This window comes from Micromonospora sp. NPDC050686 (assembly GCF_040654475.1).
GTDB lineage: Bacteria > Actinomycetota > Actinomycetes > Mycobacteriales > Micromonosporaceae > Micromonospora.
Genome location: NZ_JBFAID010000015.1, coordinates 1 through 55,064, shown reverse-complemented (window position 1 = coordinate 55,064; position 55,064 = coordinate 1). Strand labels below are relative to the sequence as shown.

The following is a 55,064-nucleotide window of genomic DNA, read 5'->3' as shown; positions in this document are numbered from 1 at the left end:
CTGGAACCGCCCCCCGTCCCAGTACTTCGAGCTGTGGCGCCGCAGCTACCGACGCACTCGCGCCGCCTTCCCTACGGCCTGAAAGCGGTTACCCACCGTCGGCTGCGCGCCGGCGCCCTGCCGCGCCACGAGACCGTGCGCCACGGGCACGGGGCGGTCAGTGGCGCCGGCGGTCAGTGGCGCTGGCGGTTCTGGTTCTGCCGCAGGGCATCCTCGAGTTGGTCCTCGAGGATGATGATCCGGCAGGCGGCCTCAAGTGCCGTGCCCTGGTCGACCATCTCCCGGGCCCTGGCGGCCAGCCGCAGCTGATAGCGGGAGTAGCGGCGATGCCCGCCGGCCGAGCGTTGCGGGTCGATCAGCTTCGCCTCGTCCAACCTGCGCAGGAACTCCTGCGTGGTGCCGACAATCTCCGCGGCACGACCGATCGTGTACGCGGGGAAGTCCTCGTCGCCGAACATGTCGTCGGGGGTTTGGCCCATCTCACCTCCACGTCGAGGGCCCCGGCGCTGAAGCGCCGGGGCCCAGGGGTTACGGGTCTGAAACACCATCTACCGACAGGAACGTCGGCTTGTCCTGTCCGCACCAGCCGTCTGTGCAGGCTTCGGGTGCGAGGATCGCGTAAGCGTGACCGGAGACCACCTCTCGTTCGATGGAAACTGCGGTGTCCGCCCGGCCCGAAAAGATGATGACCGGTAGCGGGCGATCCAACGGTGTAAGGCCCTCCCTTTCCTCTGCTTCCACGGTCCGAACTGTCCGTCGGCATGCGGAGCCCCACGCAACTTCGTGGCCCCACACGTGTGCAACGAACTGCCAGGTGAAGCCCTGAACCTGCCTCGGCCCCACCTGCGGCGCCCCGCCGTACAGCTCGGGGCTTGCGTACATGCACTGCCGGCGGGAGCGGTGACGTGCACCGGCTCCCGATCCTGCCCGTCGCGACCTCGCGGCCGGTCAGTCCGTCTGCGTCTTTACGTTCCTCTGCCGTCAACGAGAGTTAGCTTAACCGAGCCGCGCAAGAATATCTAGGAGAACGAGCACAGGTTTTCTTGAACTCTGCGGGCTGCTTCCGGCGGCGGCGACCCGGCGGCCACCCGCCGCTGGGTGATCCCGCCGCCCGGCGTGGTCACCGTGGGCGCGCGACCTCGGGCCGGCGCCGTGCGGTGGGGTGGGGATCGAGCGGAGAACGAGTGGGCCGTGCCGTGACGCGGATCAGACGGCTGGCGGCAGGGTCGGGCCGGCTGTCAACGACGGCGCCGTGAGCGGACCGCCACAGCGGCCGGCACGGCCCCTGCGACGGCGACGGAGAGACCGACCCACATCCAGTTGGATTGCGGGTCGGACGTGCCGGCGGTCGTGGCGGAGACCCAGCCGGCGAGGTTGTCGGTGCGGGCGGCCGCGTCGTCGCCGGTGTGCGGGCAGGCCGGGCCACGGCTGACCACCGCCACGAGTTCGGGTCCGTCACCGTCGCCGGAACGGAAGTAGGGGCCGCCCGAGTCGTGCGGGCACGCGCTGGTGTCGGCCTGCGGTGCCCGCCCGGCCACGGTCACCGTCACGTCGTCGACGCCGGTGACGACGAACTCGCCCGTCTGCAGGCGGTCCACGGTGTCGCCGACGTCGTAACTCGTCAGACCCCAGCCGGTGAGCCGGACCACCTCGCCGGGCCGGGCGGGGGCGGAACCGACCCGCAGCGGTGCGATGCCGGTGACCGGTTCACCCAGCTCGGCCAGGGCGACGTCGGCCGATTCCGACTGCCGCACCGCCACGACGGCGACCTCGTGCCCGGTCCGGTCGGCCAGGGCGGTGCGGCCGACCGTGGCGGTGGTGCGCCGGGCGACCGTCCGGTCGACGCGCTGGCCCGACTCGTCGCGGAAACAGTGGCCGGCGGTGATCACCCAGCGGGGTGCGACGAGCGCTCCGGAGCAGGAACTGTCCCGGCTGCCGTGGTCGGCCACCGGCAGGCCGGTCATGGTGAGCAGGACCGAGAAGCCGTACTCGCCGGACGCCACGTCTTCACCATTGGCGATCGCCTGGGCAGGCTGGGGGGCGCCGACCAGGACCGCGAGGGCGACAGCCAGGAGGGCGGCGACCCGCAGAAGAGTGCTGCGCATCCGTACATCCTGGTCCGCAGCCGGTAAAGGGGAGATAAGGGTGCGGCTGCTGGTATCTGGGATCAGCGCAGCTCGCGGCGGGTCGCGCGGAGTTCCACCGGCTCCGCGTGGCCCGCTACGACGGGGACGTGGCGGGCGACTCGGCGGCGTAGGGTGCGCAGCATGACCGGCGCGGCCGGCCACCTGGGCGGCGAGTTCCGGGTCGGTCGGGGCGACCTCGGCGACCCATCACGACAAGCGCGAGTCATGCGACCTGCGGGCGGCCAACAGCTCGGACATGTTCTCTCTGGTCCAGGATCGCGCGGCCTCGACAAGAGTCAGCAGGCTTCGACCGAGCGCCGTCAGCGCGTATTCGACGCGCGGCGGGTTCTCGTCATAAGCCGTACGGGCGATGAGACCGTCTCGTTCCATGGCCCGCAGCGTCTCGGTCAGCACCTTCGGCGTGACCGTCCGCAGCGGCACCCGGAGTTCACTGAACCGGCGCGGCCCGTGCTCCAGGCACAGCACCACCATCCCGGTCCATTTGTCGCCGATCTGGAACGGCACCACACTCGACGGACACGACGGATCGAACATGTCCGCGTCAAGCCGCAGCGTCACCGCTCGAACGTACCCCAGTACCGTTGCGGTAACCGGCCCACACCCGACTAGCGTCGCGCCATGAGCAGCATTGCGATCTTCGGAGCCGGCGGCCGGGCCGGCCGCGCCGTAGCCGCCGAGGCACACCGCCGCGGCCATCGCGTCACCGCGGTGGTCCGCGACCCCGGTAAACACCCCGGCATCACCTCCGCGGTACGCGGTGACGTCACCGACCCGCGGTCGGTCGCCACGATCGTGCCCGGCCACGACGCCGTGGTCAACGCGGTCAGCCCCGCATCCGGACCAGAAGCCCTTGCCACCCTCGACTTCGATCCAGACTTCTTCGTCAAGGCCGCTGACGCGCTTCTCGACGGTCTCTCCCAGGCCGGTGTGCTACGACTGGTCGTCATCGGCCTGTTCGCCAGCCTCAAGAACCCGGACGGTCGGCTCCTGCTCGACGATCCCGCCGTCCTACCCGTCGAGTTGCGACCCTTCGCCCTGGCCCACACGGCCGGCCTGGACCGGCTCCAGGCGGCAGAAACCGTGGTCGACTGGCTCATGCTCACCCCGCCCGCCGCCCTGCGCCCGGACGCCCCACGCACCGGCCGCTACCAGATCGGCGGGGAGCACCCCCCGGACCAGGAGGTCGCACATCTCTCGTACGCCGACCTGGCGGTGGCGACAGTCGACGAGATCGAGGCCCCGCGCCACCATCGCACTCGCGTATCCGTCTTCTCGCCGAGCGACCTCGCGATGAGGCCCTCTGACACGCAGGGCCTCGGCACAGATGTCGTCAGGTGATGGCGAGTGCCGGTGTGCCGGTGCTGTCGCGGACGGGATGGCGATGTGCGGCGGCAGCGAGCCCGCGCCGGCGCGATTCATCGGTGTCGGGTCACGGCGCCGCCGGCGGCGGGTGGGGCAGCGGATGGGCGCCTTGTGGGCGTAGGCCGTCGAAGATGATGGCAAGGTATCGCCGCCACAGGTCAGGCGGGGCGTCCGGCAGATAGCTGGTGACGTAGTTGGGCGCGCATCAGCAGGATGACGTCGGCGCCGGTGACGTCGGCCCGCAGGGCACCGTCTTCACGGGCCCGGTCGACGAGCCTGTGCACGGTGCCGAACATCTGCTCACGGGCCCGCACCACGTCCGCGCTCAGCTCGCCGGCGCCCTGCAGGAACGACAGGTCGCGTTGCTGTCGCTGGTCCGCGGCCACGGTGAGGAACTCCAGCAGCGCGGCGCCCGGGTCCGCCGCGTCGAGCAACCGCTCGCCCACGGTGTTGAGCGCGTCGATCCGGTCGAGGACGATCGCGGCGAGCAGGTCGTCCTTCGTGGCGAAGTGGCGGAACACCGTGCCCTTGCCGACACCGGCCCGGCGGGCGATGTCGGCGACCGAGGCGTCCAGACCTCGACCGGGGCGACCTCGTCGAGGAGCCGCCGCAACGGTTGCCACGTCGCGGCGGCCCGCCGCACCGCGAGCATCGCCTCGAAGGTGGCCCGCTCCCCGAGACCGTGCTCGTCACCTTCCCACAGCGCCGCCGCGTCGCTGACCAGCGTCGGGTCGGCGAGGCTGCGCAGGCGGACCACGGCGGTGAGGCCGGTGGTCTCGAAGTTGCCCCGTCCCTCCAGCCGCAGTGCCACCCGCAGACCTGTGTCCACCCCCGCGGAGACCTCCTGCGCCCAGTCGCGCAGGTCCGTCGCGGGCTCGGGGTCCAGACCAGCGAACCGGGCGTCACCGGTCAGCCAGGGAGCCGCCGGACTCCGGGGCAGGGTGTCGGCCACCGCGTCCAGGAACGCCCGCACCAGCCCCTGCGCCGCTGGCAGCATGAGCTGCTCGGCGAAGGGATCGACCGGCACGGCACGGGCCTCAGGGGGCATCGCCGCGGCGAGCGCGCGGATGCGCTCCACGTCGGAGACGTCGAACGGGCCCACCCGCCAGCTGTCGTACCCGTTCCGGGAGACGCCGGGCAGCAGCCGACCCCGGGCGACCAGGTGCAGGCCGGTGACCGCCACGGCCGACCAGAACGCGGCGGCGGGCGTGACGTCCTCGTCGCGCAACGCGACGAGGTGCCGGACGGCGTCGCCGACCGGCACGGCACAGACCGGCACCCGCCACGCCGTCACCGGGCCGTCGAGGGGCAGGGCGAGCGTTAGCTCACGGCACTCGCCCAGCTCGTCGCACTCGTCGGGCACCGCGCCGCCGGCCGGGTCGTAGAAGCTGACCGTGCCGGTGCGGGGCGGGTCGCCCGGCTCGAAGACGACCGCGAACCGCCCGAATCGCACCCCGTACCTCCCGTTCGTCGACCGCGGAAACAGCCGCCTGACGCCGCCGCGACCATTAGCGTACACCGTACCGTAGGCTGCACGATCGAAGCGGCCCGCAGCGCGGATCACGCCGCCGGCACCCCGCAGCCCCGCCGAATGCCTCCGGGGTGGCGGTGCCGCCAGCACGACGACACCGCCACCGCGCGAGGGATCAGCTGGCGTGCTGCGCGTCGGGCGGCGAGACCCACTGCACGAGCTGGTAGATCACACCGTTGGGATCGGCCATCTGGAAGTAGCGCTCCCCCCACGGCTCGGTCTCGATCGGGGTGACGATCTCGACCCCGTCCTGCCGCAGCCGTGCGTAGTCGGCGTCGATGTCATCGACGGTGAACACGACCAGCAGCCCGGCGGCGCGGCCGGCAGCCGACGCCGGCTTGAACGTCGGCAGCCCGGTGCGCAGGTAGATGAGGTTGAACCCCGCCGCGGGGTGGGCCAGGGAGCAGAATCCGTCGGCAGCCATCACCTCGGTGAACCCGAGATGCCGCTGAACCCAGGAGGCGGAGGCCTCGACGTCGGGGACGTTGAGCGAGATGGCGGACTCGGTGAGGCGCATGCGGTGGGCTCCTGTCGACTCGGTGGACCCGGCGGCCGCCGGGGTGGTGGCGCGATTGAGTTACATTGTACGTCGTATACCGTACGTCGTACAAGGAAGATGTGACAGGATCACCTCATGACCCAGAACCGCACCGGATCAGGCGAGCCCAGCCGTACGCTCGCCCTGCTGTGGGGGGAGCCGTCCGAGACGGCGCGGCGCAAGGGGCCGGCCCGGTCGCTGACCATCACGCAGGTCGTCGATGCCGCGCTCGCGCTCGCCGACGAGCAGGGCCTGACCGCCGTCACCGTTCGCGCGGTGGCCGAGCGGGTCGGAGTCTCCGCGATGTCGGTCTACACCTACGTGCCCGGCAAGCCCGAGTTGCTCGACCTGATGGTGGACGCCCGTTACGCACGGATGACCCGTGCTCCATGGGCCAGGCAACCGTGGCGCGAGCGGCTCACCGCGGTGGCCGAGACCAACCGCGACCTCCTCACCGCCCACCCCTGGCTCACCGAGGTCGCCGCCCTGAGCCGCCCCCCGCTCGGACCAGGCGTGCTGGCCAAGTACGAGCACGAGCTGGCCGCATTCGACGACACCGGCCTCTCCGACGTCGACATCGACGCCGCCCTGACCTACCTGCTCGGGTTCGTGCAGTCCCACTGCCGATCGGCCCACGACGCCGCCCGGGCCACGACCGACACCGCGATGAGCGACGCCGACTGGTGGGCCGCCAACCGACCCGTCCTCGCCCGCGCCCTTGACCCCCACCGCTACCCCCGCGCCGTCCGCATCGGCTCCGCCGCTGGCGAAGCGCAGGGCACCGCGTGGCACGCCGACCGCGCTTGGACCTTCGGCCTCGCACGCACCCTCGACGGCCTCGCCGCCCTCATCGACGGCGGCAGCTGAGGCATCCCGATCCTCACCTCGACGGCTGACCGGGAGCACCGCTGATCCGCCCCGCGAGCCAGGTCGCGGCCGACTGGTTCTGTGGCTACTTATCCTGTCGACCGGGGTGTCGCCTCACGACACAATCCCCGGATGTCCGTACCTTCTCTTACCCTGCTGCGCTGGCAGTTCGACCTGACGTGGTCGCTGTTCGAATACCATCTTGAGCGACTCGAAACCGCAGACTTCCTCTGGCAGCCGACCACACACTGTTGGTCGGTACGGCCCGGCTCTGACGGCAGCTGGACCCCCGACTGGGCCGATACCGAACCCGACCCAGCTCCGGTACCGACGATCAGCTGGTTGACCTGGCACATCGGCTGGTGGTGGACCGTAACGATGGATCATCTGCGGCAGCGGACACCACGGCAGCGCACGGACGTTGAATGGCCAGGCGCGGGTGAGCCGACTGTCGCCTGGCTGCGGGACCTGCGCACCGAGTGGCAGGCTCTCCTCGACGGCCTCAGCGACGTCGATCTCGACGGCACCGCGCCGTTCCCATGGCAGGACGAGACCGACCACACGGTCACGCACATGATCGGTTGGGTCAACTCAGAGTTGATGAAGAACGCAGCGGAGATCGGCCAACTCCGGCTACTGCACGCGGCGCGGACCTATGCCAGGACCAGCTGACCGCGCCGGATCCATCCGCGGTCCTGACATAGGCATCCTGGCAGGGTCAGCAGCCGATCCGGCTGGACCCGACCGCGACGTCGTCGTACCAGAGGGTGTCGGCCCCGCCGCCGTAGCTCTCCCAGCCCAGCTTCAGGTCGGTGAGCTGCGGCCGCCAGGTGCGGTTGTACCACTGGCCGTCGATGTCGTGCGTCGGTACGCCGTCCGCGGTAAGCCCGGTGACGGCGACGCCGTCCAGCCAGGTACGGAGCTGACCGGCCGAGCCGTCCACCATGAACTCCACGCAGGCCCACCGGTTGGTGGGTAGCGGCATGCTCTGCGCCACCCCGGCTGGGCTCTGCTCGGGCAGGGTCGCGTCGTCGGAGGCACGGTTCCACTGCAGGGCGCCGTTCTGGCCGCCCATCCGCAGGTCCTTCTTGCCATCGGCGGGGTCGGCCATCGCGATCATCGTGGTGTGATCGGTGGGCTGGGCGGTGGTGTGCCGCACCCAGATCCGGCCATAACGGACACTGCCCACGCTGCCGAGGTTCTTCGTGGACCTGATGAAGACGTGGTTGCAGTATCCGGCGGCGCCGTTGATGCGGACCGCCCGGCTGCCGCTGTGCGTGGTGGCCGTGTCGATGGTGGCCGTGCCGGCGCCGGAACAGTCCGGGCTCACCACGGTCCAGTCGCCCGAGGGCGTGGAGCCGGTCTGGTTCTCGAAGTCGTCGCAGAGCACCGCCCCGGCGCATCCGGTGGGCGGGGTCGTGGTGGTCGGCGGGGTCGACGTCGGCGGCGCGGTGGTCGGATTCATCGTGGTGGGCGCGCCGGTCGGGGTCGGCGCGGCGCCGTTGCACGGTACGCCGTTCAGGCTGAACCCGGTCGGGGCGCCGCCGCTGGAGCCGAACGTGCCCTGCACGCCGAACTCGGTGGAGCCGCCGGCCGGGATGCTGCCGTTGTACGACACGTTGCGGGCGGTCACCGTCTTTCCGGACTGGCTGACCGTGGCGTTCCAGCCGTTCGTGACGCGCTCGTCCCCGGCGTACGTCCACGTGACGGTCCAACCGGAGACGGCGGTGTCGCCGGGGGAAACCTTGATGTTGGCGGTGAATCCGCCGGACCACTGGTTGGGCGTGTAGTCGACCCGGCAGCCCTGGGCCGCCGCGGCCGGGCCGCTGAGCAGGGCCGTTCCGGTCGCGGCCACGGCTACGGCCAGCGCGGCGACAACCGCCAGGGTCGGGGTGGGGCGGGCGCGGAGAATCGTCATGGAAGGTCCTTCTGCCATCGAGCGGGGCGGAGGCGGCGCGGCGGCGCGCGTCCTGGACGGACGTGACGCGGCGGCGCGCCCTGGGTGCGGCGCGGCGGTGCGCCACAGCGACTGGTCGGCGCGTACGACCGACGTGCCCGGCTCGGGGTGGACCTGTCAGCCGCCGACGGCCCGGTCGCCCGGACCCCGGCGGCGCCCACCCTCAATCTATTTACCGATGCCGATCTAATCAAGGGTCAGCGCTCCGGACGCTATTTCGGTGGACCGGCCGGCCCGGCCGTGCCAGCGTGACCCGAAGACGGACCGAACCGACCGACGGGAGCACGGCGATGCGAGGACCCGAAACCTTCCCGCCCATCCGGACGCGAGCTTTCGAGGACCCGTCAGCCCATGCAGACCGTCAACCTTGGCATCGTCGCCCACGTCGACGCCGGTAAGACCAGCCTGACCGAACGCCTGCTGTACGCCACCGGCGTCATCGACCGGCTCGGCAGCGTCGACGCGGGCACCACCCGGACCGACACCGGCGAGATCGAGCGCCGCCGGGGCATCACCATCCGCAGCGCCGTCGCCGCGTTCGGAGTACGCGACCGCCAGGTCAACCTGCTCGACACCCCCGGGCACAGCGACTTCGTGGCCGAGGTCGAACGCGCGCTCGGGGTACTCGACGCGGCCATCCTGGTGCTGTCGGCCGTCGAGGGAGTACAGCCGCACAGCCGGCGGATCATGCGGATCCTCCGGTCGCTCCGGCTACCCACGCTGATCTTCGTCAACAAGATCGACCGGATGGGCGCCCGTACCGACGAGCTGGTCGCGGACGTGCGCCGGCTGCTCACACCAGCCGTCGCCCCGCTGGGCACGGTCCGCGCGCCCGGCACCCCCGAGGCCGCCTTCCGGCGCCACGACCCACGGTACGACGACAGCGCCGCCCACCGGCTCGCCGAGGCCCTCGCCGAGCACGACGACGAGCTGCTGGCCGCCCTGGTGGACGACCTGCCACCCGACCCGGACCGGATCGACAGGGCGCTTCGGGTGCAGACCGCGGCCGGGCAGGTTCACCCGCTGCTGTTCGGCTCGGCGCTGTCCGGGGCCGGCGTACCGGAGCTGCTGGACGCCGTCGCGGCCCTGCTCCCGCCGTCGCCGCCGGCCGAGCCCGAGCCGCGGGCCCGGGTCTTCGCCATCGAACGCGACCCCGCCGGCGAGCGGGTGGCGTACCTGCGGTCGTACGGCGGGCAGCTCCGCGCGCGGCAGCGGGTCACCGGGTACCGCCGGGAGCCGGACGGCCGGATCACCGCGACCCGCGCCCAGATCACCCGGCTCGACGTGATCGGCGCGGCCACCGGCGACGCCGAGCCGACCGGGCGGGGCCATCAGCCGGCGGCGCTGACCGCCGGGCACATCGCCCGGGTCGCCGGCCTGACCGGGGTACGCCTCGGCGACCAGCTCGGCAGCCCGGCCGGGCTCGACGGGCGGTCGTACTTTCCGGCGCCGACCCTGGAAGCCGTGGTGCGCCCCCGCGACCCGGCCCGCACGCTGGCGCTGCACGCCGCGCTGCTGGACCTCGCGGACGCCGACCCGTTCATCCGGACCCGGGTGGCCCCGGACGGCGGCACGAGCGTGCTGCTCTACGGCGAGGTGCAGCGCGAGGTGCTGGCCGCCATACTGGCCGAGGCGTACGGGATCGAGGCGGAGTTCGGGCCGGGCCGGCTCATGCACGTCGAGCGGCCCACCGGCACCGGCACGGCGGTGGAGATCATCGGGCACGGCTTCTTCGGCACGGTCGGGTTGCGGGTCGAACCCGGCTCCGGGGTGGACTACCGGCGGGAGGTCGAACTCGGATCGCTGCCGCTGTCGTTCCACAGGGCCATCGAGGAGGCCACCCGGGCCGCCCTCGACCAGGGTCATCACGGCTGGCCGGTCACCGACATCCGGGTCACCCTCACCCACAGCGGCTACTGGTCGCCGATCAGCACGGCCGGGCACTTCCGGGACCTGGCGCCGTACGTCCTCATGCAGGCCCTCGCCGAGGCCGGCACCCGGGTCTTCGAGCCGTGCCGCCGGTTCGAGGTGGAGGTGCCGGCCGACCGGCTCGGTCCGGTCACGTCGTACCTGAGCCGGCTCGGCGCCCGGATCGACGGCACCCACGAGATCGCGGCCGGCTGGCGGATCGGCGGGGTGCTGCCGGCGCGGCTCGAGCCGGAGGCGCAGCGACGGCTGCCGGACCTGTCCGGCGGGGAAGGGTTGTGGTCGTCGGCGCCCGGCGGCGACCGCCCGGTGTCCGGTGACCCGCCGCGCCGGCCCCGCACCGACGGCAACCCGTTCGACCGGGTCGAGTACCTGCGCTTCCTCGCCCAGCCAAGGAACCGGTCCTGAAGCCCTATGGAGCTCAAGGCCGGGCTTCCTCCCGGCCTTGAGCCCCGCCGGGTCAGGCTGTCGCCATCTGGCGGACGTGTTTGCCCTCAGCGAACTCCTCGACCATCTTGGCGCAGAAGGCCGGCAGGTCGCTGGGGTTGCGGCTGGTGACCAGGCCGTTGTCGACCTGCACCTGTTGATCCACCCAGTTCCCGCCGGCGTTGCGGATGTCGGTGCGCAGGCTGGGGAACGAGGTGACGGTCCGGCCGTTGACCATGCCGGTCTCGACCAACGACCAGGGGCCGTGGCAGATCGCCGCCACCGGCTTCTGTTGCTGGAAGAACCCCCGGACGAAGTCCATCGCCTGCGGGTTCATCCGGAGCCGGTCGGGGTTGACCGTCCCGCCGGGCAGCAAAAGGGCGTCGTAGTCAGCCGCATCGACCTCGTTCACCGTCCGGTCCACCTGATAGCGGTTGGCCGGATTGATGTCCTGGTTCATCGACTGGATCTCGCCTGATTTCAACGAGATCAGGTGGACCTCGGCTCCTGCCTGCTCCGCGGCGGCCCGGGACTGGGTGTACTCCACGTCCTCCACCCCGTCGGCGGCGAGGCAAGCAACTCGCTTGCCGGTCAGTGGCTGCTGGCTCTGCGCCATTTCTGCGGCCTCCCTTCGCGGCGCCGCCCCGTCGGCGACGCGTCGCTCGCTCGCGGTCGCCTTCCCGGTGCGGGGCACCGGCAAACCGAACGCCGCTCGGAAGCGGACAAGCCGTCACATACCCGCCGCACAGCGGGGGCCTGCGCGCAGCAGAAAGATGGCGAGGCCGATCAACGGCGCCACCAGGTAGCCGACCATCCCCGCGAGGACGTGCAGGACGACCCCGGCGAGGGCCCCGCCCCGACCGGCGGGAGCTACGGCTGCTCTCCCTCGCAACCGACGGACGGGAACGGTCAGTGGACGTCGACCAGAAGCGGGACTTCCAGCTGGGCCCGAAGCTCCTCGACGGATATGTCGAACGACTCGATCACGCGGACGCCATCGGGGATGATCTCGAACACGGCGTGGTCGGTGTAGACCCGACTGACGCAGCCGACGCCCGTGAGGGGGTAGGTGCAGGTGGGCACGAGCTTCGGGCTGCCGTCCTTCGCGAAGAGCTTCATCATCACGTAGACCCGCTTGGCGCCGATCGCCAGATCCATCGCGCCGCCGACGGCGGGGATCGAGCCGGGTGCGCCGGTGTCCCAGTTGGCGAGGTCACCGCTCGCCGAGGCCTGGAAGGCGCCCATGACGCACACGTCGAGGTGGCCGCCACGCATCATGGCGAAGGAGTCCGCGTGGTGGAAATACGCCGCTCCGGGCAGCTCGGTGACGGGCACCTTGCCGGCGTTGGTGAGTTCAGGGTCGACCTCGTCGCCGACAGCTGCGGGGCCCATGCCCAGCATGCCGTTCTCGGTGTGGAGGACGACGCCGATCTCCGCCGAAAGGTGGTCGGCGACCTTGGTGGGCTGACCGATGCCGAGGTTGACGAAACTGCCCGGCGCGATGTCCTGCGCAACCCGGGCCGCGAGCTGGTCGGGATTGAGTGGCATCAGCGGGCTCCCTGCACGGTGTAGTGACGCGGCTCGACCTGGACCACCCGGTCGACGTAGATGCTCGGGGTGACGACGATTTCCGGGTCGATCTGCCCCGCGTCCACGGTCGACGAGACCTGGACGACGGTTGTCGTGGCGGCCGTGGCCATCACCGGGCCGAAGTTTCGGGCGGTCTTGCGGTACACGAGGTTGCCCATCGTGTCGGCGATGTGAGCGGAGATCAGGGCGACGTCCCCCTTGATCGGGTACTCGAGGACGTAGTTACGCCCGCCGATCGTGCGGGTCTCCTTGCCCTCGGCGAGCGGCGTGCCGACGCCCGTCGGGCAGTAGAACGCGCCGATGCCCGCCCCGGCTGCCCGCATCCGCTCGGCGAGGTTGCCCTGCGGGACCACCTCCAGCTCGATTTCGCCGCGGCGGTAGAGGTCGTCGAAGACGTAGGAGTCGACCTGCCGGGGGAAGGAGCACAGGACCTTCCGCACCTGGCCGGCCTTCAGCAGGGCGGCCAGGCCCACGTCGCCGTTGCCGGCGTTGTTGGACACGATGGTGAGGTCGCGTGCGCCGTGCCGGATCAAGGCGTCGATCAGGTCGAATGGCATGCCGGCGAGTCCGAAGCCACCCACCAGAACGGTGTCGCCATCCTTGACGACGCTCACCGCCTCGTCCGGCGATGCGAAGATCTGTGCTCTGCTCACGCCGCTCCTCCCGTGACGTTCTCGAGGACCACGGCGAGTGCCTGGCCCACCCCGATGCAGATCGCGGCGACGCCGTACCGCTCGCGCTTCGCGACCAGCACGTTGGCGAGGGTGCCGAGGATGCGGGCGCCCGAGGCGCCGAGCGGATGGCCGATTGCGATCGCGCCACCCTTGGCGTTGACGATCTCGGGGTCGATCTTCCAGGCGTCCACGCAGGCGAGCGACTGGACGGCGAAGGCCTCGTTGAGCTCGACGGCACTCACCTGATCCCAGCCGATGCCGGCCCGTTCCAGCGCTCGGTTGGCAGCCTCGACCGGAGCGAGCCCGAAGGCCTGCGGCTCCAAGGCGAAGGCGCCACGACCCACGATCCGAGCGATCGGGTCAAGCCCGATCCGCGTGGCAGCGGCCTCCGAGCCGAGCAGCAGCGCCGCCGACCCGTCGTTGAGCGGCGATGCATTGCCAGCGGTGATCGTGCCGTCCGGCCGGAAGCTCGGCTTGAGGCCGGCGAGCTTCTCCGGCGTGCAGTCGGCGCGGATGCCTTCGTCTCGGGTCAGGTCGACGCCATCGACCGGAACCACCAGGTCGTCGTAGAAGCCCTCGTCCCATGCCGCCGCCGCGAGCCGGTGCGACCGCGCAGCGAACTCGTCCTGCCGCGGTCTGGAGATCGAGAACCGCTGCTGCAGCTGCTCGTTGCACTCCCCCAATGAGACCGTCCACTCCGCCGGCATCCGGGAGTTGACCAGGCGCCAGCCGAGCGTCGTCGAAACGGCGGTCGTGTTGCCGGCAGGAAACGCTCGGTCCGGCTTTGGCAGCACCCACGGCGCCCGGGTCATCGACTCCATGCCGCCGACCAGCACGACATCGGCGTCACCGGTGTCGATCGTGCGGGACCCGATGATCGCCGCATCGAGCGACGAGCCGCACAGCCGGTTGACCGTGGTCGCGGGCACCGACACCGGCACTCCGGCGAGCAGTGCGGCCATCCGGCCGACGTTGCGGTTGTCCTCGCCAGCCTGGTTCGCGCAACCCCACACGATCTCGCCGATCTGAGCCGGGTCCAGCGTCGGCGCCTTCGCGAGCACGCCGGTGATCGCGGTCGCTGCGAGGTCGTCGGGACGGACGCCGGCCAACGCTCCGTTGAACCGGCCGAAAGGAGTGCGGGTCGCTGCGTAGACGAATGCCATGCTCGACTACCTCTCCCCCACCGCGGAGTGCGCCGTGAACGGCAGCACAAGCCGGGACTGGTGGGCGGCGTCGCGATAGATCTTGTGGGTGACGGGGCGACCCACCGGCAGGTGGAATGCGTCCGGCGGCAGCAGCGCGTTGTGCGCGTCGGCCAGCGGTTCGTCGTTGGACAGCTCCACCCCCAGACGGTGGCCGGGGTTGAACGTCGCCGCGAACGGGTAGAGCCGCAGGACGTACTCCTCGATCTTCCCGGGCTCCACCGGCACGGCGCGGGTGTGCGGGTGGTACGGGTTACCCTCGGTCGTCCGGTCGTCCAACTCGCGGTGCGATGCCTTGAGGAAGCCGGTGGTGATCAGCTGGCGGCTTCCGTTCGGGGCAACGTCCCACAGTCGCAGGATGAAGTTCGTGTCGTCCTGGTCGATCTCGGCGAACAGGTGCGCCGCACCGGTGCCGATGAGCTCCGTGGGCTCCTCGAACGGCTCGGTGCTCCAGCTGAGCGTCTGCACCTTGTCGGTCACCGTCAGCGGTGCCTGGTAGAAGCCGTCCGGGGCGGCGTGCTCCGCGCCCATCAGCTCGGGCTCAAAGGAGAGCTTGTGGCGCGGGCGCAGGTACAGCGACTTGTACTCGATCTTTTTCGGCGGCCACTGCTCGGCGGTGATCACCTCGCGCGAGCCCTCGACGAAGACGGTCACGGCCGGCTCGTCCATGATGCCGTTGTCGATACCCTTGAGCCAGTACTCGTACCAGCGGAACATCTTGTCGTGTTCCTCGATCCAGGGGCGCGACTGCATCGGCGGGTAGGAGCCGATGTCCAGCTTCTTGGGACCCTTCAGCACGTTGAACAGCTCGACGTGGCCGTCCATGGTCCAGCCGCGTCCCTGGTCGATCTGCAGATAGACCGGGATGTCGATGTTCTCGGCCAGCGTGATGGGGTTGCGCTCCTCGTACCACTCGCCATCGAGGTTGTTCATCACGATGTCGAACCAGAACTCGCGGTTCTTCGGGTACTTCAGCACGTGCACGAGGTTCGGCCACGCGGCCACGTCCGGGTCCGCCAGCCGCTCGTCGACGAGTTTCTTGAGCTCCTCCGGCGAGTGGACCTCCTGCATGCGGGACTTGACGTTGGTGTGCGCGATGCCGGAGTCGCCACCGCGTCCCTCGCGAGCGGCCCGCGGCATGAACCACATGATGCCGCCGTGGTAGGTGGTCTCGTAGAAGTCGAAATGGCCGCCGCTGACGAAGATCGCCTTCAGGTGTGGCGGCCGCTCGGCCGCGGCGAGCACCTGCATCGACCCGAAGTAGGAGATGCCGACCATGCCGACGTTTCCGTCGCACCACGGCTGCTCGGCGACCCACTCGATGACGTCGTACAGGTCCTGGCCCTGGGAAACACCACCGAAGTTGTAGTTGCCGATCATCACGCCGCCGGAGTCACCGGTGCCGCGCATGTCACCGATGACGTGGACGTAGTCCTCCTTGACGACGCGCGCGATGTCACCGGCCTCGATACAGCCGTCCCACATCGGGCTGGGGCGACGCTGCGGCGGCGTGGTGAGGGCGAGGGCCTGCAGTTCCTTGCCGTAGGCGCTCATCGCGATCAGGGCCGGTCGCGGCTTGTCCTCCGTGCCGTGGTAGGCGTCCACGGCTAGGGTGACCCCGTCGCGCATCGGCACCTGCAGGTCCTTGCGGACGGCTATCGTCTGCTCGCCCGCCTGGATCGTCCGAAAGTCAGCCATGAATGCGAAGTTCCTCTGTCACGAGTTCTGGTGGAAGTGCGTGCGGTAGCCGTGCATCGACGTGAAGAACGGCGACGGCTCGAGCGCCGGGTCGCCGGTGTAGCCGAGCCGCTCGGCGACCGGGGCGAACGGGGAGTACGGCGACTCCGTCTCCCGCAGCCCGTCCTGAAGGCAGCGGCAGACCGCTTCGCCGACCCCGGCCTCGATGTCCAGGCTCCCCTGGAGCGCCTCCCGAGCCTGGTCGGCGTCGAGTTCGACGCCGTACGGCGTGCCGTCGGCCCGGCGGTACGGGTGGCCGAGGTACAGGTGCTGCGGGCGGATCTCGTCGCGCAGGTATTGCAGGCTGGCGCGGTACGCGACCGGATCGACGTAGCCGGGGAAGCCGCTGGCGGCGCCATGAACCTGGACGGCGTCGCCGACGAACACGGAGCGCTGGCCGTCGATCACATAGGCCACCGATCCGGGCGTGTGGCCTGGGATCGAGTGGACGGAGACGGTGACGCCGCCACCGAGCGAGAGGGTCTCGCCGCCCTTGAGCAGCATGGTCGGCTCCATCTCGCCGGAGATGACCGCATTGGCCGCGGCCGTCACCTTCGCCTCGCCCTCGGGGTCCTGCAGGTACCGCCCCCGGCCGTGGCGGTACTCGTCCACGTGCGCCCGGCGCGAGCGCAGCATCGCGGCGTCGGCCTCGTGGATGACCACCTGCGCGCGCCGGCCGGTGAGTTCCCACAGGGCGTAGGCGCCGCCGACGTGGTCGATGTGACCGTGGGTCAGCAGGATCCAGCGCACGTCCTCGATGCGGCGCCCGATGGCCTCGAGCGCGGGGACCATGCCGTCGGCGGGCGAGGAGGCGATCCCGGTGTCGACGATGGCCGGCTCGGGGGCGTCGATGAAAAAGCTGTACAGCCCGAACCGGCCCCACGGCGAGACCAGGGGATGCACGTTCACCCGCGTCATGACTCGCTCCGCAGAAATGCGGCCGTCTCTGCGAAGACCCGGTGGTACTCGGGGATCCAGGAGAAGTGCTGCACGAATCCGTGGCCGGCGCCCGGGTAGCGGCTCACCGTGGCGTCGACTCCGGCCTGCTTGAGGCGCTGGCCGTAGCGTTCGCCCTCATCACGCAGCGGGTCGTACTCCGCGGTCACGATCAGCGCGGGCGGCAGCCCGGTGAGGTCGGCGCGCTTGATCGGCGAGACCAGCGGATCGGCGGGGTCGGCGCCGCTGCCGAGGTAGAAGGCGTTGAACGGTTTCAGCCCCGCCGTCTCCAGGCCGTAGCCGACGGCGTTCTCGCGCAGCGAGGCGTAGCGGTCGACGTCGAAGTCGAGATCGAGCGAGGGGTAGAAGAGGATCTGGTGCGTGATGCGATCGAATCCGTCGTCGTGGGCCATCGCGGCGACGGCCGCGACGAAGGTGCCGCCCGAGCTGTCACCGGCGATGGCGAGAGCGGTGCCGTCCCAGGCGAGGCGCTCGCCGTTGTCGGCGGCCCATCGCACCACCGCGTAGCAGTCCTGGAGGCCGGCCGGGAAGGCGGCCTCGGGCGCCCGGCGGTAGCCGACGGAGACGACCTTGAGCCCGGTCTGCTCTGCCAGCGACCGGGCGATCTGGTCGTGAGTGTCCAGGCTGCCGAGGAAGAAGGCGCCGCCGTGGAAGTAGACCAGCAGGCCGTACGCCTCAGCGTCGACCGGCGTGTAGATCCGCACCGGGACCTCGCCCGTCGGGGTCCGCGCCATGGTGTCCTCGACCGAGTGCAGCGGCAGGCGCTGCTCGGCCGGCGGCACCTGCGCCTCCTCGGCCGCGCGCATGGCGACCGGGTCGAGCGGACCCTCGGGCGGGGCCGGCAGGCTGGCCAGGACCTTAGCGATCTCGGGGTGCAGTGCCATGGCGTCAGGCCGCCTGCGGCTGCTGGGACGCGGGCTTCTGCCCGGGAAAGACGTCGTTGACCTCGTCCTCGCTCCACCCCTGGCGCGAGATGCGCTGCAACTCGTCGGTCACCGGCTTGCGGGTCGCCTGGTACCGGGCCAGCGCTTCCTTGACGGAGTCGGCCTGGGCAAGGGCGTCGGCGAGCGCGCCGGCGTCCAGGATCGCCGAGTTCGCGCCCTGGCCCTGGTGGTGCAGCATCGAGTGGGCCGCGTCGCCGATGAGGACGACGGAATCGGAGTGCCACGTGTCGACCGGGTCGATGTCGTAGACCGCGCGGACGTTCACGGCGTCCATGTCGAGGTCGCGGGTGATGTTCACGATCCGCTCGTCGAAGCCCTCCACCGTCGCCAGGAGATCGTCCCTGGTGACCTGAGGTGCCCAGGTGCTGTCCGGGCACAGGGCGGTGATGTCGAACGAGACCTGGTTGCGGTGGCGCAGCGGCAGGAAGTACACCTTCGTGCCCCGGCCGATGTACATCCGCAGGTTGTCGTCGACGCACATCCCGTGGGCGTCGTCGGCGGAGATCACCGCGCGGTAGGCATGCTCACCGGAGAACACCGGGCCTTTGTCGCTGAAGAGCTGCTGGCGCACCATCGACTTGATGCCGTCCGCGCCGATGACCAGATCGGCCTCGACGGTCGTGCCGTTGGCGAAGGTGAGGACCGAGTGGTCGCCCTGGCCCTCGATGGTCTCCAACTTGTGACCGAGGTGCACCATGCCCTGGGGAAGCACCCCCACCAGGGCTTCGATGAAGTCCCCGCGGTGGATCAGGTGGGTCTTTGCGCCGAAGGTGTCGATCTCCGGCCACGCCTCCTTCATGATCGGGTCACCGGTGGCGGTGAGGATCTCGAAGTAGTCGCTCGGGGAGCTCACCTTGGCGATCGCGTCGAAGATCCCCCACTGGCGGAAGCGATTCATGGTGGATGGACGTAGCCCGATGCCGGCGCCGACCTCCCGGATCTGGTTCGCCTGCTCGTACACGTTGACGTCGGCACCGAGAAGCGCGAGAGCCTTCGCTGCCGCCGCACCGGCGTACCCCGCGCCGACGATGGCGACGTTCAGGTTCTTCAAGTCTGAGGTGTGCATGGTTCTCGTGTCCCTGTCAGTTCTGGATGGCCAGGAAGTCGGCGGGGTTGTCGACGAAGATGGTCTTGATGGTGGCCTCGTCGAGACCGGCGGCGCGCAGGTCCGGGATGAGGTCCTCGAAGATGTAGTTGACCGTGTGGCCCTGCACGCCCGGCCAGCCCAGCGGGCTGCAGTTGGCGTCGGCCGAAGCGAGCGCCTTGTCCAGGTGCTGGCGGATGAAGCGGAGGAAGTGGTCCAGCCGTTCCTTGCGCGGGCGGGCCCAGAACGGCGGGTCCGGGAGCTCGGTCTCGTAGCCGAAGGTGTCGAAGCCGACCCGGCCGCCCTGCTCCGCGATCCAGGTGTCGCGGGTCTTCTCAGCGTTGACGCCGTCGTCGACGTGCCCGAACAGTACGCGGTCGAGCGGGAGCCCCTCCTCCTCGAAGACGGCGATCGCGGTCTCGGCGTCGATCGCCAGGTGGGTCAGGATCGGCACGCCGGTGGTCAGGGCGGCCCGTGCGGCAGCGCGGTAGATGCGCTTGTCCAGGTCGGTCATGCGGCCACCGCGGCTCACGCCGACCTTAATGATGCCGGCGCGGCTGCCGGTGTTGCCGATGCCGACGGTGATCTCGTGGATGAAGTGCTCGGCCAGGTATTCCACGCTCGCCCGAGCGAAGAACGGCAGCGCGGTGTCGCCGCCGACGAAGCCGGTGCTGGCGACGATGTGCACGCCGGTCTTCGCGGACAGCGACTTGTAGTAGTCGACGTCTCGGCCGTTGCAGATACCGGTTGCGTCGACGAACGTACCGCCGCCGTACTCGTGGAACTGGCGCAGCTTCGGGACGGTCTCCTCGTACCGCTGCTCGGGGCTCTTCCACCACTTGGTGTCCAGCTCAGATCCCGGCATGCCGTACCCGATGTGCTCGTGGACGGCCACGAGACCCAGTTCTTCGGTCGGGATCGGCCCCAGGACGGTGTTCACTCTCGACACAACACTCACCTTTGCGGGAGAAAACTTGATGTCTTGGGCTTGTCGAGCGCTCAGCGCACCGACAGCAGGTCGCGCGGGTTGTCGACGAGGATCCGCTGGAGGTTCTCGTCGCTGAGACCCTGCGCCTTGAGCAGGGGGACGAACCTGGTCAGGACGTAGCTGTAGGGCAGGTCGTTGGCCGGATGCCCCTTGGCGACGCCGGTCGCGTTGGTCGACAGCAGGATCCGGTTGCCGTGGCCGGCCTCGACCAGCTCGGCGACCAGGGCGGCCCGCTCGGCGTCGGTGATGTGGGCGTCGTCCTCGGTGCCCACATGGTCGAGGCCGACGTGGGCGCCGCGGATCGCGACCTCGAGCGGCGCGCCGGCGGCGACGGCGTCCTTGCGGTCGAGCCCGCCGACGACGACCCGGTCGGCCGGCAGCTTCTCGTCCAGCACGACCTCGAGGTCGCGCACGGCGTCGTTGCCGTGACGCAGGGAAACCGGGACACCGGTGGTCGAGGCGGCGCGGGCCGCACCCCGGAACAGGCTCTCGTCGGTCGCGGTCATGCCCGCGAGGGTCGCGGCGGTGGCCACGAGGCCCGCGGCAGCCCGCCGCTCGACCCGGGGCACCACCATGCCCTCGGTGACCTCCTTGGCGAAGAGGTCGGCGAACTTCTCGGCCGGCCATGGTGTCGGGGGGTTGGTCTGCGGCGTCAGGAAGTAGCCGCCGAGCAGCTCCTCGGGGCCCTGGCCGGTCGACGCGACGATGTGCACGCCAGTCGCGCGCGAGAGCGCCTCGTACAGCCGCACATCGCGTCCGTGGAACATGCCGGTGCTGTCGACGATCGTCCCGCCGCCGTGCCGGCGGAAGTCGTTCAGCTTCCCGGCCAGGGCTTCGAAGATCTCGGCGCGGTCGATGGTGACGTCGAACGCGTATTCCGCTCCCGGAACGACCGACAGCAGAGCCTCGTGAACCGCGACGACCCCCAGCTGCCGCGCGGGAACGGGCCCAAGGACGGTGTTGACGATGTTGTCGGCAGTCTTGGCGCCCATCACTGGCACTCCTCTTGGTCTCGCTGAGTGATTGCGGTCACGCCGCCGAGGTGAACGGTGTCACGTCACCTTACATCGCGTCAAGTGACTGGACATAGGGTAAGCCTTGCGGGCTTCCTGTATGTAGCCAGGTCGAGGTCCCCACCCCCGCGACGTAGGGACCTCGATCCGGTTCGGCGGCTCTCTGGTCACCCGGCGGGGACGAGCTCCTCGTCGATCAGGGGCTTCTCGACGTCGGCACGCTTCGAGCCGAAGAGCCCGAACAGCGTCAGCGCCGCGGCAGCGGCGGCGCAGAGGCCGGCGACCAGGAACGCCAGGCTGTAGGCGCTGCCGAGCGACTCGAACGCGAGCACGTGGAGACTCTCCGGCATCGGCACCGGCGGCAGGTCCGGACCGGCGCCGGGCACGACCGGCATCGAGTTGATCGCCATGGCGCCACCCCCGTGCGCGATGGCCCCGGCGATGTCGGTGTACGGCGGCGTGAGCCCAGACTCGCCGATCGCCCCGCCGACACCAGCGCTCAGGTCACCGTTCGCCCGGCTGACCGCGAACGCGGCGATGAGCACCGGACCGAGCGCGAAGCCGAAGTCGCGCAGCAGGTTGGTGGTGGCACTGGCCATGCCGGCGAGCCGCAGCGGAACGGTGTTGATCGCGACGGCCGTGATCGAGCCGACGGTGAGCGCGAAGCCGACACCGAGGACCAGCATCGGAGCGATGAACCGGGTCCAGCTCAGGTCGTGGATGTCGAACGTCGAGCACCAGATGCCGCTGAGGGCGATGAGGGCGAAGCCGACGGTGAGCACCCAGCGAGGCGAGAAGTTCCGGATCAGATGGGAGACGACCGGCACCAGCACGAAGGCCGGCCCCTGGATGAACAGGAACAGCACGCCGATCTTCAGCGCGTTCTGGTGCTGGATCGCGCCCAGCCAGATGCTCATCGAGAAGCAGGTGGCGAGGAACGCGAACATGCCGACCACGGTGGCGATCGCGACGATCGCGTAGGAACGGTTGGCGAAGATGGTGAGGTGCAGCAGCGGGACCTCGGTCCGCAGCTCGATGACGACGAACGCGCCGAGGAGCACGAGGCCCGCGACGAAGGCGCCGATGATCTCCGGACGGGCGAAGCCGGCTTCGGAGCCCTGGGTGGCGGCGAAGAGGATGGCGATCAGACCGAGGGCCAGCGTGACCTGGCCCGGTACGTCCAGCTTGCGCCCCTCGGGCGACGAGGAATCGGCAGCGAACTGGGTGATGACGATCGAGACGACCGCCACCACGACCACCACGAGGTACGAGGTTCGCCAGTTGCCCTCCGCGGCGAGCCACCCACCCATCAGCGGGGAGATCGCCGCACCGATCGAGAGGAAGCCGGCCCAGACGGCGATGGCCTTCGCACGCGCCGCCGGCGACGGGCTGACCGCGGCCAGCATGGCGAGCGAGATCGGGTAGAGGATCGCGGCTCCGAGCCCCGCGACGACCTGCCCGACCCACAGGATCTGGACCGTCTGGGCGACGAAGCTGACGAGCGAGCCCGCGACGGTCAGCAGTGCACCCACCTGCAGCAGCCGCTTGCGGCCGAACAGGTCGCCGATCACGCCGGTGGTCAGCTCGAAGACGACCATGGGAATGGCGAAGGCGGCCGTGACCCAGGTCAGTTCGGCGCCGGTGGTCTGGAACTCCTGCTGGAAGGTGCCATTGAGCGCGCCCGGCAGCGAGTACGCCACCTGCGCGAGGAGTACGGCGAAGCAGCCGGCGACCACCGTGGCGGTGTAGCCCTGCTTGCGCGCAGCGGTCTGCGTCATTGCGGATGTCTTCCTTGTCGATAAGCCGGGCGATCGGTGCTGACCGCACGGGAGCGGCCACCCGAAGTGAGCGGGCTCACGTGTTGGATGTGCAAGGTGTCATGAACCTTGACAGTCCGTCAAGAGTCTGAGCAATACGTACCGAGGACGGTCGGTAAGCACGGAACGCAGCCGCCGTGGCCTATGCTGGCGAGCATGGCGACGCTTCGTGAGGCTCAGAGGGAGATGACGCGAAAGCTCCTGCTCGACGCCGGCCTGGACCTGTTCGTGTCCAAGGGCTATGCGACGACGACGGTCGACGACATCGCGTCGGCGGCGGGAACGACGCGAGTGACCTTCTATGCGTACTTCCCCTCCAAGGTCGATCTGATGAAGGCCCTCATCTCGGAGCGGCTGAACGCCTTGCTCGGCCGGGTCCCCTCCGCCGAGCACGGGTCGACCGAGCGTGAGTTGGTCGCCGTGGTCGAGGACGGCTCACGGGAGCGGATCCGCGGGTGGCTCGCGGCGACCTCGCAACGGTGGGATGCGATCCGCCCCTACACCACGACCGCCGTCGAGGCCGCAGCGAGCGACCCCGAGATCCGCGCGCTCCTCGACGAATGGCTGAACGAGGCCATCGGCGACATCAAGGACGGGCTCGATCGTGCCGACCGGTTTCCACCTGGCACCCGCCACTTTCGGGGCGTCATCGCCATCACCGAGCTCGATCACGTCGCGCGCCACTGGACACCGGGGACCTGGGGTGTCGGGTACGACGAGATGCTGGACGTCCTCACCGAGAGCTGGGTCGGCTCGATCGGCCGCCACTGAGCGCCAAGCCGCTCCGGCCCCGCGACCTCACCCACGCCTTCGCGAGCCGGCGCCAACGCGCGTCAAGGCCTCGCCGCGTCGAACAGGAGCTGGCGCAGCCAGGAGATGAAGTAGTGGTCGCCCAGATGCGGGTTCCACACCATGTCGATGCCCAGCCCGGGGAGTGGGAACGGGAACTCCTCGATCCGTAGGTCGACGAGCGTGCGCATCTCGGCGGCGACCCGGTAGCGGAGGAGGGCGACGCCGCCGGCACGTCCGACCAGGTACGGGACGAGCAGGAAGTCGGAGATCAGCTGGCCGACCCGGTAGCTGACCCCCTTCTCGTCGAGCACCGAGTACGGGAAAACCCGCCGCTCGGTGTCCACGACGATGTGCGGCTGCGTGGTCAGCAGGTCGAGCGGGGTCGCTTCCGGTGGCGTGTCCGCCGAGGCCGCCACGACGATGCGGTCGTCGTACAGGCGCTCCCGCGGGTACGGCGACGTGAACCCCTCGGAGATCAGCACGACGTCGACACCGTGCTCCGTGAAGGTGGCCTCAGTCGGCACGGTGATGGCGCGCACCCGGAGGGTCGCGTTCGGGGCACGTTCCGCCACGAGCCGCATCAGCCGTGCCCCGAGGACGAAGGCCGTGCTGGTGGTCATCGCGACGGTGATCACCCGACGATCCGTCGCCAGATCGAAGCCCGGGAAATTAACGATGCCCGCGGCCTGCTGGAGCGTCGCCCGCAGCGGCCCGATCAGCTCAAGCGCGCGCGGGGTCAGCGTGGCACTGGCCCCTTGCCGGACGAGCAGGTCGTCGCCGAGGAGACGCCGCATGCGACCCAACGCATGGCTCATCGCCGGCTGCGACAGGCCGACGCGCTCGGCGGCCTTTGTCACCGAGCGCTCTTCGAGGAGCGCGAGGAGGGGCACCAGCAGGTTGAGGTTGACCGATGCCAGTCGATACAACCCGGCGCCTGTGGTGTCCGCTCCGTCGTCGCTCATCGCGAGCGAAACCCTACCCGGCTTGCTGGCTCAGGCGACGCAGTCGTGGGATCGGGATCCGGTAGTTCAGCGCCACAGCCGCGCCGGAGTCGTCGTCGTGCGACCAGCGCATCAGCGCCGGGCCGGCGAGTCCTCCCTCGACGTACGTCGGCGCTCCACGGAGCGGGAGATGGCCGACGGCCTTGAGACTGAGACCGAACTGCTCGGTCCAGAAGTACGGCTGGAACTGGAGCGGTGGCGTGTCGTCCCCACGAACGAGGGCAGCCGCGGCCACCTTCGCCTGCTCGATGGCGCTGCTCCACAGCGGGATGCGTCGCAGGCCGTGCGGCGTCGGGAACGCTGCCAGGTCGCCGACAGCGGCGATCTCGGGCCGGACCAGTCCGCGGGAGTCGACCTGAACGACGCCGTGGCTGGTCAGGCCGGTGTCCGCGAGCCACTCCGTGTTCGGGATGTCGCCGACGGCGGTCACCACCAGCTCGGCCTCGAGAACGGCGCCGTCGTCGAGTACGACACGTGCGTCGCCGCCACACCGATCGAGTCGCGCCGATCCGGTCTCGACGATGGTGAGCCCGCGCTCCCGCGCTGCCCTGACGAAGACCTCGGCCAGGTGCGGGCCCAGCTGCAGGATCAACGGCACACCCTGGGAGACCAGGGTGACCTGACAACCCGCGGTCAGGCATCCTGACGCGATCTCCATGCCGAGCGGTCCCCCGCCGACCACGACGACCGACGGTCGTCCGGCGAGGCGCTTGCGCAGGGCGAGTGCGTCGTCGAGGCCGCGCAGGACGAACTCCTCGGAAAGGTCGGACAACCGGCGCGCACGGGACCCGGTGGCAAGGACGACGCGATCGTACGGAAGAGCCGCGCCGTCGTCGAGCGTGACGAGCTGACGGTCGACGTCGAGTCCGGTCGCGCGTACGCCCAGGAGCTCGGTCGCCCCGTGGGTGGCCGGCGGAAGCTCGTGGGACGACAGGTCGTCGCCGTCGAGCAGCAACGCCTTCGACAGAGCCGGACGGCTGTACGCCGGGTGAGTCTCGTCGCCGACGATGGTGAGCTCCCCGTCAAACCCGGCCGCACGGAGGGTGTCGGCCGCCGTGAGGCCGGCGATGCCGTTCCCGACGACGACGACCCGCTGGATCAGCGTACTCATGCCAGGCGGAGGGCCGCGACCGGACAGACCCGGACCGCAGCGTTGGCCCGCGCGGCGTCGGCGTCGCTGATCTCCTCGTGGTCGAGCACCAGCTCACCGGCCTCGTCGAGGTGCATCAGGTCGGGCGCGGCCTCCTCGCACAGCCCGTGTCCCTCGCAGCGCGGACGGTCCAGGACGATCCTCATGCCGGCACCACTTTCAGGACGGGCAGCTCCTCGATGCTGCGGGTGATGTTGCTGGGGAGCCGGACCTCCGGGCCGACGACCAGGCGGCCGACCCGGCGGGCCAGCGCCTCGATGACGGCGTGCGCCTCGAGTCGGGCCAGTCCCTGTCCGGCGCAGCCGTGCGGGCCGTAGCCGAAGGACAGGTGGTCGATCGGGTTGCGTTCGACCAGGAACGCGTCGGGGTCGGCGTAGTGGCGAGGGTCCCGGTTGCCGGCGCCGAACAGGATCGCGACCTGCGCGCCCTGCGGGATCAGGACATCGTCGATCGCCACGTCGCGGGTCGTGCGTCGTCCCCAGGCATGGATCGGCGCCCAGTAGCGGAGCACCTCATTGAACGCGGCCGGCACCAGCGAGGGGTTCTCCCGGACCAGCGCGAGCTGCTCGGGGTGGGCCGCGAGCAGGGCGATGATGTTGCCGATCGAGGCGATCGTGGTGTCGACGCCGGCGCCGAGGTACTGGTGGATGATGTGGCCCGCCGTGTCGGGTGGGATGTCGCCACGCGCCTCGGCCTCGAAGATCCCCCGGCCGACCGAGCCGGGCGTCAGATCCTCGGCGGTGACGGTGGAGCACCAGGCGTACAGCTCGCCGGCGATCGGGAAGCTTTCCGCGGTGCGCTGGTTCATCGGTCCGATGACCTGCATCGCGGCCTGGCCCCAGCGCAGCATGTTGTCGCGGGCGTGGCCGGTGAACCCGATGAGATCCGCGACGACCTGGAGCGGCAGGGCGCGAGCCAGGCCGTCGATGGCCTCGAACGAACCCTTGTTGACCAGTTCCTCGACCAGCGCGTCGGCCTTGGCCTCGATGCGGTCCTTCAGTCCGCGCAGCGCACGCGGGGACAGGTTCGCGGTCAGGGTCGCCCGTAGCTGCGTGTGTACCGGCGGGTCGGAGGCGAGGGAGGTGCCGGTGAGCGCCTCGTTGACCATCGGGTTGAACCCGATCGCTCCTGCGGAAGAGAAAGTCTCCCAGTCACCCAGGGCGTTGCGGATGACGTCGTACCTCGTGAGCACGTAGACGTCGTTCGCGGGGAGGTGGACGACGCCTCCCACGTCGCGCAGTGCTGCGTATGAGGGGTACGGGTCGACGAGCACCGTGTCGTCGAACAGGTCGAGATCGGAGATGGGCACGGCTGAATGCATCGGTTCACCTCGGGTCGGCACTTCGGTAAGCCCATTGAAGTGAGCGCGCTCACATAAGGCAAAGCAATGTTTCGCATGTAGCGGCATGCACGTGGTGCATGTGCCGGCTCAGTGGCCGCCCGCCTCGATGGCCCCGGCCGCCCGGTGGAGGGTGGCGACGAGCGCCGGAAGCTGATGGCGGTCGTAGCGGACCGCCGGCATCGAGATGGAGAGCCCGGCAAGCGCCGTACCGTCCGCGTCGCGGACCGGAACGCCGATCGCGACGACCCCCCGCTCCGACATCCCGTTGTTGAGCGCGAACCCGGCCCGGCGGACGCGGGTGAGCCGGCCCCGAAGGGCAGACATGTCCGGTCGTTCGTCAGGGCGCTGGGCGTACCGCTCAGCGGCGTAGAGGTCGTCCACCTCGCCCGACTGGACCTCCGCGAGCAGCACGAGCCCGGCCGTGGTGCGGTGCGCCGGGAACACCATCCCCTCGCGCGACCCCACCCGCAGCGCCTGCCGGCACTCCACGCTCGCGATGAACCGCGTCGTGTCACCCGTGCGGATCGCCAGGTTCGCCGACTCCCCCACGAGGTCGACGAGCCGCTGGAGATGCGGCAGCGCGGCGGCCCGCAGCTGCGACGTGCGCGACTGCGAGTGCGCGGCGAGCTCGAGGACCGGCCCCGGATGGTAGACACGCTGGTCGTCCTGGACCGCGAAGTCGCGATAGACGAGCGTCTGCAGCAACCGGTGGGCCGTCGACCGCGCCACGTCGAGCCGCTCGGCGACCTGGCTCACCGTGAGCCCGCCCTCCAGCTGCAGCATGACCGCGATCCGGAGCGCATGGTCGGCACTGGTCACGACGTACGCCGGCGGGGTCTTCGGTTCGGCACTCCCCATGTCCTGCTCGTTCCGCTCTCCAGAATCATATGTTCTGCTGACGCGACAAGCGCCATGGTAAGCGACATGAGCACGACTGACACCCCGGTCCGCCTGAAGGCGGTCTCGGCACCGGACCAGCCGGACGTGACGCCTGCGCTCGAGGAGCTGTACCGCGGCTTCGAGCAGGAACTGCTGGTGCCGCTCTGGACCGAGATCGGCGGTCTGATGCCGGCGCACCCGCGGTCGCGCACGGTGCCGCACCTGTGGCGCTGGGAGAACCTGCTCCGCCTGGCTGAGCAGGCGGGCGACATCGTCCCGGTGGGCCGCGGCGGTGAACGTCGGGCGATCGCCCTGGCGAACCCGGCGCTCGGCGGTCGGCCGTTCGCGACGCCGACGCTGTGGGCGGCGATCCAGTACCTGATGCCCGGCGAGGACGCTCCCGAGCACCGGCACACCCAGCACGCCTTCCGGTTCGTCGTCGAGGGCTCCGGCGTGTGGACCGTGGTCGGCGGCAGCGGCGAGACGGCGGTCGGCGACGCGGTCCCGATGCGCCGCGGCGACTTCCTGCCGCAGGCCGGCTGGAACTGGCACGCGCACCACAATGCGACCTCCGAGCCGATGGCCTGGATCGACGGCCTCGACATCCCGTTCCAGTACGTCACCGAGTCGCAGTTCTTCCAGTTCGGCCGCGAGGAGATCAGCGAGGCGGAGCGGATCACGCCGGAGCGCTCGCGCTCCGAGCGGCTGTGGGGCCACCCGGGGCTGCGTCCGCTCTCGGTGGGCGAGGTCGCCCCCGGATCGCCGCTGCTGGCCTACAAGTGGCAGCACACCGACGCCGCCCTCGACGACCAACTGCTGCTGGAGAAGGAGGGGTACGGCGGCACCGTCGAGCCCGGCCACGCGGCCGTCCGGTTCAGCAACCCCCACGACGGCACGGACGTGCTCCCGACGATCCGCGCGGAGTTCCACCGGGTCGCGCGCGGCGCGCAAACCGCACCGGTCCGCGAGACCGGGTCGTCGGTCTACCAGGTCTTCGACGGCTCCGGCACGGTCACCGTCGGCGACAGGACCTGGTCGGTCACCCGGGGCGACCTGTTCGTGGTCCCGTCCTGGGAGCCGTTCTCCGCCCGGTCCGAGGCCGGCACCACCGACTCCGATTCCGGCGCCCTCGACCTCTTCCGTTTCTCGGACGCGCCCGTCTTCGAGGCGCTCCACCTCGACCGTCAGGAGACCCTGCGATGAAGCTCGCCACCCTCCGCGTCAACGGCGGCACCCGTGCCGTCCGCCTCGACGGGGACGTCCTCGTCGACCTCGGCTACTCCGACCTCGGCGCCCTGTTCGCGCAGGACGACTGGGCCACGACCGCGGCCGCCGCGACCGGTGAGACCTGGCCGGCCGAGAGCGCAGACCTGGCGCCGGTGGTGCCCCACCCGTCGAAGGTGATCTGCGTCGGCCACAACTACACCAACCACATCAAGGAGATGGGTCGCGAACTCCCGGCGTACCCGACCCTCTTCACCAAGTTCGCCGACACCCTCATCGGGCCCAACGACCCCATCGCCAAGCCTGCCGAGACCGACGCCCTCGACTGGGAGGTCGAGCTCGTGGTCGTCGTCGGCAAGCCCGTGCGACGGGCCACCGAGGCGGAGGCCGAGGCCGCCATCGCCGGCTTCACCGTCATGAACGACATCTCGGTCCGCGACTGGCAGTTCCGGACCATCGAATGGACCCAGGGCAAGATCTGGGACTCCTCCACCCCGGTCGGCCCGTACGTCGTGACGCCCGACGAGGTCGGCGGCGTCCGCCCGGCGCTCGAGGTGAAGACGACCGTCGACGGCCATGTCATGCAGCAGGACGACACCGGCACGCTGCTCTTCGACCCGGTGCACCTGGTGCGGTACGTGTCCACGGTCATCCGACTCAACCCGGGCGACCTGATCGCCACCGGCACGCCCGCAGGGGTCGGCCACGCGCGCGACCCGAAGGTCTACCTCGTCGGCGGCGAGACCGTCGTGACCGAGATCGCCGGTATCGGCGCCTGCACCAACCGGGTCGTCAGGGAGTCCTGATGCCGCGCACGCACGTCGACTCGCTGATGTGGGTCGAGCACGGAACGGAGCTGCTCGCCGCGCAGGTCGCCGCGCTGGACGAGCAGGAGATGACCGCGCCCAGCGCGCTGCCCGGCTGGACCCGCAAGCATCTCGTGGCGCACGTCGCCGCCAATGCCGACGCGCTCGGCAATCTCGTGCACTGGGCCAGGACCGGCGAGCGGAGGCCGATGTACGCCTCGATGGACCAGCGGAACGCCGACATCGAGGCCGGCGCGAAACTGTCCGCGACCCAACTGGCGACGTGGCTGAACGGATCCGCGCGCAACCTCGCGGCCGCGATGGACGCCCTCACCTCGGACCAGTGGCGCGCCGAGGTCGTCACCGCGCAGGGCCGGACAGTCTCCGCCAGGGAGATCCCGTGGCTGCGGGCCCGCGAGGTCTGCGTGCACGCCGTCGATCTCGGCACGGGGCTGACCTTCGCCGACCTTCCCGACGGATTCCTCTCCGCGCTCGTGGTGGACATCCAGGCCAAGCGCGGTCTCGCCAGGCTTCCCGACGGCCCGCTGCCCGAGGTGGTCGCCTACCTGGCCGGCCGTCCCCACTCCCTCGCCGGGGTTTCCGACCTCGGCCCCTGGCTCTGAGGAGACAAGGAACATGAGCACCCCTGACGTTGTCATCGTCGGTGGCGGAATCGGCGGGCTGAGCACCGCTTTCGCGCTGTCCCGCAGCGGACTGAAGGTGCGGGTCCTCGAGCAGGCGAAGGAATTCGGCGAGGTCGGCGCGGGCATCCAGCTCGCACCGAACTGCACGCGGATCCTCGACGACTACGGGCTGCTCGATACGGCCAAGGCCCGCGGCGTCGTACCGGACAGGATGGTGATGCGCGACGCGGTCGACGGGAGTGACCTGACCTCGCTCGACCTGCGTGACCTCGAGCGGAAGTACGGCTTCCCGTACCTGGTCATCCACCGCAGCGACCTGCACCGGCTGTTCCTCGAGGCCTGTCGCCGGGCCGGCGTCGAACTGCTCACCGAGCAGCGGGTCGTGGCGTACTCGCAGGAAGGGGACACCGCCACTGCGACGACCGGGGCCGGGACGGTCCATGAGGCGGCCGTGGTGATCGCGGCCGACGGCCTGCATTCCGTCGCCCGGAAGCTTCTCGTCGACGACCAGCCCGTCTCCTCGGCCTACGTCGCCTACCGCGGCACCGTGCCGATCGCGGAGGTGGGCCGCCCGGTCGACCTCTCCGAGGTCGTCGTGTACGTGGGCCCCCGTTGCCACTTCGTTCACTACGGGCTGCGTGGTGGCGACCTCCTCAACCAGGTCGCCGTCTTCGAGTCCCCGAAGGCACGCGCCGGGCTCGAGGACTGGGGAACGCCCGACGAGCTCGACAACGCCTTCGCCGGGACCTGCGACGCGGTTCAGCAGGGACTGCCGCACATGTGGCGCGACAAGTGGTGGCGGATGTACGACCGCGACCCGATCACCACCTGGGTCGACGGCCGCATCGCCCTCCTGGGCGACGCCGCCCACCCGCCGCTGCAGTACATGGCGCAGGGCGCGATCATGGCGATCGAGGACGGCTGGGTACTCGCCGAGCACGCCAAGCTACTTCGGGGCGACGGCGGTGCCGTCGACTGGGCGGGCGCGCTCACGGCCTACGAGGCGGTCCGACCGGAGCACTGCCGACGCGTGCTGCTGGCGGCTCGCGCGTGGGGCGAGCTGTGGCACCTCGATGGCGTCGAGCGCGAGCAGCGCAACATCCTGCTCCGCGCGCGGGAGACCGACGACTACTCCTTCACGGACTGGATCTACGGCCCGACCGCGCTCTTCCCCGAGGACGAGCCGGCGATGTTCGAGCCGATCCCACTGGCATCGGCGGACCGGTCGGCCGGCGACCTGGCGGACTCCCCCGCACAGTGACCTCGCGCAGGACCGGTGGATCGCTGCGGAAGGCACGCGAAGCCGGCGGGAGCTCGCGGCCGCCGGCTCGGTTTCGTCGGGGCCGAACACGGCCGGGCCGAGAGCCTCAACCTGGCCGCCGCCGCCCACCAGGACCGAGATCCGGCCGGCGAGCAGCGCTGACCGTCTGCCTGTACGCCTCGGCCACCGCCCAGCGCCGCTGACCGGTGTACCGCGGGCGGCTCAGCGTCCCGGTATCGGGCCCGGTCGAGGTCGATCTGACGACGCTCTGGCCGTAGCGCGCCACCACCGGCGACGCCAGCGCGGCCAGCCCGGCGCCGGCGGTGTTGACCAGTACGTCGTCCGCAGAGGACATCCGGTCCAGCCGCAGGACGTACACTAGCCGGCAGTCGTGGACACCACGCACAGGCACGGGTCCAAATAGCAGCGCACCAAGCGGTTCGCCGAGGGGACGAAAACTCGCCGCCGCCAACGGAGAGGCGTGACCGTGGGTTCTCACATCCTCCTCTTAGGACCCTTCGATGCGTCGATGGTGACCGGCCTCGTGTCACCCATCAACCTCGTACACGTCAACCAGCCCAGCGGCAGCGCGCGCAATGAGTGACAGCCACACGCCCTACGTTCCCACCCATGCAGACGCGGGCATCGCCATACGCTTCGTCCTCGATGACCTCGACGCCGTCCACAGCAACGTCGACCGGTTCACTACCGCACTACACACCACCGTCGACCGGGCCAGGCTCGAGTCGTCGGCTGACAACGAGCGGCCACAATCGGCCATCGGTGCGGGAGCCACGGCGTGATCGAGCGGCTGAGCCGGTTCGCCCGACTGACCGATGGGGTGCTGGGCGGAGTACGGGAGCGAACCCGCAGGCTGCTCGACGAGTTCAGCACCAGCGACGCGCCCGAGCGTGCGCTCGTCGCCCCGCTGCTGCCCGAGCAGCAGCTCAGATATGTCGGGCTGGGGCCGGCTTGCGCGGACGACCTGCACCGCACGGGCCGCCAGTTCACCGACACAATGTCCGCGGAACTGGCCGAGGCGCTCGATCCCGCAGCATTGTTCGGGTTGCTCAACATCGTCAACCCGGTTGCATGGGTGGACGCCGTGATGACACCGGTCCGCATGGCGGCGCAGGCGTTGCTGGTCGCGGGCGGCGCCGCCGCGCTCGCCGCCCGCGATCCAGACACCGCCAGAGCGGACGCCCAGCATGCGCACGCTCCGGCAGCCAAGGCTGCCCAGCCAATGCCGTTGACACCAGAGCAGGAGGCGTTCCGGGCACTGTTCCGGCTCAGCCCCTACCGGCCCTTGGCTGTCCAACTCGCCGAGATCGCCTACCGGCGGCGGTACGCGTTCAGCGGCGATCTCGCCACCCGCGCCGGAAGTCTCCTGCTCTTCCTCGATCGGTACACCGGTACACCGCTGGCTGTCACGGATACGCACCTGCACCTGCTGCGGATGGGTCGCCGCCCGGATGCGGGCAAGCCGGACCGACGTGAGCCCCGACTGCTGTGGAGCGTCGAGCGGCGACATGTCGCCAGGATCGACAGCGGAGCCGGCATCGCGCGTGTCATACGGTTCCCGTCGACCATCGCATTCTCCGACGGCTCCTGGATCCGGATCGTCAACCAAACCCTCCGCGACGACCACATGCGGTTCGTCGCCGCGGTGCGGGACTGGGACATCCCGGGCACGCGGTAGCCTCCGTCACATCGCGGGACCGTGTCGCGGCGATCGGCGCGAATGCTCATTCGCATCCGGTGTCATGCCCATGCAGTTTGATCAATTCCGCCAGGACCTGCATGCTTCGGCTGGCGTCGTCCATGGAGCCCTGATGCACGATGGTCGCGGCCGACTCGATGGCCGGTAGCTCCACGAGGTCGACATCAGCCACGCTCCCGGACGCGACTTCGACCGCCGCGTGCACGTTGACCGCATCCTCCGACACCTCATGCGCCGGCACGTAGTACGCGACGGACGGCCCGCTGATCACGGCACCACCCGACAGCACCCACATGGTTGACCCATCGGGCCTACGCCTCGATGCTGCCGCCTGCCCGCTCAAGCACCTATTTTCGATTCAGGAGGCTCACTACCGGTGGGGGCCGCTGAGCGCGAGGGGAAAACGTACCCTCGCTGCTCAACAAGACGGGCGAGCTGTTCCCGCCCGGCCAGGTTCCCGAGCCGCTCGCCCGGGCTCGTCTCGACGAGGTGGAGCTTAAAGCTCCGCGCGCAGGTCGAGGCCGTGGTCGACGCCGGGCGTGCGCCGGAGCTCCTGCATGAATGTCGATGATCGCTTCGGTGCGTCGACCCGCTATCGTGCGGCCGGTGACTCCTGAGGAGAGCGACATCGTTGTCAGGCGTGCCGAGTTCTTGTGCCAGCTCGGCCGGTGGACCGACGCAGAACGCGCCCTCAGTGGCGTGCTCGCGGCCGACCCGGAGCACCACGACGCCCTGTCGCGCCTCACCGAGGTGCTGCAACGCCTGGACCGTCCGCAGGAAGCGGCCGAGGTGGCGCAACGGTTGATCGCTGCCCATCCCGGGGAGCCGGCCGGTCACCTGGCTCTCGCCGAAGCGCTCGCTGTCCAAGGCAATCACGCCGACGCCGAGCCGCACGTGCGCACGGCGCTCGATCTCGACCCCGATGCCCCGATCGCCTTGCGACGGCTCTCCGACGTGCTGGCACACCTGCCGGGACGCGAGAACGACGCGGTGGCGGCGGCGCAGCGGGCAGTCGCGCTCGCCCCGCACGACGCGGACGCGCTCGCGGCGGCGGGCGACGCCCTGCTCATCTCCGACGGCGACGGGCCGGGCGCGGAGACCGCGTATCTGACCGCGCTCACGCTGGCGCCGGAGAACGGCAGTATCCGGCTACGGCTGGGCCTGGCTCGCCTGCATATCGGCCGCCTCGACGACGCCGCGGACGACTTCGTCGCCGGGCTGCACCAAGCACCGGCCGTGCGCCACGTCCGCAGCGTGGGCCTGGTACTGCAGCAGCTCGGCGTGCCGGACCGGTACGCGGAGGTGTATTCCGCCGTACGCGCCGCGATGGGCAGGCTGGCCACGGTGGACCGCACCGATCCGGACGTCGTGGAGCGCCAGCTCGACATGGCGGTCGCCTGGTGGGACAACGGTGCGCGGGCCGCCGCGCTGGAAATGCTGGAGCTGCTGGTCGAGGCGAACCCGAACTCGGTCGACGGCCTGGCCGCGCTCGCCGAGTACCGGTTTGAGTCCGGGCAGCTCGACGACGCCGAGGCGCTGGCACGGCGGGCCCTCTCGGTCGATCCGCTGGCGCCGGCGGCGCTGTTCGTGCTCGGCCTGGTGTGCGAGGGTCGCGACGACTCGGCCGGGGCGGTGGCGTGGTTCGATCGGCTCCGGGCGCTGCCGGTGGACGCGGAGGACCGCGACTGGATGATGGAGTCGTTGATCAACCAGGGTATGGCGCCGCGCTATCCGGAGATGATCGCCTGGTACGAGGAGACGGCCCCCGAGGCTGGCGCCGCGGCGAACGAGCCGGCACCGACCGCGCCGCCGCCCACGCTCCCGGCCGGGATCGCCACGGCCGGCACCGCGACGGTCGCCGCCCCGGTGCGCCCGGCGCTCGACGGCGAACCCAACGGCCGGCTCGCCTCGATCCAGGCCAAGCTGGCACTGCTCAAGCGCGTGGCGGCCGAGCACCACTCCAGCGTCGTCATCGAGGACCCGGTGCTGCTGGAGCGCATCCCCGAGCTCCCCTACGGCGTCGTGGAGGCGTTCAGCTGTTTCCGTCGGCTGGAGGGCAGCCACCTTCACGTCGAGCAGCCCGCCGACATCAACAGCCGGACCGCCTGGATCACCCGCAAGCTCGATCCGCGCGAACCGCTGGGCAACCCACTGGTGATCGGCTGGGTGGGCGAGAGGGACCCGATCCGGCTCGACGTACGCGACGGCAGCGTGTACCTGATGGACCCAGACGACTACGTCTTCCTCTACAAACACCCCTACGAACCCGTCGAGGTCGACCGGGTCGCCGGCGATATCATGACGTTCGTCGATGACTACCTGCTCGGCGAGCGGTACCCTCGGCTCACCGGAAGCCGGCGCCGCGACACCTGGCTGCGGATGCTCGTCACAGCCGGCCTCGCGGCGCCACCCCCACCGACAACGGCGCGGCGAACGTGAACTCAGCGGCCGCCACGACCTGCGCCGACGCGCGTACTCTGGGCTGACTACCCTGCTGTGGACCGATCTGAGGGAGAAGTGGCCGTTGGAGGTCGTGGCCGCTGACGCACCGCTGACGCCCTACCAGGCCGCCGCACTAGCCGCCGCGCGGCCGGTCCGAACCGCCTGAGGCGTGATAGAGCGGACCGCTGGTCACCGTCGGGCACCGGGACATCCTCGGGATCTAAGCCGGTGACGGCGGTGAAGGGGCGAAGCACCGTGCTCACCGAGCGCGGCTTCCAGGACGTCTTGATGCTCGTCCGGCTGCACTTGCCCTCTGCCTCGCGCCTCCACCTACTCGCCCGTTCGTCTCACGGCACGTCCGGATCTCGATGCTCGCTCCGACAGCTGCTCGCGACAGCGTCATCGATCAGGGAGTTGTCGAGAAGCCAGTCGATGGCCCGGCGGGTTGCCCGGGCGTGCTGGAAGGCGTGCCAGGCTGTCAGCAGGTGCGGATACTCCTCGTGCAGTTCGTCCTTGAACCGGCGGAAGGCACCCCTGCCCTGGATGGCCCGCTGGAGCCTGCGGCCCGCCTGCTCGTCGCTGATTCGCTCGGCGAAGTCGGCCATGTCGCGGTACCAGACGAAGGACGGTAGCGCCTCGATCGGGACCAGGTCGAGTTCGTCGAGGTCCACGGGTGTCTTCCCGTCGATGCCGCCGTCAGCCGTCCACATCATGATCTCCCCGCTGGCCGGATTGATGAGCCAGCGGTACTCGTACGCGCCCTGGTCCTGCAGCGCCGTGGCGATCTCTTCGAGATCGAGGTGGCGTACGTCGAGCATGTGTCCACTCCCGTTTCCGTCTTCGTCGGCAACCACGGTAGGTCCGCTTCCCTCTCGGCCGCGAGACTGCCGGTCCGGCCGATTATCAGCACGGGGACCGAAGTGGTGAGGTGACTACTGCTCCAGCAACCTGGAATCGGGAGACCGGTCAGCTACAGCCCAGCGGCGTCGAGGGTCTTGAGGAACGTCGGCCGACGCTTGTGCTCAACCCGCAGCTCCGCGAGGTACTGCCCAAACGCCGCATCTTCTTCGGTGGCCTGGTAGGCCGCTCGCAGGGCGGGGAGCAACTCGACGGCCCGCCGCGTGGCAGTCGGCCATCCGGTCGACGACCTGATCACCCGGCACCACCACCACGTCGCTACCGAAGAACCGCACGAACCGGTCCCGATCCTGACGTTGCAGCTCCCACGCCTGAGCCAGCTTCTCCGGGTTCCGGTCAGTGTGTTTGAGTCTCCCAGGCCGGCAGCCGGGGCTCGTCGTTATGCACGATGATGTCGACGTGATCGGTCGGGCGGACCGTAGCAAGGTAGAGCTGTTGGGAGGGGATGTAACGCTCGCGCCAGCGTCGTTCGACGTCAGCCCGGGATGACACCCGGCGCTCTCGGATCACGGCACGATCCACGGTCCTTTCGAGCGCGGTCGACACGAAGATGCGCAGGTCCCACCGCTCGATCAGTTCCGGGCGCATGAGGAAGACGCCGTCGAAGACCAGCACGGCGTCGGCGGGGGCGGTAGTGACCGGCGGGGACAGCGCGGTATCCGCGGTGTGGTCGTAGACCGCGTATTGGAAGCGTCGGTCTCCGCCCGGGCCGAGCGGATCGAGCAGGACCCGGTTCAGCGCGTCGTGGTCGTGGGCGTCGAAGTAGCAGCCTTCGGCCGAGTACTCGCCGCGCGGGTAGCGCTGTGCCCGGGGGAAGAGGAAATCGTCGATCGTCGCGCGGATGACGTTGCGGCCCTGTGTGCGCAAGACGACGGCCAGCTCGTCGGCGAGCGTGGTCTTGCCGGCGGCGGGCGGTCCGTCGATAGCTACCCGCGTCGGGTGTGCGACGGTGACGGACCCGACCGCCTCAGCCAGGCGGCCGAGCAACTCGTGGCGGATGCCTTGGTCCATGTCCTGCCCCGTCCTGGTCTCGCGAAGGTCGCCGTGCCGAGCCGACCTTATCCCCGCCAACCTTTCGCGCCCGCCACCCCGAGTGAGCGAGATTGCCGCATGCGGAAGTAGCTGCGGTCGCGGCGCAAACGGACTGCCATGCCGGCGTTGGTCGCTAGGTATAGCGTGACCGGTCATGCCGCCGACCGCGCCCACCAGCCGCTACCGCCCGACTCTGCAGATGAGCGAGCGATGGGCGCGGCTGACGAATCAAGCAGGTGGATGTCGAGCAAATCCGGTGACGGAAGATCGTCTGGCAGTCCGATCACGCCTGCTAACCACCCTCCCGATGGCAAGACCAACATGCCGGGCTACTGGCACTGCAACGTTTGGGATGATCGCCATGTGGCACCAGGCTGGGGGACAATCCGGGAGATCAACGAGGCGCTGGCACGCTACGAAATCAACCTTGGCTGGCACCGACCAAAGTTGCACGGCATCGGCTTCGCCGAAGACATGAACGAGATCTGGTTCGTCCGGGTCAACGAGGATGACGACCTGCTGGCCGCTGCGGTCCTGGCTACGGTGGCCGGTTGGCACGGCGCCACGGGTTCGGTCCGGCTCGGTAAGCAGAAGCTCAGGAAAGCCATCAAGCGCCTAGCACCAGCGCAGGCATGCCAGGACGTCGTTCAGCCGAACCTTCGGATCTGGCGCGAGATTTCAGGCTGGCATTGGACTGGCGGGTATGTCCGCGGGGGCAGCCTGGTCGCGGTCTTCGACGCCGACCCGGAGCTGCCGAGTCATGATCCGTACGTCATCGCGCTCAGGCAAGTCGTCGCGTCAGGGCGGCAGGCCGTACCCGCTGATGAGATCCACATCCGGACGCCCCCCGGCGGACACCACCCCTTACAAACCGCCTGGGAGGCTCGCTGGCCGCAGTTAGTGCCGATCAGCTCCGATCTGCGAGCGGAGGAAGATCGCTGGGTGCGGTTTCACGGTCTGCCCGGCAGCAAGCGCTATGCCGAAACGCCGTCCGAGTACGAGTCGATCCTTCGCCGGCACAACGTCGTTCTCGAAGCGCTCGGCGCACGGACGCCCGACCTGTACGTGATCACGTTGGCGATCGGCTCCACCCCGGTGCCGCGCCTGCGGAACCCTGTTCTGGAAGAACTGCTGCCCGACGCCGAATGTTGGGCGGTGCTGTCCTGGCCCCACCTCGATCCGCAACTCGCCTTCGCCCACGCCTACGTCAACCGGCTCACCTGGCAGCCCGGACGTCTCGATGACCTGCTCGGCAAGGTCGCCGACGACGAGATAGCCCACGTGATCATCGCACCGCCCGACCTGGCCTGGCTGTACGCCCCGTACGACGGCGGCGCGGACGTCCTGCTGAGCACCACGGCCTTACGCGACAACCTGCGGGACCGGCATCGAGAGTGGCTGTCATCGCACCCCGTTGGACTCTGAGGTGACCGGCCAACACGACCATGAGCAGATCGGGCTCGCAGGCGTCGCGCCTGCGCGGTTCACTCCCCGACCTTCACTTGTAGCCGCGATCCGAGCCTTACGCTCCATGACCGTCTCGCCGGACGGACGTACGGACAGGCCATCGCCCACATTCGAACGGCGGCGCCGGTCCGCGGCCCACGCGTACGGCGACATGTGTTTCCGCCCGCTGAGGCGAGCACGGCCCACGCCCGCCTCAGCCGGATCGGTGAACCGGTTCCCCGGCGAGTTGTCTTCAGCAGTTGCTGACCTTCCTGGTCGCTGAGCCGCCGTACGCGAATGGGTTCTGCTACCGCCACAGGCTGACCGCCGCGACGCCGCCCGGCCGACAGGTCTCGGTCACCGTGCGCTTGGATGCCAAGGTCAAGACCGCGATCTGCTCGATCCCGGAGGACGCTGGACCGGGACTGGACTACACCGACGCTGTCTACGGCGAATAGACCAAGCGTTTCTCGCCGGGACGGCGAAGGCTCGGCTCGCAGTGGATGCGATCCGGCGAGCGGAGGCTACGTCGGTTCGCAACGAGTGTGTTGATCAGCAGTTGGAGAAAGGTCTGCGTGCCCGGCGGTTTGCCGCTCATGATCTGGTCGTTTGTTGGCCAAGGTGATGCGCTCGCAGGGAGTCCATGCGGTGCGCCCAAGTTGCTGGCAGCTCGTATGCGAGTTCGAGGACCACGTCGGTCTTCTCCGGATCGACCGGGCAATGGGTCGCTCCCCACTGTGCGACGGTGGCGATGACCGGAACGAGCTCGATGCCCTTCTCAGTCAACGTGTACCTGGCCTTCTGTCGGTGTGTGGGATCGTCTGCGCGGGTGAGGATTCCTGTCGATGTGAGTCGTTCGAGGCGATCGGCCAGGATGCTGCTGGTGATGCTTTCTTCGGAGCCGCGGAGCAGTTCGCGAAAGTGCCTGCGGTCAGCGAAGGCGATGTCCCGCAGGATGAGTAGCGTCCATCGATCCCCCAGGACCTCGACAGCGAGGTTGATGGGGCAGCGGGAACGGTCCGCCGTGGCCACGGTCTACCTCCGCGCCCGGGCATAGCGGACAACTTCATGGGCTATGAGGTCGACGACCTCGTCGGGCCGGGACAGCATGGGCCAGTGTCCGCTCATGAGATGCTCAATACGCCACCCGCTTGGCGGATTGTCGGTCGAACGGCTTGCCTCCGATGTTTCATCTGGTGAGAGGACCACGTATGTCGTCGGCTGACCTGAAGTATCAGCATTCAGTCGTGCTGGGTCAGTGACGGTATACCCAGGATGCAACGTGAAGCGCTCGGCCAGGCGGTTCCGATCAGCGTCGGTCAGGTCCCCTTCGTACTCGAGCATGTGGCGTTGGGGAGGCAGCCACACGTTTCCCGCTTCCATGATCGCCTGGCGCTCTTGTTCGCGCGCCGACTCAGAGCCGCCCCAGTCGTCGAGCAGCGAACGACCATCCGTTGGCATGTAACCGCCGAAATGGATAAGTCCGGCCACCTGGTCACCGGCCCGGTCAGCAACCTGAGCGGTAACCATCGACGAATACGAATGCCCGACGAGCACCACGGGCCCAGCGGCCCGAGCGACGTGTGCGGTGAGCTGGTCGACGTGGTCCTCAAGACGAACTTCAGCGATGGAAGCGCGGGACCGCCCGGGTTCGAGACCAAGAAGGGTCACGGTCTCTGCGTGGGATCCTCTGCGGCGCAGGTCGCTCGCCGTCGGATCCCAGACCCAAGCTCCGCTCCATGCGCCCGGCACCAAGATCACTGTGGGACGGATGTCCATAGGGGCCCCCTCTAAACTGCTCTACTTTCAAGATCGGCTCCAGAGTACGAAGTCTGATCGCGAAATGCAACCAGTCTGAATGAGGCACGGTCGCGTCTGGCGGTGCCATGGTTCCGGTGCTGGTGCATCGCCCTTCGCGGCCGCGTGAGTGGGTGGTACGGACGCACGCAGTTCCCTGGCACCCCGGCTCCGCCCGTCACTGGGCACCCGTCACCGCCTCCATGTCTGGATGGGCGGTCGCCTCCGTGGACTACTGGCTCGCGCCCGCGCACCGGTTCCCGGCGGCGGTGCTCGACATGCTGGCCACGCTCGACTGGCCGAGACCCGAGCAGAGGCGGCAGGTCGTGATCGGCGGCGACAGCGACGGCGCACTATCGACGCGTCCGCTGCGCTCGCCCGCCGTGAAGCCGGCATGCCCGTGCCTCGGGCGGCACTGGTGCGCCGCTCGGCCCGCCTGCGCGAGCCCGTCCTATCCAGCGGCGCCCGGTGTGTTCCCCGACCGGGCGGAGCTGCGCGCGGCATGGCGATTGTGGTTCGATTCCGCGCACCCGCCAAGGGCGAGCCGGGCCGCCTCGACGCGGTCGAGCAGTGAGCGTTCCTCGCGGGCCGTGACGCCGCCGGACACGCGTTCCGGGCATGGCAGTGCGACGTACTGCGGTGACGTTGGTGTCGACGGGTTGATCTACCAGCTGCACCGAGGGCCACGCCGGCGGATCGTGCAGGCGTGGACACCAACCGTCGCCCATCTCGGGCTGCGCGTTGTCGGTGCCATCCCGATCGGCCGATACTCGGCCTACCCACACCCTACATCGAAGGTTTTCACAACCCACGCCGCCGACACAGCCGTCTGGGTCACGTCAGCCCCGACACCTACGAACGCCTTCCAGAAGGCTGCCGAGCATGATGAGCAGCGTGCTCAGGAGCAGGCGCGTCGCAGCCGCACGGCTCGGGTCTCGGGGAGGGCGTTAGCTTCTGCGCGGATCACGTCTGCTTCATGCTGATCTGCTTGAGCACGGGCTGCTGACCTGCCGCAGCAATTAGTGACCTCGGTCCCGGCGGAGGAAGCACGACAGCAGTTGCCTGAACTCGTGCGGGTGCTCGATCGCCGGCACGTGCCCGCATCGGCCGAGCACGTGCAGACGGACATCGGCCAGGTGTTCGAGCAGGGGCTGGGCTGCCGTCCCGAGCGGGGTGACTCGGTCCTCGGCGCCGTGAACGAGCAGCACGGGCGCGCGCACCGCTGCCAGCGTTTGCGCCGAGAGGGTGAGCTCGTCGACCCATCGTGCCCTAGGTGGAGGGAACAACGATGCGAACGCGGCCGCCCCCGCTCGCATCGCAGCTGCACGGGCATCGACGGCCGAATCGGTCACGAGCGCTTGGTCGAGGACGAGGCGACTCAGCATGTCTCGTGCCCCGAGCGGGCCGGCGGGGGCGGCCCAGACCGCGTCGAGCTCGGCGGACAGCGGCGCCCCGGGGGCGCCCATCGTCGAGACCGCCACGACACGGGTGACCTGCTGGGGGCGCGCGGCCGCCAACGCCAGCGCCACGGCACCGCCCATGGAGTGACCCACCACGGCGTAGTACTCGATACCGAGAGCATCCATCAGGCCCGCGGCCTGCTCCGTCCACAGCCGAAGCCCGCCCCTGGAGCCCGCCGGGATAGGTGTACGGCCGAACCCCGCCTGGTCAGGAGCCACCAAATGCCAGGATGTGCCCAGCGCCTGCGCCGTCGTTGCCCAGGCGCCGGACCCGGTCGTGCCGGGCCCGGAGCCGTGCAGCATCAGCACCGCGGGCCCGGTGCCGCTCTCTAGGACGTGGACGGGGGACCCGTCGACTGTGACGGTCCGAAGTGCCGTCACCGGGGCAGGCCAGGTGTGCTCATGCCGATGCGGAGTTGACGGACTTCGAAAAGAGCTCCATCATCGCCCTGCCGAATTGCGGCATGTCGGGCCACCCTCGGCAGGAAACAAGGTTGCCGTCCACGACGTCGGGAGCGTCGACGACCGTCGCGCCCGCGTTCTCCATGTCACCGGTGATGGGCGGGAAGCACGCCGTCTTTCGACCCTTCAGTAGCCCGTACACCGCTGGTACCTGCGCGCCGTGGCACACCAGCGCGATGGGGAGGTTTCGCGCGAAGAAGTGCTCGGTGATGCGCCGGACGTCGGCGTCGACCCGGATCCACTCGGGGGCACGTCCCCCGGGGATGATGAGGGCGTCATAGCGCTCGACGTCGACCTCGGCCCAGGGCACGTCGACCGGCAGCTTCCGGCCGTTCTTCTCCACGTAGGCGTCGGAGTTGGGGTCGAACTCGTGGATGACCAGTTGCACGTCACGCATCGTCCGTGACGAGACGTCAACGTCCCAGCCGCCCTCCTGCACGCGATAGTAGGGATACATGGTGTCGAGCTCCTCGGCGGCGTCGCCGGTCAGGAGCAGCGCTCTGGGCACCTGCGTCTCCTCGCATCTGGGGGCGGGTGAGGTGGATCCAATCCGATCCGATCGGATGAGCTAGCATTGCTCGGCCCAGCCCGCCCGTCAAGCCTCTACCGCCATTCCGTCCGCGTCCTTAACCTCGTCGAACAATCGTCGGAAACGCTCGCCGGACCGCAGGATGTGTCGACGCATCGCGTAGGCGGCGGCGTCGGGGTCACGCGCGGCGATCGCGGCCACAATGTCCTCGTGCTCGGCCATGGCCAGGTGAGTGACCTGGGTGTCGTGGTGAAGCCGGAAGAGGTGCACGTGGCTGTGCAGGCGAGCTAGCGTTTCACGAATGACCTGGTTCTCCGCGCTCAGGGCGACGAGATCGTGAAAAGCGGCGTCGCGTAGCCCGAAGGCGCCATAGGCCATGGGCCCGTTGCCCCTCTCCAGTTCCGCCATCTCCTCCAGCATTCGTCGCAGACCGGCCACCTGCTCAGAGGATGCGCGTTCGGCGGATCTGCGCGCCGCTGCCGGCTCGAGGAGCAGGCGGACCTCGAGCATGTCCTCGAATCGGTGACGGGTTATTTGGGGGGGAATGCGGTAGCCAGCATGGGGCACACGCACGACCAGACCCTCGGCCTCCATGCGGTTCAGAGCGTCTCGGATCGGCGTCTGCGAGACCCCCAGCTCTCGCGCCAGGACGTCGATCGTGACGCGGGAGCCAGGCTCGATCCGTAGCGACATCAGCTGTCCGAGCAGCCTGTCGTACACCTCGTCGGCAAGCCGGCCGCCAGATCTTCCCGGCGGCATTCCGCCCGTCACGGCCCTACGGCCCCGCGCGATCATCGCTTCGTCGTCCATCGTGACGTGAGGTCCTTCCTTGCGCCTGCGGGAACCTGTTGACATCAGTCATAGCGCTGCGACATGCTGACGCCCCCACTAGATCGTATAGGAAAAGCGACGGATGCCCGCCATCCTGCACCATCGCGGAACCGCCCCCCATCGCTCTACTTCGATCATCTGGAGCTCCCATGAGCATGCTCGACGTGCTGCTCGGTTCGTCACCGGGCCGCAGCTGGACCGACGGTCTTCTCGACGGCAGGAAGACCCCGTACATCGCCGCGTACTCGTGACGCCGGTCCGCGGGTCGACCCCCGCGCCGGCCCGGCAACACGCCTGAACAACTCAGCAACTGCTCGGCGAAGCACATAGCGAGGCTTTCGAAGTCCCCACCCAGAAAGCAGGCGACAAGATGCGGTATCCGAAGCGAATAGGACGAATTGCCGTTCCCGGTCGCAAGGTGCAGCTGGCGACGGCTGCCATGCTGCTGGTGGCCACGACCGTGGCGGCTTGCGGCGATGGCCAGGACGACGGCACGAAGGCGAGCGCCCCCAAGGCACCGGCGACCATCCCGGAGCTCACCAAGGACCCGCTGACCCTCAGCTTCATCTGGTTCGACTGGCCTCCCGCCCACGCACTGGAAGCCTTCGCGAACGCCGAGTACAAAAAGGAGCGACCGAACGCGACCATCAAGGTCAACACCGTGCCGAACGCGAACTGGCACGACGCGATGTTCACCCAGTTCGCCGCGCGCAAGACCGACTTCGACATCGCGATCCTGGACTCGCAACACATCGGCGAGGCCGTGACGAACGGCAACGTCCTCGACATCACCGACTTCGTCAAGAACAACATCGACGTCAAGGCGTACAACCCGTACCTCCTGGCGGCCTACGGCCAGTTCCCGCAGGCGGAGACCGGCAAGCGCGATGAAAACGCCAGCCTGTACGGACTGCCGCTACTCGGCGACACCTGGACGATGATCTACCGCAAGGACCTGATCGGCGACAAGCCACCGCAGACCTGGGACCAGATGATCTCAGTCGCCGAGCGGTGCCAGGCGGAACACCCTGGCGTCAGCGGGCTGGCCTTCCACCAGGCCAACGGCTCCGACGCTGCGGCCGTAACCTACAACACGGTCAACGGCGTCTACGGCGGCAACCTCTGGGACGCCAAGACGCGCAAGATCGAGGGCGTCCTCAACGACTCTGCGGGCCAGGAGGCGATGGACGTCCTGGTCAACAAGATGAAGCCGCTGACCGCCAAGGGCTCCGGCAACTGGTTCATCGACGAGGTGAACGCGGCGGTCGCCCAGGGCAAGGCATGCATCGCGTTCAACTGGATCGCCGCGAGCGGCGGCCTGCTCGATCCGAAGCAGTCGACGCTCGGCACCACGCGGGAGCAGATTCTCGACAAGCTGGGTTTTGCCACCCTGCCGAGCCAGAAGACGAACCTGGTGCCGCTCGGCGGTATGGGGATGCACGTGTCGGCCTACTCCTCCACGGCGAACCAGGCCGAGGCCCTGAACTTCATGAAGTGGTTCGAGCGGGCTGATGTCCAGAAGAAGTGGGCAGCGGCCGGTGGCGTGCCATCGCGTACGGACGCCCTGGAGTCGCCCGAGTTCCTCAATGCCGGGCCGTTCAACCAGGTGTACACCGACTCGGTTCCGCGGATGCGGGACATGTGGAACGTGCCGGAGTACGCGCGCCTCGTCGACATTGAGAACACCAACGTGAACGCGGCTCTCAACGGCGCGAAGAAGCCGAAGGATGCGCTCGACGACATCGCCAAGGAGCAGCAGAGCGTGCTCGACTCGAGCAGCCGCAAGGGCGGCGGCGGACTGTGAGTGCCGTCCCTCAGACGACCGATCACCCCGGGCAGGTGGCGTCTGCGACGCCACCTGCACCGGGTCGGTCCCGCCGGTTGAGCGACCGCGGGCTCGCCGTGACCTTCATCTCCCCCGCGCTGCTGCTGTTGCTCGCCATGTCGGTGTTCCCGTTGCTGTGGGCGTTGTACCTGTCCTTCACCGACTACTCGGCCACCCGCAGGGGGCCCGCCGATTTCATCGGGTTCGGGAACTACACCGCCATCCTGACTTCGGCGCAGGTCCACCAGAGGGCCCTGACGACGTTGATCTACGTGATCGGCGCGGTCGGCCTGCAGACCGTGCTCGGATTCGGCATCGCCTACCTGATCTCACGGCGCACGCACGGGCGAGGAGTGCTGACCACTCTGTTCCTGGTTCCGATGATGCTGTCGCCGGTCGTGGTCGGGCTGTTCTGGCGATTCATGCTCGACGCGCAATTCGGCGTGGTCAACAGCATGCTCGGCTCGCTCGGCCTGGGGCAGGTGGAGTGGCTCACCCGGCAGCGAACGGCATTGCTTTCCCTGATCGTGGTCGACACCTGGCAATGGACGCCGTTCATCATGCTCATCGCGCTTGCCGGCCTTACCGCGGTACCCAAGTACCTGTACGAGGCCGCCTCGATCGACCGGGCGTCCGAGTGGTTCCGGTTCCGCACCATCACTCTTCCGCTGGTATGGCCACTGCTTCTCATTGCCGTGATGTTCAGGGCCATCGAGGCCTTCCGGCTGTTCGACCTCGTCTACATCCTCACCAACGGCGGCCCGGGTGTCTCCACCGAGACGTTGTCGTTCCACATCTACAAGGTGGCGTTTCTCGGCTTCAACACCGGAACCGCCTCGGCGTACGGAATCCTCATGGTCCTCGTCGTCATCGTCCTCACGCAGCTCTACCTGCGCTACCTGAACAAGCTCAAGGAGGGCTGATGGCCGTCTCCGTCGACGAGGCCGTGTCCGCAGGTCCTGCCCGGGATCACACGCCCCCCGCGCGCCGCCTTGGCGGCCGGGGCCGCTCCGTGCTGGAGGTCGCGCTGCTGACCGTGCTGGCCGTCGTGATGCTCTTTCCGGTGCTGTGGATGATCGAGACATCCCTCAAGGAGAACCGGGACGTCTACGCCATCCCGGCCAGATTCTTCGGCTTCAAGGTCACTCTGGACCATTTCAAGGACATGTTCGTCGCCCCCGACGGCGGCCGCTCGGCCTTGTCCGTCTCGTTCCTCAACTCCGTCGTGGTCGCCGGGGTCTCCACGGTGCTCGCCACCGTGCTGGGGGTCCCGGCCGCCTGGGCCTACTCACGCTTCGCCGTGAAGGCCAGGAAAGACCAACTGTTCTTCATCCTGTCCACCCGCTTCATGCCGCCCGTGGTGGTCGTGGTCCCGATCTTCCTCATGTACCGCCAGGTCGGACTCATCGACTCCAAGCTCGGCCTGATCCTCATCTACGCCGCGTTCAACGTCCCGTTCACGATCTGGATGATGAAGGGGTTCGTCGACGAGGTGCCTGCGGAGTACGAGGATGCCGCCATGCTCGACGGCTACACCCGTTTGCAGGCGTTCTGGCGATACACCCTTCCCCTGCTCGTGCCCGGCATCGCCGCGACGGCGGTCTTCGCACTCATCTTCTCGTGGAACGAATTCGTGTTCGCCATCTTCCTCACCTCCAGCGACAGCGTGCGGACGGCCCCACCCGCCATCGCCGGCCTCATCGGTGGCACCACTGTGGACTGGGGCCTCGTGGCTGCCGCCTCCGTGGTCTTCGCCCTACCGGTGCTGGTCTTCGCCTACCTGGTGCGCAAGCACCTCGTCGCCGGTGTGACGCTCGGGGCGGTGCGACGCTGATGGCGGGCATCGAGGTGACCGCCCTGCACAAGCGCTACCCGGACGGGACGGTCGCGGTTGATCACGTGGACCTGTCCATCGGCGACGGCGAGCTGTTCGTGATGCTCGGCCCTTCGGGTTGCGGCAAGACGACCACGCTGCGGGCAATAGCCGGCCTGGAGAGGCAGACGACGGGCGACATCCGCATCGGCGACACGCTGGTCAACGACCTGCCGCCCGCCGAGCGCGACATCGCCATGGTGTTCCAGTTCTACGCTCTCTACCCGCATCTGAGAACCCGCGACAACCTGGCGTTCCCACTGCGGGCCGAGGGACTGCCCAAGCCGGAGGTGCACGCGCGGGTCGACGAGGCCGCCCGGCTGATGCGGCTTGGTCCGCTCCTGGATCGGCGACCGCGCCAGCTGTCCGGCGGGGAACAGCAGCGCGTTGCGCTTGCTCGCGCCCTGGTGCGACGACCGCGCGCATTCCTCATGGACGAACCTCTCACCAATCTGGACGCGGAGCTGAGGGCCGACATGCGCACGGAGATCAAGCACCTGCAGGGGGAACTGGGGGCGACGATGGTCTACGTCACCCACGACCAGGTCGAGGCGATGTCGCTCGGTCACAGGATCGCCATCCTCAACAAGGGCCGCGTCGAGCAGATCGGCACGCCGCTGGAGGTCTACGACCGTCCGGCGAGTCTTTTCTGCGCCGCATTCATCGGCTCCCCGCCGATGAACCTCATTGAGGTGGAGGTGGCCGACGGGAACCTGCGCAGTCAGGGCGGACTGGTCCTCACGCCACCGCCAGGCCTGCCGCGCGATCGTCGCCTGGTCGCAGGCGTCCGGCCGGAGGCGCTGGAAGTCACAGAAGCAGGGGCGGAACGTTCGGTCCCGGCCCGCGTGGTCTCGGCGGAGTGGCTGGGCGACGAAATCATCTACGTGGTTGACCACAGCGGCCAGCGCGACGTACGGGTTCGGATGCCACCGACTGTCCGTTTCGCCGCTGACGCAACGGTCGGGCTGCGGCACACCGGCGGGACCCCGGCGGTCTACGACGTGAGCACGGAAGAACTGGTGGCCTGATGGGAACCGTGGCGGTGCACGGGCTGTGCAAGTCCTTCGGCAAAGTCCAGGCCCTGGACGGGGTGACGCTGGACGTGCCGGACGGCTCGTTCTTCGTCGTGCTCGGTCCCTCCGGGGCAGGCAAGACGACGACCCTGCGAGCGATCGCCGGCCTTGAGAAGCTTGACGCCGGGTCGGTGCATCTGGACGGCAGGGACGCGACCGGTGACGCCCCGGCCGCACGCGACCTGGCCATGGTCTTCCAGAGCTACGCCCTCTACCCGCGACACACCGTGTACGAGAACATCGCTTCGCCGCTGCGGGCACGCCGCTGTTCTTCGAGTGAGATTGCCGCTGCCGTCGAGCGGATGTCGGGCCTGCTGCACATCGATCGTCTGCTGCAGCGTCGTCCCGCGCAGTTGTCGGGCGGTGAGATGCAGCGTGTCGCCCTGGCCCGGGCGCTGGTCCGTCGCCCGCGCGCGTTTCTCATGGACGAGCCGCTGACGAACCTCGACCTCAAGCTCCGCGTCGAGATGCGCACCGAGCTCACCCGCATCCACCGGAGCCTCGGAGCAACCTTCGTCTACGTCACCAACGACCAGGTCGAGGCCCTGTCCATGGCCGACCAGGTCGCGGTCCTCAAGGAGGGGAAGGTGCAACAGGTCGGAACGCCGACCGAGGTGTACGAGCATCCAGCCAACCAGTGGGTCGCAGGATTCGTCGGGAGCCCGCCGATCAGCCTGCTCGCCTGCCACGCCGAGGGAGATCGTCTGGTCGGGGCGGAAGGCTGGACGCTGCCGCGGCCCCGCTGGACCACGGCGGAGGACGGTCGTGCGCTGCTGCTGGGCCTGCGCGCGGAGGACCTGTCCGTCGAGCAGCGTGGGAACGCGTCGTTGTCGGGTGAGCTCTACGGGCTTGAGCCGCTCGGTGACCGAACAGTGGTCGACGTCCGAGTGGGGACGGAGATCCTCAAGGTCAAGGCACGACCCACCGTCACCGGTACGCCGGGCGAGCGGCTGCTTGTGACGGTCGACCTGGATCGTGCACACCTGTTCGATGCGGGCACCGGGCTGGCGCTGTCCGAGGCTGGCCGGTAACCGCGCCGGGCGGCGGCGACATTCGACCGCCCGGCAATCTCGCCCCGACGAGGGCCTGCGACCCATCCGTCTCCGCGCACAGCCCGATCGCTGAGGCACGCCGGACATCACCAAGAAGATCACAGGAGGCGACGCGATGAGTGATCCGATGAACGTCCTGGCCCCCGAGCACCGGCGGCTGCGGATCGGCGACGCCTGGCGCGACGCCGCAAGCGGAGCCACCTTTGCCGTCGAGGACCCGGCCACCGGCAAGACCATCGCCGAGGTGGCGGACGCCGGCGTCGTTGACGGGCTCGCCGCTCTGGACATGGCGAGCAAGGCGATGGCGGAGTGGGCGGCGACCCCGCCGCGGAAACGGTCAGAGTTGTTGACCGCGACGTACCGGGCACTGACCGAGCGATCCGAGGATGTCGCCCGGCTGATAACGCTCGAGATGGGCAAGCCGCTCGCCGAGGCTCGGGCAGAGGTGGCCTATGGCGCCGAGTTCTTCCGTTGGTTCGCCGAGGAGGCGGTGCGCGTCGAGGGGCGCTACAGCACCGCTCCCGCAGGTGGATATCGCATCCTCACCGTGCCGAAGCCGGTCGGACCGTGCGTCTTCGTGACGCCCTGGAACTTTCCGTTGGCCATGGCTGCCCGCAAGATCGCTCCTGCGCTGGCTGCGGGCTGCACGACGATCACCAAGCCAGCAGCCCAGACGCCACTCACCATGCTGTTCCTGGCCCGCATCATGGAGCAGGTCGGCGTTCCCCCGGGCGTCGTCAACGTGGTGACCACCAAGCGTGCCGGCGAGGTGGTCTCAGCACTGCTGGCCGACAGTCGGACCCGCAAGCTTTCGTTCACCGGGTCGACCGAGGTCGGGCGCGTGCTGCTACGACAGGCTGCGGACAACGTGCTGCGTACCTCCATGGAACTGGGCGGCAACGCGGCCTTGATCGTGTGTGCCGACGCTGACCTGAACGTCGCGCTCGACGGTGCCATGGTGGCCAAGATGCGCAACATCGGGGAGTCCTGCATCGCGGCCAACCGGATCTACGTCGAGGAGCCGGTGCGCGAGGAGTTCACGGCGCGCTTCGCCGAGCGGATGGGCGCGCTCTCGGTGGGCCATGGTCTCGACGACGGCGTGGACGTCGGGGCGTTGATCGACGAGGCCTCGGTCAACAAGATCGACGAGCTCGTCGCCGACGCGGTCGATCGCGGCGCCCGGGTCTTGGTGGGCGGCGAGCGTCCGGATGGGCCGGGCCACTTCTACCCGCCTACCGTCCTCGTCGACGTGCCCGAAGATGCGCGGATGCTGGAGGCGGAGATCTTCGGCCCAGTGGCGCCGATCATCTCGTTCACGTCCGACGACGAAGTGCTGGCGAAGGCCAACGACACCGAGCACGGCCTGGTCGGATACATCTTCACCCGTGACCTCCAGCGGGCGCTCCGGTTCACCGAGGGGCTAGAAACGGGGATGATCGGCATCAACCGTGGTCTGATATCGGACCCGTCAGCACCGTTCGGAGGCGTGAAGCAGTCCGGGATCGGCAAGGAGGGGTCGCACGAGGGCATCCTTGAGTACCTCGACCTCACCTACGCGGCGATCGACCTACCGTGACCGGCCTGCTGCTCCGGACGTCCGCCGAGGATCACCGCGCCCTGTGCACACATGACCTGGCCGGCCTCCACCCAGGGGACGGGACCCGGGCCATGGCCGGCACGAACCCGCTGGCACCCGGGACGCGGGGCGACTCCGCCGGTGTGCGTACCACCGCCGCGACCACGGCGGTGGTTGGGGCGATCAGCCCCTTCGGCGGTCCCAACAGCTACGCCCTCGGGCTCATGACCGAGGCGTCGGTCGCGACCCGGACTCGTACCGCCCTTGGCGACGATGTCCGCGGGACCCTCGACCCGACCCACCCGTCCACCAAGGGCGACGTCTTCATCGTGATGGAGCCGAGGGCGACCGGGCACGATCGAGCCCGGGCGCCCGGCCCACGCGCCTGCGCCACCCGGGCGGCCAACCTTGCCGACGCCGTCCCGGTCTCGCGGGTGACCTGGACGTCCGCCAGCAAATCGCCGCCGACGTTCCGGAGAGGCACTGACATGCTTGAGACCGTCCGCGGACCACGCCAGCTGATAGTGGGCGAAGGGGTCGCGCAGAACATCCCACGAGTGGTGGCCGAGAGTGGCTCGCGAGTCCTCATCGTTACCGACCAGGTTCTTTTGCGGCAGCCGGGCGTGGCCGAGATCGTGGCCGCCGTGCGGGAGAAGGTCGAGGTCGTCGAGGTGTTCTCCGACGCGACTCCAGACGTGCCACTCGCCGATGTCGCCCTGGCCGTCTCGGTCGCCGCCGAGGTGGACGCCGACGTGATCCTCGCCATCGGGGGTGGCACGGTGATCGACCTCGCCAAAATCGTCGGCGTCATCCGGCGCCACGGTGGGACGCCGCGCGACTTCTACGGCGAGTCGAAGGTGCCCGGGCCGACGATCCCTCTCGTCGCGGTCCCGACGACGTCAGGCACTGGCTCCGAACTCACACCCGTCTCGGTGTTGACCGACCCGGACCGAGAGCTGAAGGTGGGGGTTTCCAGCGTCCACATCGTGCCCGACTTCGCCATCGTCGACCCCGAACTCACCTACACCTGCCCTGCGACCGTCACCGCCCACTCCGGCATCGACGCGTTCTGTCACGCGGTGGAGAGCTACACCGCGCGACCCCGGGCCCACGGACCGCGCGACCCGGTGGAGCAGGTCTTCCTCGGCCGCAACCCCATCACCGACCACTACGCGCTCCTGGCCGCGGAGCGGATCGCCCGTAGCTTGCGTCGTGCTGTCAGGGACGGAGGCGACACGGACGCGCGCGCGGACATGTCCTATGGGTCCATGCTCGCCGGGCTCGCATTTTCCCACGCGGGCAACGCGGCCCCGCACGCTCTCCAGTACCCCATCGGCGCAGCCACGCACACGCCGCACGGCCTGGGCGTCGGGCTGCTACTGCCCTACGCGCTGGACGCGGCCAGGGATGCCATCGCCGACCGGTTGGCCATCCTCGCCGGGATGTGCGGGCTCGACGTGACCGACGCCTCGGATGCCGAGGCCGCAGATACGTTCCTCACCTGGCTCGACGGGCTCCTTGCCGACATCGGCATCCCTCCCACCTTGGCGGACATCGGCGTGGCACGCGCCGACCTCCCGCGCTTCGCGGAGATGGCCAGTGGCGTCACCCGCTTGATCCAGAACCATCCAGGCCCAACCGACACCGCCAGCCTGACCGCGATCCTCGAAGCGGCCTGGACCGGGGACCGGACCCACACGTCCTGACTCCGAGAGATAGTGACCGGCCTTTCACATGGCGACGAGTTTCCCTGCCCCACCCTGGGTGTCGGAATGCTCGGCTACGCCATCGCGCCCGACGTCGCAGCCCTCCTCGGGTCACTCACCCCGACCAGGCAGTAAACGACGCAGCGCGGCCCAACGAAAGTGCCAAGGCTCCGGACCGATTGCACTCCTACACGCATGGACAACCTTGGATGCGCAGGTTGGGCCGTTGGTACCGGTGACGCGAACGCGACGTCCGATCACCGCCGGACGGTTGGCCTCTTGTCGACCAGGCTTGCCGTCATGAACAAGGCACTCGACGGCAAGGTAGCTCTGGTTACCGGTGGTGGTCGTGGCATTGGCGCTGCAGTGGCGTTGCGCCTGGGCAATGAGGGCGCCGATGTGGCGCTGACGTTCCAGCAGAATCAGCAACGCGCCGACGACGTGGTGGACCAGATCAAGGCCGCGGGACGGCGGACCATCGCCGTGCAGGCGGACAGTGCCGACCCGGCGGCGGTGGTCGACGCGGTTGACCGGGTCGCCGGTGAGCTGGGGCGGCTGGACATCCTGGTCAACAATGCCGGCGCGTTCCTCCTCGGACCGCTGGAGCAACTGAGCCTCGAAGACTTCGAACAGACCGTCGCGGTCAACGTCCGGGCGCCGTTCGTCGCCTCACAGGCAGCGGTACGCCACATGTCGGCCGGTGGGCGGATCATCAACATCGGCAGCAACATGGCCGAGCGGGCAGTCTTCCCGGGCTTCTCGCTGTACGCGATGAGCAAGACCGCCCTGATCGGCCTGACCAAGGCGCTCGGACGCGAACTCGGCGGCAGGGCGATCACGGTGAATCTGGTAAATCCAGGGGCCACCAACACCGAACTGAACCCAGCCGACGGCCCCAATGCCGACACGATCAACGGGTTCACCGCCCTCGGCCACTACGCGGAGCCAACTGACGTGGCCGCCGCGGTGGCGTTCCTCGCCAGCCCGGACGGGCGTTACATCACAGGGGCGACGGTCAACGTCGACGGCGGCTTCACCATCTGATCATCGGCTCACCGCCATCCCAGTCCACCCTCGCGCACAGCTACGGCCCGTCCCTACCCGTCTTACCGGGGACGGGCCGTTCCTCTTGCCAGTTTGCTTGAGTCGCGAGCCAGACATCCTCAATTCGGCATGTCCTACGCCGCTGGCCCGCTACTGGAGTTGCTCGGGCAGGTGCAGGAGGCTCTCGAAGACACCACCGTCCTACCCAACAGGCATGATTGTCGCCGTGCGCTTTCTGATCTCTCACCCCGACGCAGTGGCCGAGCTTGGCAATGAGCCTTTCCGAGTAACGGTGTAAGGACTTGGAGTAGCCGGCTCGGCCAGCGGTCCAGACGCGCCCAGATCCGGTGCGGTGCAACGGAAAGACGCAGAACCCCGGTATGAAGGTGGTCCTTCCCGGGATCACCGTCATCGAGGTT

53 protein-coding genes and 1 pseudogene are annotated in these 55,064 nt (G+C 69.2%); 22 read left to right on the top strand and 32 right to left on the bottom strand.

Features of this window, described 5'->3' with window-relative positions; translation table 11 throughout:
* Positions 1 to 173: 173 nt before the first annotated feature.
* From AB0H57_RS13345 to AB0H57_RS13335, 3 genes are all read right to left on the bottom strand, one after another.
* A complete protein-coding gene (locus tag AB0H57_RS13345) occupies positions 174 to 479 on the bottom strand; it encodes a MerR family transcriptional regulator (protein ID WP_357505913.1) in 306 nt (101 codons plus the stop codon).
* 759 nt (positions 480 to 1,238) lie between these two features.
* On the bottom strand, positions 1,239 to 2,105 hold the full coding sequence (locus AB0H57_RS13340; RefSeq protein WP_357505911.1) for a trypsin-like serine protease: 867 nt from the start codon (positions 2,103 to 2,105) through the stop codon (positions 1,239 to 1,241).
* A gap of 228 nt (positions 2,106 to 2,333) precedes the next feature.
* A complete protein-coding gene (locus AB0H57_RS13335) occupies positions 2,334 to 2,705 on the bottom strand; it encodes a helix-turn-helix domain-containing protein (protein WP_357505909.1) in 372 nt (123 codons plus the stop codon).
* A gap of 60 nt (positions 2,706 to 2,765) precedes the next feature.
* On the opposite strand from AB0H57_RS13335, the gene AB0H57_RS13330 reads away from it, so the two are divergent.
* Positions 2,766 to 3,485 carry an NAD(P)H-binding protein gene (locus AB0H57_RS13330; RefSeq protein ID WP_357505907.1) on the top strand — a complete coding sequence of 240 codons (720 nt, stop codon included), beginning with the start codon at positions 2,766 to 2,768 and terminating at the stop codon, positions 3,483 to 3,485.
* Positions 3,486 to 3,667: 182 nt separating this feature from the next.
* Here the strand turns inward: AB0H57_RS13330 and AB0H57_RS13325 are convergent, their stop codons facing one another.
* The 3 genes and pseudogenes from AB0H57_RS13325 to AB0H57_RS13315 all read right to left on the bottom strand — a co-directional run bounded on the left by AB0H57_RS13325 (position 3,668) and on the right by AB0H57_RS13315 (position 5,557).
* Positions 3,668 to 3,895, bottom strand: a complete 228-nt coding sequence (locus AB0H57_RS13325; protein ID WP_357506028.1) for a hypothetical protein — start codon at positions 3,893 to 3,895, stop codon at positions 3,668 to 3,670.
* Positions 3,896 to 4,033: 138 nt separating this feature from the next.
* A pseudogene (locus tag AB0H57_RS13320) lies at positions 4,034 to 4,132 on the bottom strand (hypothetical protein); the annotation flags it as partial.
* Between the two features lie 1,023 nt (positions 4,133 to 5,155).
* On the bottom strand, positions 5,156 to 5,557 hold the full coding sequence (locus tag AB0H57_RS13315) for a VOC family protein (protein WP_357505905.1): 402 nt from the start codon (positions 5,555 to 5,557) through the stop codon (positions 5,156 to 5,158).
* 117 nt (positions 5,558 to 5,674) lie between these two features.
* On the opposite strand from AB0H57_RS13315, the gene AB0H57_RS13310 reads away from it, so the two are divergent.
* Together AB0H57_RS13310 and AB0H57_RS13305 are read left to right on the top strand one after the other, a co-directional pair.
* Positions 5,675 to 6,445: a TetR/AcrR family transcriptional regulator gene (locus tag AB0H57_RS13310; protein WP_357505903.1), complete on the top strand. Its 771-nt coding sequence runs from the start codon at positions 5,675 to 5,677 to the stop codon at positions 6,443 to 6,445.
* A gap of 132 nt (positions 6,446 to 6,577) precedes the next feature.
* Positions 6,578 to 7,117 carry a DinB family protein gene (locus tag AB0H57_RS13305; RefSeq protein WP_357505901.1) on the top strand — a complete coding sequence of 180 codons (540 nt, stop codon included), beginning with the start codon at positions 6,578 to 6,580 and terminating at the stop codon, positions 7,115 to 7,117.
* 46 nt (positions 7,118 to 7,163) lie between these two features.
* Here AB0H57_RS13305 and AB0H57_RS13300 read toward each other — a convergent pair whose 3' ends face one another.
* A complete protein-coding gene (locus AB0H57_RS13300; RefSeq protein WP_357505900.1) occupies positions 7,164 to 8,363 on the bottom strand; it encodes a cellulose-binding domain-containing protein in 1,200 nt (399 codons plus the stop codon).
* A 390-nt stretch (positions 8,364 to 8,753) separates the two neighbouring features.
* On the opposite strand from AB0H57_RS13300, the gene AB0H57_RS13295 reads away from it, so the two are divergent.
* A complete protein-coding gene (locus AB0H57_RS13295) occupies positions 8,754 to 10,736 on the top strand; it encodes a GTP-binding protein (RefSeq protein ID WP_357505898.1) in 1,983 nt (660 codons plus the stop codon).
* A gap of 52 nt (positions 10,737 to 10,788) precedes the next feature.
* Here AB0H57_RS13295 and AB0H57_RS13290 read toward each other — a convergent pair whose 3' ends face one another.
* The 11 genes from AB0H57_RS13290 to AB0H57_RS13240 form a co-directional block, all read right to left on the bottom strand.
* The gene (locus AB0H57_RS13290; RefSeq protein ID WP_357505895.1) at positions 10,789 to 11,370 is read right to left on the bottom strand and encodes a type 1 glutamine amidotransferase domain-containing protein; all 582 of its coding nucleotides are present in this window, start codon (positions 11,368 to 11,370) and stop codon (positions 10,789 to 10,791) included.
* Between the two features lie 293 nt (positions 11,371 to 11,663).
* Entirely contained in the window at positions 11,664 to 12,302 is a 639-nt protein-coding gene (locus AB0H57_RS13285; protein WP_357505894.1) for a 3-oxoacid CoA-transferase subunit B, read from the bottom strand.
* A complete protein-coding gene (locus AB0H57_RS13280) occupies positions 12,302 to 12,997 on the bottom strand; it encodes a 3-oxoacid CoA-transferase subunit A (RefSeq protein WP_357505892.1) in 696 nt (231 codons plus the stop codon). Before AB0H57_RS13280 ends, AB0H57_RS13285 begins: the two co-directional genes overlap by 1 nt.
* Positions 12,994 to 14,181, bottom strand: a complete 1,188-nt coding sequence (locus AB0H57_RS13275) for a thiolase family protein (RefSeq protein WP_357505890.1) — start codon at positions 14,179 to 14,181, stop codon at positions 12,994 to 12,996. The genes AB0H57_RS13280 and AB0H57_RS13275 overlap by 4 nt, the downstream gene beginning before the upstream one ends.
* A 6-nt stretch (positions 14,182 to 14,187) precedes the next feature.
* Complete coding sequence (locus tag AB0H57_RS13270; protein ID WP_357505888.1) at positions 14,188 to 15,918, bottom strand: CocE/NonD family hydrolase; 1,731 nt, start codon at positions 15,916 to 15,918, stop codon at positions 14,188 to 14,190.
* 18 nt (positions 15,919 to 15,936) lie between these two features.
* Positions 15,937 to 16,875 (bottom strand): MBL fold metallo-hydrolase, encoded by a 939-nt coding sequence (locus tag AB0H57_RS13265; protein ID WP_357505886.1) that lies wholly within the window; start codon positions 16,873 to 16,875, stop codon positions 15,937 to 15,939.
* Positions 16,872 to 17,798 (bottom strand): alpha/beta hydrolase, encoded by a 927-nt coding sequence (locus AB0H57_RS13260; RefSeq protein ID WP_357505884.1) that lies wholly within the window; start codon positions 17,796 to 17,798, stop codon positions 16,872 to 16,874. Before AB0H57_RS13260 ends, AB0H57_RS13265 begins: the two co-directional genes overlap by 4 nt.
* Positions 17,799 to 17,802: 4 nt before the next feature.
* A complete protein-coding gene (locus AB0H57_RS13255) occupies positions 17,803 to 18,924 on the bottom strand; it encodes an FAD-dependent monooxygenase (protein ID WP_357505882.1) in 1,122 nt (373 codons plus the stop codon).
* A gap of 16 nt (positions 18,925 to 18,940) precedes the next feature.
* Positions 18,941 to 19,891: a hypothetical protein gene (locus AB0H57_RS13250; RefSeq protein WP_357505880.1), complete on the bottom strand. Its 951-nt coding sequence runs from the start codon at positions 19,889 to 19,891 to the stop codon at positions 18,941 to 18,943.
* Positions 19,892 to 19,941: 50 nt separating this feature from the next.
* Positions 19,942 to 20,922: a hypothetical protein gene (locus tag AB0H57_RS13245; RefSeq protein WP_357505878.1), complete on the bottom strand. Its 981-nt coding sequence runs from the start codon at positions 20,920 to 20,922 to the stop codon at positions 19,942 to 19,944.
* Between the two features lie 188 nt (positions 20,923 to 21,110).
* Entirely contained in the window at positions 21,111 to 22,721 is a 1,611-nt protein-coding gene (locus AB0H57_RS13240; protein ID WP_357505875.1) for an MFS transporter, read from the bottom strand.
* Positions 22,722 to 22,916: 195 nt separating this feature from the next.
* On the opposite strand from AB0H57_RS13240, the gene AB0H57_RS13235 reads away from it, so the two are divergent.
* Entirely contained in the window at positions 22,917 to 23,531 is a 615-nt protein-coding gene (locus AB0H57_RS13235; protein ID WP_357505873.1) for a TetR/AcrR family transcriptional regulator, read from the top strand.
* A 62-nt stretch (positions 23,532 to 23,593) separates the two neighbouring features.
* Here the strand turns inward: AB0H57_RS13235 and AB0H57_RS13230 are convergent, their stop codons facing one another.
* From AB0H57_RS13230 to AB0H57_RS13210, 5 genes are all read right to left on the bottom strand, one after another.
* On the bottom strand, positions 23,594 to 24,514 hold the full coding sequence (locus AB0H57_RS13230; protein WP_357505871.1) for a LysR family transcriptional regulator: 921 nt from the start codon (positions 24,512 to 24,514) through the stop codon (positions 23,594 to 23,596).
* Between the two features lie 13 nt (positions 24,515 to 24,527).
* Entirely contained in the window at positions 24,528 to 25,664 is a 1,137-nt protein-coding gene (locus AB0H57_RS13225) for an FAD-dependent oxidoreductase (RefSeq protein ID WP_357505869.1), read from the bottom strand.
* Positions 25,661 to 25,849: a ferredoxin gene (locus AB0H57_RS13220; RefSeq protein ID WP_357505867.1), complete on the bottom strand. Its 189-nt coding sequence runs from the start codon at positions 25,847 to 25,849 to the stop codon at positions 25,661 to 25,663. Before AB0H57_RS13220 ends, AB0H57_RS13225 begins: the two co-directional genes overlap by 4 nt.
* A complete protein-coding gene (locus tag AB0H57_RS13215) occupies positions 25,846 to 27,024 on the bottom strand; it encodes a cytochrome P450 (protein WP_357505866.1) in 1,179 nt (392 codons plus the stop codon). Before AB0H57_RS13215 ends, AB0H57_RS13220 begins: the two co-directional genes overlap by 4 nt.
* 108 nt (positions 27,025 to 27,132) lie before the next feature.
* Complete coding sequence (locus AB0H57_RS13210; RefSeq protein WP_357505864.1) at positions 27,133 to 27,903, bottom strand: IclR family transcriptional regulator; 771 nt, start codon at positions 27,901 to 27,903, stop codon at positions 27,133 to 27,135.
* Between the two features lie 66 nt (positions 27,904 to 27,969).
* Here AB0H57_RS13210 and AB0H57_RS13205 point away from each other — a divergent pair, with 66 nt between their 5' ends.
* The 4 genes from AB0H57_RS13205 to AB0H57_RS13190 are packed head-to-tail and all read left to right on the top strand — an operon-like array spanning position 27,970 to position 31,859.
* A complete protein-coding gene (locus tag AB0H57_RS13205) occupies positions 27,970 to 29,127 on the top strand; it encodes a cupin domain-containing protein (protein ID WP_357505862.1) in 1,158 nt (385 codons plus the stop codon).
* On the top strand, positions 29,124 to 29,954 hold the full coding sequence (locus tag AB0H57_RS13200) for a fumarylacetoacetate hydrolase family protein (protein ID WP_357505860.1): 831 nt from the start codon (positions 29,124 to 29,126) through the stop codon (positions 29,952 to 29,954). The genes AB0H57_RS13205 and AB0H57_RS13200 overlap by 4 nt, the downstream gene beginning before the upstream one ends.
* Positions 29,954 to 30,577 carry a maleylpyruvate isomerase N-terminal domain-containing protein gene (locus tag AB0H57_RS13195; protein ID WP_357505858.1) on the top strand — a complete coding sequence of 208 codons (624 nt, stop codon included), beginning with the start codon at positions 29,954 to 29,956 and terminating at the stop codon, positions 30,575 to 30,577. The genes AB0H57_RS13200 and AB0H57_RS13195 overlap by 1 nt, the downstream gene beginning before the upstream one ends.
* Positions 30,578 to 30,590: 13 nt before the next feature.
* Positions 30,591 to 31,859 (top strand): FAD-dependent oxidoreductase, encoded by a 1,269-nt coding sequence (locus tag AB0H57_RS13190; RefSeq protein ID WP_357505856.1) that lies wholly within the window; start codon positions 30,591 to 30,593, stop codon positions 31,857 to 31,859.
* Positions 31,860 to 31,965: 106 nt separating this feature from the next.
* On the opposite strand, the gene AB0H57_RS13185 is transcribed toward AB0H57_RS13190, so the two are convergent.
* Positions 31,966 to 32,214, bottom strand: a complete 249-nt coding sequence (locus tag AB0H57_RS13185; RefSeq protein ID WP_357505854.1) for a hypothetical protein — start codon at positions 32,212 to 32,214, stop codon at positions 31,966 to 31,968.
* A 444-nt stretch (positions 32,215 to 32,658) separates the two neighbouring features.
* On the opposite strand from AB0H57_RS13185, the gene AB0H57_RS13180 reads away from it, so the two are divergent.
* Positions 32,659 to 33,558, top strand: a complete 900-nt coding sequence (locus AB0H57_RS13180; protein WP_357505852.1) for a hypothetical protein — start codon at positions 32,659 to 32,661, stop codon at positions 33,556 to 33,558.
* Between the two features lie 46 nt (positions 33,559 to 33,604).
* Here AB0H57_RS13180 and AB0H57_RS13175 read toward each other — a convergent pair whose 3' ends face one another.
* Positions 33,605 to 33,874 (bottom strand): hypothetical protein, encoded by a 270-nt coding sequence (locus tag AB0H57_RS13175; protein WP_357505850.1) that lies wholly within the window; start codon positions 33,872 to 33,874, stop codon positions 33,605 to 33,607.
* A 311-nt stretch (positions 33,875 to 34,185) separates the two neighbouring features.
* Here AB0H57_RS13175 and AB0H57_RS13170 point away from each other — a divergent pair, with 311 nt between their 5' ends.
* Positions 34,186 to 36,018, top strand: a complete 1,833-nt coding sequence (locus AB0H57_RS13170; protein WP_357505848.1) for a tetratricopeptide repeat protein — start codon at positions 34,186 to 34,188, stop codon at positions 36,016 to 36,018.
* A 350-nt stretch (positions 36,019 to 36,368) separates the two neighbouring features.
* Here the strand turns inward: AB0H57_RS13170 and AB0H57_RS13165 are convergent, their stop codons facing one another.
* Positions 36,369 to 36,839: a UPF0158 family protein gene (locus tag AB0H57_RS13165; RefSeq protein ID WP_357505847.1), complete on the bottom strand. Its 471-nt coding sequence runs from the start codon at positions 36,837 to 36,839 to the stop codon at positions 36,369 to 36,371.
* Between the two features lie 436 nt (positions 36,840 to 37,275).
* Positions 37,276 to 37,950 (bottom strand): uridylate kinase, encoded by a 675-nt coding sequence (locus AB0H57_RS13160; protein WP_357505845.1) that lies wholly within the window; start codon positions 37,948 to 37,950, stop codon positions 37,276 to 37,278.
* Positions 37,951 to 38,211: 261 nt separating this feature from the next.
* Between AB0H57_RS13160 and AB0H57_RS13155 the strand changes: the two genes are divergently transcribed.
* Together AB0H57_RS13155 and AB0H57_RS13150 are read left to right on the top strand one after the other, a co-directional pair.
* Positions 38,212 to 39,396: a hypothetical protein gene (locus tag AB0H57_RS13155; RefSeq protein WP_357505843.1), complete on the top strand. Its 1,185-nt coding sequence runs from the start codon at positions 38,212 to 38,214 to the stop codon at positions 39,394 to 39,396.
* A gap of 281 nt (positions 39,397 to 39,677) precedes the next feature.
* Positions 39,678 to 39,875, top strand: coding sequence for a hypothetical protein (locus AB0H57_RS13150; RefSeq protein WP_357505840.1), 198 nt, complete (start codon positions 39,678 to 39,680; stop codon positions 39,873 to 39,875).
* 136 nt (positions 39,876 to 40,011) lie between these two features.
* Here the strand turns inward: AB0H57_RS13150 and AB0H57_RS13145 are convergent, their stop codons facing one another.
* Positions 40,012 to 40,449, bottom strand: coding sequence for a helix-turn-helix domain-containing protein (locus AB0H57_RS13145; protein ID WP_357505838.1), 438 nt, complete (start codon positions 40,447 to 40,449; stop codon positions 40,012 to 40,014).
* Positions 40,450 to 40,452: 3 nt separating this feature from the next.
* The gene (locus tag AB0H57_RS13140) at positions 40,453 to 41,196 is read right to left on the bottom strand and encodes an alpha/beta hydrolase (protein WP_357505836.1); all 744 of its coding nucleotides are present in this window, start codon (positions 41,194 to 41,196) and stop codon (positions 40,453 to 40,455) included.
* A 107-nt stretch (positions 41,197 to 41,303) separates the two neighbouring features.
* On the opposite strand from AB0H57_RS13140, the gene AB0H57_RS13135 reads away from it, so the two are divergent.
* The gene (locus tag AB0H57_RS13135; protein ID WP_357505834.1) at positions 41,304 to 42,197 is read left to right on the top strand and encodes an alpha/beta hydrolase fold domain-containing protein; all 894 of its coding nucleotides are present in this window, start codon (positions 41,304 to 41,306) and stop codon (positions 42,195 to 42,197) included.
* Positions 42,198 to 42,233: 36 nt separating this feature from the next.
* On the opposite strand, the gene AB0H57_RS13130 is transcribed toward AB0H57_RS13135, so the two are convergent.
* The 3 genes from AB0H57_RS13130 to AB0H57_RS13120 all read right to left on the bottom strand — a co-directional run bounded on the left by AB0H57_RS13130 (position 42,234) and on the right by AB0H57_RS13120 (position 44,475).
* Complete coding sequence (locus AB0H57_RS13130) at positions 42,234 to 42,977, bottom strand: alpha/beta hydrolase (RefSeq protein ID WP_357506026.1); 744 nt, start codon at positions 42,975 to 42,977, stop codon at positions 42,234 to 42,236.
* 97 nt (positions 42,978 to 43,074) lie between these two features.
* Positions 43,075 to 43,644, bottom strand: coding sequence for a DJ-1/PfpI family protein (locus AB0H57_RS13125; RefSeq protein ID WP_355167305.1), 570 nt, complete (start codon positions 43,642 to 43,644; stop codon positions 43,075 to 43,077).
* 87 nt (positions 43,645 to 43,731) lie between these two features.
* The gene (locus AB0H57_RS13120) at positions 43,732 to 44,475 is read right to left on the bottom strand and encodes a GntR family transcriptional regulator (protein ID WP_357505832.1); all 744 of its coding nucleotides are present in this window, start codon (positions 44,473 to 44,475) and stop codon (positions 43,732 to 43,734) included.
* Positions 44,476 to 44,866: 391 nt separating this feature from the next.
* Between AB0H57_RS13120 and AB0H57_RS13115 the strand changes: the two genes are divergently transcribed.
* From AB0H57_RS13115 to AB0H57_RS13080, 8 genes are all read left to right on the top strand, one after another.
* On the top strand, positions 44,867 to 46,300 hold the full coding sequence (locus AB0H57_RS13115; protein WP_357505830.1) for an extracellular solute-binding protein: 1,434 nt from the start codon (positions 44,867 to 44,869) through the stop codon (positions 46,298 to 46,300).
* Between the two features lie 98 nt (positions 46,301 to 46,398).
* Positions 46,399 to 47,244 (top strand): sugar ABC transporter permease, encoded by an 846-nt coding sequence (locus tag AB0H57_RS13110; protein WP_357505828.1) that lies wholly within the window; start codon positions 46,399 to 46,401, stop codon positions 47,242 to 47,244.
* The gene (locus AB0H57_RS13105) at positions 47,244 to 48,155 is read left to right on the top strand and encodes a carbohydrate ABC transporter permease (protein ID WP_357505826.1); all 912 of its coding nucleotides are present in this window, start codon (positions 47,244 to 47,246) and stop codon (positions 48,153 to 48,155) included. The genes AB0H57_RS13110 and AB0H57_RS13105 overlap by 1 nt, the downstream gene beginning before the upstream one ends.
* Positions 48,155 to 49,222, top strand: coding sequence for an ATP-binding cassette domain-containing protein (locus AB0H57_RS13100; RefSeq protein ID WP_357505824.1), 1,068 nt, complete (start codon positions 48,155 to 48,157; stop codon positions 49,220 to 49,222). The genes AB0H57_RS13105 and AB0H57_RS13100 overlap by 1 nt, the downstream gene beginning before the upstream one ends.
* Positions 49,222 to 50,298, top strand: coding sequence for an ABC transporter ATP-binding protein (locus AB0H57_RS13095; protein WP_357505822.1), 1,077 nt, complete (start codon positions 49,222 to 49,224; stop codon positions 50,296 to 50,298). Before AB0H57_RS13100 ends, AB0H57_RS13095 begins: the two co-directional genes overlap by 1 nt.
* A gap of 136 nt (positions 50,299 to 50,434) precedes the next feature.
* Entirely contained in the window at positions 50,435 to 51,895 is a 1,461-nt protein-coding gene (locus AB0H57_RS13090; protein ID WP_357505820.1) for an NAD-dependent succinate-semialdehyde dehydrogenase, read from the top strand.
* Positions 51,892 to 53,601, top strand: coding sequence for an iron-containing alcohol dehydrogenase (locus AB0H57_RS13085; protein WP_357505818.1), 1,710 nt, complete (start codon positions 51,892 to 51,894; stop codon positions 53,599 to 53,601). Before AB0H57_RS13090 ends, AB0H57_RS13085 begins: the two co-directional genes overlap by 4 nt.
* A gap of 300 nt (positions 53,602 to 53,901) precedes the next feature.
* Positions 53,902 to 54,645, top strand: a complete 744-nt coding sequence (locus AB0H57_RS13080) for a 3-oxoacyl-ACP reductase family protein (protein WP_357505816.1) — start codon at positions 53,902 to 53,904, stop codon at positions 54,643 to 54,645.
* The last annotated feature ends 419 nt before the right edge of the window (positions 54,646 to 55,064 follow it).

What these genes read in the sequence shown, in the direction of transcription:
- AB0H57_RS13275 (WP_357505890.1), bottom strand. Translation starts at nt 14,181, where the DNA reads ATGGCATTCGTCTACGCAGCGACCCGCACTCCTTTCGGCCGGTTCAAC.
- AB0H57_RS13220 (WP_357505867.1), bottom strand. Translation starts at nt 25,849, where the DNA reads ATGAGGATCGTCCTGGACCGTCCGCGCTGCGAGGGACACGGGCTGTGC.
- AB0H57_RS13270 (WP_357505888.1), bottom strand. Translation starts at nt 15,918, where the DNA reads ATGGCTGACTTTCGGACGATCCAGGCGGGCGAGCAGACGATAGCCGTC.
- AB0H57_RS13165 (WP_357505847.1), bottom strand. Translation starts at nt 36,839, where the DNA reads ATGCTCGACGTACGCCACCTCGATCTCGAAGAGATCGCCACGGCGCTG.
- AB0H57_RS13120 (WP_357505832.1), bottom strand. Translation starts at nt 44,475, where the DNA reads ATGGACGACGAAGCGATGATCGCGCGGGGCCGTAGGGCCGTGACGGGC.
- AB0H57_RS13185 (WP_357505854.1), bottom strand. Translation starts at nt 32,214, where the DNA reads ATGTCCTCTGCGGACGACGTACTGGTCAACACCGCCGGCGCCGGGCTG.
- AB0H57_RS13200 (WP_357505860.1), top strand. Translation starts at nt 29,124, where the DNA reads ATGAAGCTCGCCACCCTCCGCGTCAACGGCGGCACCCGTGCCGTCCGC.
- AB0H57_RS13135 (WP_357505834.1), top strand. Translation starts at nt 41,304, where the DNA reads ATGGTTCCGGTGCTGGTGCATCGCCCTTCGCGGCCGCGTGAGTGGGTG.
- AB0H57_RS13290 (WP_357505895.1), bottom strand. Translation starts at nt 11,370, where the DNA reads ATGGCGCAGAGCCAGCAGCCACTGACCGGCAAGCGAGTTGCTTGCCTC.
- AB0H57_RS13080 (WP_357505816.1), top strand. Translation starts at nt 53,902, where the DNA reads ATGAACAAGGCACTCGACGGCAAGGTAGCTCTGGTTACCGGTGGTGGT.
- AB0H57_RS13245 (WP_357505878.1), bottom strand. Translation starts at nt 20,922, where the DNA reads ATGGGCGCCAAGACTGCCGACAACATCGTCAACACCGTCCTTGGGCCC.
- AB0H57_RS13260 (WP_357505884.1), bottom strand. Translation starts at nt 17,798, where the DNA reads ATGGCACTGCACCCCGAGATCGCTAAGGTCCTGGCCAGCCTGCCGGCC.
- AB0H57_RS13230 (WP_357505871.1), bottom strand. Translation starts at nt 24,514, where the DNA reads ATGAGCGACGACGGAGCGGACACCACAGGCGCCGGGTTGTATCGACTG.
- AB0H57_RS13105 (WP_357505826.1), top strand. Translation starts at nt 47,244, where the DNA reads ATGGCCGTCTCCGTCGACGAGGCCGTGTCCGCAGGTCCTGCCCGGGAT.
- AB0H57_RS13155 (WP_357505843.1), top strand. Translation starts at nt 38,212, where the DNA reads ATGTCGAGCAAATCCGGTGACGGAAGATCGTCTGGCAGTCCGATCACG.
- AB0H57_RS13095 (WP_357505822.1), top strand. Translation starts at nt 49,222, where the DNA reads ATGGGAACCGTGGCGGTGCACGGGCTGTGCAAGTCCTTCGGCAAAGTC.
- AB0H57_RS13215 (WP_357505866.1), bottom strand. Translation starts at nt 27,024, where the DNA reads ATGCATTCAGCCGTGCCCATCTCCGATCTCGACCTGTTCGACGACACG.
- AB0H57_RS13265 (WP_357505886.1), bottom strand. Translation starts at nt 16,875, where the DNA reads ATGACGCGGGTGAACGTGCATCCCCTGGTCTCGCCGTGGGGCCGGTTC.
- AB0H57_RS13255 (WP_357505882.1), bottom strand. Translation starts at nt 18,924, where the DNA reads ATGCACACCTCAGACTTGAAGAACCTGAACGTCGCCATCGTCGGCGCG.
- AB0H57_RS13130 (WP_357506026.1), bottom strand. Translation starts at nt 42,977, where the DNA reads ATGCTGCACGGCTCCGGGCCCGGCACGACCGGGTCCGGCGCCTGGGCA.
- AB0H57_RS13195 (WP_357505858.1), top strand. Translation starts at nt 29,954, where the DNA reads ATGCCGCGCACGCACGTCGACTCGCTGATGTGGGTCGAGCACGGAACG.
- AB0H57_RS13235 (WP_357505873.1), top strand. Translation starts at nt 22,917, where the DNA reads ATGGCGACGCTTCGTGAGGCTCAGAGGGAGATGACGCGAAAGCTCCTG.
- AB0H57_RS13190 (WP_357505856.1), top strand. Translation starts at nt 30,591, where the DNA reads ATGAGCACCCCTGACGTTGTCATCGTCGGTGGCGGAATCGGCGGGCTG.
- AB0H57_RS13295 (WP_357505898.1), top strand. Translation starts at nt 8,754, where the DNA reads ATGCAGACCGTCAACCTTGGCATCGTCGCCCACGTCGACGCCGGTAAG.
- AB0H57_RS13300 (WP_357505900.1), bottom strand. Translation starts at nt 8,363, where the DNA reads ATGACGATTCTCCGCGCCCGCCCCACCCCGACCCTGGCGGTTGTCGCC.
- AB0H57_RS13140 (WP_357505836.1), bottom strand. Translation starts at nt 41,196, where the DNA reads ATGGACATCCGTCCCACAGTGATCTTGGTGCCGGGCGCATGGAGCGGA.
- AB0H57_RS13305 (WP_357505901.1), top strand. Translation starts at nt 6,578, where the DNA reads ATGTCCGTACCTTCTCTTACCCTGCTGCGCTGGCAGTTCGACCTGACG.
- AB0H57_RS13310 (WP_357505903.1), top strand. Translation starts at nt 5,675, where the DNA reads ATGACCCAGAACCGCACCGGATCAGGCGAGCCCAGCCGTACGCTCGCC.
- AB0H57_RS13240 (WP_357505875.1), bottom strand. Translation starts at nt 22,721, where the DNA reads ATGACGCAGACCGCTGCGCGCAAGCAGGGCTACACCGCCACGGTGGTC.
- AB0H57_RS13160 (WP_357505845.1), bottom strand. Translation starts at nt 37,950, where the DNA reads ATGGACCAAGGCATCCGCCACGAGTTGCTCGGCCGCCTGGCTGAGGCG.
- AB0H57_RS13345 (WP_357505913.1), bottom strand. Translation starts at nt 479, where the DNA reads ATGGGCCAAACCCCCGACGACATGTTCGGCGACGAGGACTTCCCCGCG.
- AB0H57_RS13285 (WP_357505894.1), bottom strand. Translation starts at nt 12,302, where the DNA reads ATGCCACTCAATCCCGACCAGCTCGCGGCCCGGGTTGCGCAGGACATC.
- AB0H57_RS13100 (WP_357505824.1), top strand. Translation starts at nt 48,155, where the DNA reads ATGGCGGGCATCGAGGTGACCGCCCTGCACAAGCGCTACCCGGACGGG.
- AB0H57_RS13225 (WP_357505869.1), bottom strand. Translation starts at nt 25,664, where the DNA reads ATGAGTACGCTGATCCAGCGGGTCGTCGTCGTCGGGAACGGCATCGCC.
- AB0H57_RS13315 (WP_357505905.1), bottom strand. Translation starts at nt 5,557, where the DNA reads ATGCGCCTCACCGAGTCCGCCATCTCGCTCAACGTCCCCGACGTCGAG.
- AB0H57_RS13340 (WP_357505911.1), bottom strand. Translation starts at nt 2,105, where the DNA reads ATGCGCAGCACTCTTCTGCGGGTCGCCGCCCTCCTGGCTGTCGCCCTC.
- AB0H57_RS13115 (WP_357505830.1), top strand. Translation starts at nt 44,867, where the DNA reads ATGCGGTATCCGAAGCGAATAGGACGAATTGCCGTTCCCGGTCGCAAG.
- AB0H57_RS13330 (WP_357505907.1), top strand. Translation starts at nt 2,766, where the DNA reads ATGAGCAGCATTGCGATCTTCGGAGCCGGCGGCCGGGCCGGCCGCGCC.
- AB0H57_RS13175 (WP_357505850.1), bottom strand. Translation starts at nt 33,874, where the DNA reads ATGTGGGTGCTGTCGGGTGGTGCCGTGATCAGCGGGCCGTCCGTCGCG.
- AB0H57_RS13090 (WP_357505820.1), top strand. Translation starts at nt 50,435, where the DNA reads ATGAGTGATCCGATGAACGTCCTGGCCCCCGAGCACCGGCGGCTGCGG.
- AB0H57_RS13205 (WP_357505862.1), top strand. Translation starts at nt 27,970, where the DNA reads ATGAGCACGACTGACACCCCGGTCCGCCTGAAGGCGGTCTCGGCACCG.
- AB0H57_RS13210 (WP_357505864.1), bottom strand. Translation starts at nt 27,903, where the DNA reads ATGGGGAGTGCCGAACCGAAGACCCCGCCGGCGTACGTCGTGACCAGT.